The organism is Leptospira ognonensis, from assembly GCF_004770745.1.
In the GTDB taxonomy this organism is placed as follows: domain Bacteria; phylum Spirochaetota; class Leptospiria; order Leptospirales; family Leptospiraceae; genus Leptospira_A; species Leptospira_A ognonensis.
Genome location: NZ_RQGD01000035.1, coordinates 1 through 57,671, shown reverse-complemented (window position 1 = coordinate 57,671; position 57,671 = coordinate 1). Strand labels below are relative to the sequence as shown.

At 38.4% G+C, this 57,671-nt stretch carries 53 protein-coding genes and 2 tRNA genes (1 of these 55 running past the window's edge); 8 read left to right on the top strand and 47 right to left on the bottom strand.

What is annotated here, in order from left to right; genetic code table 11:
* The 21 genes from rplV to EHQ58_RS13040 all read right to left on the bottom strand — a co-directional run.
* On the bottom strand, positions 1-306 hold the 5' portion of the coding sequence (rplV, locus tag EHQ58_RS13140; RefSeq protein ID WP_135624366.1) for a 50S ribosomal protein L22. The gene continues 45 nt to the left of window position 1, outside the view; only the first 306 of its 351 coding nucleotides appear in the window; it begins with the start codon at positions 304-306; its stop codon lies beyond the left edge, outside the window.
* A 9-nt stretch (positions 307-315) separates the two neighbouring features.
* Entirely contained in the window at positions 316-594 is a 279-nt protein-coding gene (gene rpsS / locus EHQ58_RS13135; protein ID WP_135624365.1) for a 30S ribosomal protein S19, read from the bottom strand.
* 13 nt (positions 595-607) lie between these two features.
* Entirely contained in the window at positions 608-1,444 is an 837-nt protein-coding gene (gene rplB / locus EHQ58_RS13130) for a 50S ribosomal protein L2 (RefSeq protein WP_135624364.1), read from the bottom strand.
* A gap of 2 nt (positions 1,445-1,446) precedes the next feature.
* Positions 1,447-1,752 carry a 50S ribosomal protein L23 gene (locus EHQ58_RS13125; RefSeq protein WP_135624363.1) on the bottom strand — a complete coding sequence of 102 codons (306 nt, stop codon included), beginning with the start codon at positions 1,750-1,752 and terminating at the stop codon, positions 1,447-1,449.
* Between the two features lie 4 nt (positions 1,753-1,756).
* Positions 1,757-2,392: a 50S ribosomal protein L4 gene (rplD, locus tag EHQ58_RS13120; RefSeq protein ID WP_135624362.1), complete on the bottom strand. Its 636-nt coding sequence runs from the start codon at positions 2,390-2,392 to the stop codon at positions 1,757-1,759.
* A gap of 8 nt (positions 2,393-2,400) precedes the next feature.
* Positions 2,401-3,024 carry a 50S ribosomal protein L3 gene (gene rplC, locus EHQ58_RS13115; protein WP_135624361.1) on the bottom strand — a complete coding sequence of 208 codons (624 nt, stop codon included), beginning with the start codon at positions 3,022-3,024 and terminating at the stop codon, positions 2,401-2,403.
* An 11-nt stretch (positions 3,025-3,035) separates the two neighbouring features.
* Positions 3,036-3,344 carry a 30S ribosomal protein S10 gene (gene rpsJ / locus EHQ58_RS13110; protein WP_108973166.1) on the bottom strand — a complete coding sequence of 103 codons (309 nt, stop codon included), beginning with the start codon at positions 3,342-3,344 and terminating at the stop codon, positions 3,036-3,038.
* A 5-nt stretch (positions 3,345-3,349) separates the two neighbouring features.
* Entirely contained in the window at positions 3,350-4,555 is a 1,206-nt protein-coding gene (gene tuf, locus EHQ58_RS13105) for an elongation factor Tu (protein ID WP_135624360.1), read from the bottom strand.
* A gap of 48 nt (positions 4,556-4,603) precedes the next feature.
* Complete coding sequence (locus tag EHQ58_RS13100; RefSeq protein ID WP_135624359.1) at positions 4,604-6,490, bottom strand: elongation factor G-like protein; 1,887 nt, start codon at positions 6,488-6,490, stop codon at positions 4,604-4,606.
* A gap of 62 nt (positions 6,491-6,552) precedes the next feature.
* Entirely contained in the window at positions 6,553-7,026 is a 474-nt protein-coding gene (gene rpsG, locus EHQ58_RS13095) for a 30S ribosomal protein S7 (protein WP_135624358.1), read from the bottom strand.
* A 14-nt stretch (positions 7,027-7,040) separates the two neighbouring features.
* A complete protein-coding gene (gene rpsL, locus EHQ58_RS13090) occupies positions 7,041-7,415 on the bottom strand; it encodes a 30S ribosomal protein S12 (protein WP_135624357.1) in 375 nt (124 codons plus the stop codon).
* Positions 7,416-7,527: 112 nt separating this feature from the next.
* A complete protein-coding gene (gene rpoC, locus EHQ58_RS13085) occupies positions 7,528-11,847 on the bottom strand; it encodes a DNA-directed RNA polymerase subunit beta' (protein ID WP_135624356.1) in 4,320 nt (1,439 codons plus the stop codon).
* A gap of 11 nt (positions 11,848-11,858) precedes the next feature.
* Positions 11,859-15,545: a DNA-directed RNA polymerase subunit beta gene (gene rpoB / locus EHQ58_RS13080; protein ID WP_135624355.1), complete on the bottom strand. Its 3,687-nt coding sequence runs from the start codon at positions 15,543-15,545 to the stop codon at positions 11,859-11,861.
* Positions 15,546-15,675: 130 nt separating this feature from the next.
* Positions 15,676-16,053, bottom strand: coding sequence for a 50S ribosomal protein L7/L12 (gene rplL, locus EHQ58_RS13075; protein ID WP_135624354.1), 378 nt, complete (start codon positions 16,051-16,053; stop codon positions 15,676-15,678).
* A 45-nt stretch (positions 16,054-16,098) separates the two neighbouring features.
* Entirely contained in the window at positions 16,099-16,629 is a 531-nt protein-coding gene (gene rplJ / locus EHQ58_RS13070) for a 50S ribosomal protein L10 (protein WP_135624353.1), read from the bottom strand.
* 10 nt (positions 16,630-16,639) lie between these two features.
* Positions 16,640-17,332, bottom strand: coding sequence for a 50S ribosomal protein L1 (rplA, locus tag EHQ58_RS13065; RefSeq protein WP_135624352.1), 693 nt, complete (start codon positions 17,330-17,332; stop codon positions 16,640-16,642).
* 22 nt (positions 17,333-17,354) lie between these two features.
* Positions 17,355-17,783: a 50S ribosomal protein L11 gene (gene rplK / locus EHQ58_RS13060; RefSeq protein WP_135624351.1), complete on the bottom strand. Its 429-nt coding sequence runs from the start codon at positions 17,781-17,783 to the stop codon at positions 17,355-17,357.
* Between the two features lie 40 nt (positions 17,784-17,823).
* Positions 17,824-18,378, bottom strand: a complete 555-nt coding sequence (gene nusG, locus EHQ58_RS13055; protein WP_135624350.1) for a transcription termination/antitermination protein NusG — start codon at positions 18,376-18,378, stop codon at positions 17,824-17,826.
* 18 nt (positions 18,379-18,396) lie between these two features.
* Complete coding sequence (gene secE, locus EHQ58_RS13050) at positions 18,397-18,585, bottom strand: preprotein translocase subunit SecE (protein WP_135624349.1); 189 nt, start codon at positions 18,583-18,585, stop codon at positions 18,397-18,399.
* Positions 18,586-18,642: 57 nt separating this feature from the next.
* Positions 18,643-18,716 (bottom strand) — tRNA-Trp (locus EHQ58_RS13045).
* A gap of 5 nt (positions 18,717-18,721) precedes the next feature.
* Positions 18,722-18,793, bottom strand: a tRNA-Thr gene (locus tag EHQ58_RS13040).
* Positions 18,794-19,001: 208 nt separating this feature from the next.
* Here EHQ58_RS13040 and EHQ58_RS13035 point away from each other — a divergent pair.
* From EHQ58_RS13035 to EHQ58_RS13025, 3 genes are all read left to right on the top strand, one after another.
* Positions 19,002-19,697, top strand: coding sequence for a histidine kinase (locus tag EHQ58_RS13035; RefSeq protein ID WP_135624348.1), 696 nt, complete (start codon positions 19,002-19,004; stop codon positions 19,695-19,697).
* A 49-nt stretch (positions 19,698-19,746) separates the two neighbouring features.
* Positions 19,747-20,514 carry an SDR family NAD(P)-dependent oxidoreductase gene (locus EHQ58_RS13030; RefSeq protein WP_135624347.1) on the top strand — a complete coding sequence of 256 codons (768 nt, stop codon included), beginning with the start codon at positions 19,747-19,749 and terminating at the stop codon, positions 20,512-20,514.
* A gap of 157 nt (positions 20,515-20,671) precedes the next feature.
* Positions 20,672-20,971, top strand: a complete 300-nt coding sequence (locus tag EHQ58_RS13025; protein WP_135624346.1) for an ArsR/SmtB family transcription factor — start codon at positions 20,672-20,674, stop codon at positions 20,969-20,971.
* An 11-nt stretch (positions 20,972-20,982) separates the two neighbouring features.
* Here the strand turns inward: EHQ58_RS13025 and rfaD are convergent, their stop codons facing one another.
* Complete coding sequence (rfaD, locus tag EHQ58_RS13020) at positions 20,983-21,954, bottom strand: ADP-glyceromanno-heptose 6-epimerase (RefSeq protein ID WP_135624345.1); 972 nt, start codon at positions 21,952-21,954, stop codon at positions 20,983-20,985.
* A 26-nt stretch (positions 21,955-21,980) separates the two neighbouring features.
* Positions 21,981-23,762, bottom strand: a complete 1,782-nt coding sequence (locus tag EHQ58_RS13015; RefSeq protein ID WP_135624344.1) for a UbiD family decarboxylase — start codon at positions 23,760-23,762, stop codon at positions 21,981-21,983.
* A gap of 61 nt (positions 23,763-23,823) precedes the next feature.
* On the opposite strand from EHQ58_RS13015, the gene EHQ58_RS13010 reads away from it, so the two are divergent.
* Complete coding sequence (locus tag EHQ58_RS13010; RefSeq protein ID WP_135624660.1) at positions 23,824-25,365, top strand: phosphatase domain-containing protein; 1,542 nt, start codon at positions 23,824-23,826, stop codon at positions 25,363-25,365.
* A gap of 21 nt (positions 25,366-25,386) precedes the next feature.
* On the top strand, positions 25,387-26,874 hold the full coding sequence (locus tag EHQ58_RS13005) for an acyltransferase family protein (RefSeq protein ID WP_135624343.1): 1,488 nt from the start codon (positions 25,387-25,389) through the stop codon (positions 26,872-26,874).
* A 19-nt stretch (positions 26,875-26,893) separates the two neighbouring features.
* Here EHQ58_RS13005 and EHQ58_RS13000 read toward each other — a convergent pair whose 3' ends face one another.
* Positions 26,894-28,471: an LA_3751/LA_3752 family putative glycosyltransferase gene (locus EHQ58_RS13000; protein ID WP_135624342.1), complete on the bottom strand. Its 1,578-nt coding sequence runs from the start codon at positions 28,469-28,471 to the stop codon at positions 26,894-26,896.
* Positions 28,468-30,048, bottom strand: coding sequence for an LA_3751/LA_3752 family putative glycosyltransferase (locus tag EHQ58_RS12995; RefSeq protein ID WP_135624341.1), 1,581 nt, complete (start codon positions 30,046-30,048; stop codon positions 28,468-28,470). Before EHQ58_RS12995 ends, EHQ58_RS13000 begins: the two co-directional genes overlap by 4 nt.
* A 206-nt stretch (positions 30,049-30,254) precedes the next feature.
* On the opposite strand from EHQ58_RS12995, the gene EHQ58_RS12990 reads away from it, so the two are divergent.
* Positions 30,255-31,901: a hypothetical protein gene (locus tag EHQ58_RS12990; protein WP_135624340.1), complete on the top strand. Its 1,647-nt coding sequence runs from the start codon at positions 30,255-30,257 to the stop codon at positions 31,899-31,901.
* A gap of 22 nt (positions 31,902-31,923) precedes the next feature.
* On the opposite strand, the gene EHQ58_RS12985 is transcribed toward EHQ58_RS12990, so the two are convergent.
* Both EHQ58_RS12985 and EHQ58_RS12980 read right to left on the bottom strand, forming a co-directional pair.
* Positions 31,924-33,936: an O-antigen ligase family protein gene (locus EHQ58_RS12985; RefSeq protein ID WP_135624339.1), complete on the bottom strand. Its 2,013-nt coding sequence runs from the start codon at positions 33,934-33,936 to the stop codon at positions 31,924-31,926.
* 46 nt (positions 33,937-33,982) lie between these two features.
* The gene (locus tag EHQ58_RS12980; protein ID WP_135624338.1) at positions 33,983-34,789 is read right to left on the bottom strand and encodes a glycosyltransferase family 2 protein; all 807 of its coding nucleotides are present in this window, start codon (positions 34,787-34,789) and stop codon (positions 33,983-33,985) included.
* A gap of 308 nt (positions 34,790-35,097) precedes the next feature.
* Between EHQ58_RS12980 and EHQ58_RS12975 the strand changes: the two genes are divergently transcribed.
* Together EHQ58_RS12975 and EHQ58_RS12970 are read left to right on the top strand one after the other, a co-directional pair.
* Positions 35,098-35,874 carry a glycosyltransferase gene (locus tag EHQ58_RS12975; RefSeq protein WP_167883634.1) on the top strand — a complete coding sequence of 259 codons (777 nt, stop codon included), beginning with the start codon at positions 35,098-35,100 and terminating at the stop codon, positions 35,872-35,874.
* Positions 35,865-36,779, top strand: a complete 915-nt coding sequence (locus tag EHQ58_RS12970; protein WP_167883633.1) for a glycosyltransferase family 2 protein — start codon at positions 35,865-35,867, stop codon at positions 36,777-36,779. Before EHQ58_RS12975 ends, EHQ58_RS12970 begins: the two co-directional genes overlap by 10 nt.
* Before the next feature lie 15 nt (positions 36,780-36,794).
* On the opposite strand, the gene EHQ58_RS12965 is transcribed toward EHQ58_RS12970, so the two are convergent.
* The 20 genes from EHQ58_RS12965 to EHQ58_RS18765 all read right to left on the bottom strand — a co-directional run.
* Positions 36,795-37,748: a glycosyltransferase family 2 protein gene (locus EHQ58_RS12965; RefSeq protein ID WP_167883632.1), complete on the bottom strand. Its 954-nt coding sequence runs from the start codon at positions 37,746-37,748 to the stop codon at positions 36,795-36,797.
* A gap of 91 nt (positions 37,749-37,839) precedes the next feature.
* Positions 37,840-39,117 (bottom strand): sugar transferase, encoded by a 1,278-nt coding sequence (locus tag EHQ58_RS12960; protein ID WP_135624334.1) that lies wholly within the window; start codon positions 39,115-39,117, stop codon positions 37,840-37,842.
* Positions 39,118-39,154: 37 nt separating this feature from the next.
* Positions 39,155-40,351 carry a glycosyltransferase family 4 protein gene (locus tag EHQ58_RS12955; protein ID WP_135624333.1) on the bottom strand — a complete coding sequence of 399 codons (1,197 nt, stop codon included), beginning with the start codon at positions 40,349-40,351 and terminating at the stop codon, positions 39,155-39,157.
* A gap of 5 nt (positions 40,352-40,356) precedes the next feature.
* Positions 40,357-41,436: a non-hydrolyzing UDP-N-acetylglucosamine 2-epimerase gene (gene wecB, locus EHQ58_RS12950; protein ID WP_342776255.1), complete on the bottom strand. Its 1,080-nt coding sequence runs from the start codon at positions 41,434-41,436 to the stop codon at positions 40,357-40,359.
* A 40-nt stretch (positions 41,437-41,476) separates the two neighbouring features.
* Complete coding sequence (locus EHQ58_RS12945) at positions 41,477-42,493, bottom strand: polysaccharide biosynthesis protein (protein WP_135624331.1); 1,017 nt, start codon at positions 42,491-42,493, stop codon at positions 41,477-41,479.
* Complete coding sequence (locus EHQ58_RS12940; RefSeq protein WP_135624330.1) at positions 42,480-43,352, bottom strand: dTDP-4-dehydrorhamnose reductase family protein; 873 nt, start codon at positions 43,350-43,352, stop codon at positions 42,480-42,482. The genes EHQ58_RS12945 and EHQ58_RS12940 overlap by 14 nt, the downstream gene beginning before the upstream one ends.
* Positions 43,349-44,500, bottom strand: a complete 1,152-nt coding sequence (locus tag EHQ58_RS12935; RefSeq protein WP_135624329.1) for a glycosyltransferase family 4 protein — start codon at positions 44,498-44,500, stop codon at positions 43,349-43,351. Before EHQ58_RS12935 ends, EHQ58_RS12940 begins: the two co-directional genes overlap by 4 nt.
* Positions 44,501-44,549: 49 nt before the next feature.
* Positions 44,550-45,275 (bottom strand): glycosyltransferase, encoded by a 726-nt coding sequence (locus EHQ58_RS12930; RefSeq protein WP_167883631.1) that lies wholly within the window; start codon positions 45,273-45,275, stop codon positions 44,550-44,552.
* Between the two features lie 22 nt (positions 45,276-45,297).
* Positions 45,298-45,648, bottom strand: a complete 351-nt coding sequence (locus tag EHQ58_RS12925; protein ID WP_135624327.1) for a hypothetical protein — start codon at positions 45,646-45,648, stop codon at positions 45,298-45,300.
* A 128-nt stretch (positions 45,649-45,776) separates the two neighbouring features.
* Positions 45,777-46,310 (bottom strand): hypothetical protein, encoded by a 534-nt coding sequence (locus EHQ58_RS12920; protein ID WP_135624326.1) that lies wholly within the window; start codon positions 46,308-46,310, stop codon positions 45,777-45,779.
* Complete coding sequence (locus tag EHQ58_RS12915; RefSeq protein WP_135624325.1) at positions 46,311-47,243, bottom strand: glycosyltransferase family 2 protein; 933 nt, start codon at positions 47,241-47,243, stop codon at positions 46,311-46,313.
* A gap of 1 nt (position 47,244) precedes the next feature.
* Positions 47,245-48,252, bottom strand: a complete 1,008-nt coding sequence (locus EHQ58_RS12910; protein ID WP_135624324.1) for an NAD-dependent epimerase/dehydratase family protein — start codon at positions 48,250-48,252, stop codon at positions 47,245-47,247.
* A gap of 5 nt (positions 48,253-48,257) precedes the next feature.
* Positions 48,258-49,175, bottom strand: coding sequence for a transketolase family protein (locus EHQ58_RS12905; RefSeq protein WP_135624323.1), 918 nt, complete (start codon positions 49,173-49,175; stop codon positions 48,258-48,260).
* On the bottom strand, positions 49,172-49,993 hold the full coding sequence (locus tag EHQ58_RS12900; RefSeq protein ID WP_135624322.1) for a transketolase: 822 nt from the start codon (positions 49,991-49,993) through the stop codon (positions 49,172-49,174). Before EHQ58_RS12900 ends, EHQ58_RS12905 begins: the two co-directional genes overlap by 4 nt.
* Positions 49,993-51,600, bottom strand: coding sequence for a lipopolysaccharide biosynthesis protein RfbH (gene rfbH / locus EHQ58_RS12895; RefSeq protein ID WP_135624321.1), 1,608 nt, complete (start codon positions 51,598-51,600; stop codon positions 49,993-49,995). The genes EHQ58_RS12900 and rfbH overlap by 1 nt, the downstream gene beginning before the upstream one ends.
* Before the next feature lie 11 nt (positions 51,601-51,611).
* The gene (gene rfbG, locus EHQ58_RS12890) at positions 51,612-52,766 is read right to left on the bottom strand and encodes a CDP-glucose 4,6-dehydratase (RefSeq protein WP_246047356.1); all 1,155 of its coding nucleotides are present in this window, start codon (positions 52,764-52,766) and stop codon (positions 51,612-51,614) included.
* Positions 52,727-53,503: a glucose-1-phosphate cytidylyltransferase gene (rfbF, locus tag EHQ58_RS12885; RefSeq protein ID WP_135624320.1), complete on the bottom strand. Its 777-nt coding sequence runs from the start codon at positions 53,501-53,503 to the stop codon at positions 52,727-52,729. The genes rfbG and rfbF overlap by 40 nt, the downstream gene beginning before the upstream one ends.
* Positions 53,504-53,544: 41 nt before the next feature.
* Positions 53,545-55,353 carry a hypothetical protein gene (locus EHQ58_RS12880; protein ID WP_135624319.1) on the bottom strand — a complete coding sequence of 603 codons (1,809 nt, stop codon included), beginning with the start codon at positions 55,351-55,353 and terminating at the stop codon, positions 53,545-53,547.
* A gap of 99 nt (positions 55,354-55,452) precedes the next feature.
* On the bottom strand, positions 55,453-56,658 hold the full coding sequence (locus tag EHQ58_RS12875) for a hypothetical protein (RefSeq protein ID WP_135624318.1): 1,206 nt from the start codon (positions 56,656-56,658) through the stop codon (positions 55,453-55,455).
* 45 nt (positions 56,659-56,703) lie between these two features.
* On the bottom strand, positions 56,704-57,671 hold a 968-nt coding region (locus EHQ58_RS18765; protein WP_210412820.1), incomplete at its 5' end, for a hypothetical protein.

Below are 57,671 nucleotides of genomic sequence, written 5' to 3'. Positions count from 1 at the left end.
GCTCAGTCTCTTACGAATTCTTGAAGCACGACCCCGTGCTCTTGGACGATAACGTTTCATGATAGGACCGTCATCAATGTAGATCTTTTTTACAAATAAGCTTGAAGGATCAAGTTGCTCATTCATTTGAATGGCATTTGCTACTGCCGAGTTAAGTAAGTTGATGATGAGTGAACTCGCCGCTTTATTTGTAAAGCGAAGGATATCAATCGCTTCCTTATAATCATAACCACGAATTTCGTCTGCAACAAGTCTTGCTTTACGAGCAGAAATTCTTAAATGTTTACCGACTGCTTTGGCTTCCATTTTTTTACCTTATTTCTTCGTTACTTTTTTGTCCCCACCGTGACCCCGAAAGGTTCTCGTGGGAGCAAATTCACCAAGTTTATGGCCAATCATGTTTTCGTTTACGTAAACCGGAACAAAGGATTTTCCATTGTGAATCATAACAGTATGCCCAATCATATCAGGATAGATTGTGCTTCTTCTTGACCAAGATTTGAAGGGGTTTTTTTTCCCTTCGGAATTTAACTTGGTGATTTTCTTCATGAGGTGGTCGTCTATAAAGGGACCTTTCTTTAAGCTTCTAGCCATGGTTTCCTAGATCCTACCTATTTCTATTTTTCTTACGTCGTTGTACAATGAAGCGGTCTGACGGCTTCGTTTTGCGGGTTTTCCAACCTTTTGTTGGTTTTCCCCACGGAGTTACTGGATGTCTACCACCGGAAGTACGACCTTCACCACCACCGAGCGGGTGATCCACAGGGTTCATAACAACGCCCCTGACTTTAGGTCTTTTTCCTAACCAGCGATTTCGACCGGCCTTACCAATGATTACTAAATTATGGTCTTTATTTGAAAGCTCGCCAATCGTTGCTACGCACTCTTTTCTAATTTTGCGCACTTCAGAAGAAGGAAGTTTTAAACTTACATAATCCCCATCTTTAGCCGCAATGACGGCAAAGGATCCAGCAGTTCTTGCAATCTGCCCACCTTTACCGATGTGCAATTCAATATTATGAACGTTCGTTCCAGCAGGGATTTTATCTAAAGGAAGAGTGTTTCCAAGTTTAATTTCTGCATTTGGACCAGACACGACCTTGTCACCGACTTTAAGACCTTGCGGAGCTAATATATATCTATATTCGCCATCTGCATAACAGACGAGAGCGATAAAAGCAGAACGATTTGGATCGTATTCAATTGTTTTTACAGTCGCGACAATCCCAACTTTATTTCTTTTGAAATCGATAATTCTGAATTTCCTTTTGTTTCTTCCACCTTTACGGCGTACTGCGATCCGACCATCACCACTACGTCCTGCTTTATAGGTAACGTTAGCTGTTAATGGCTTATACGGAACTGTCTCTGTTACTTCTTTAAAATCAAGAACAGAGTAGAAACGAGAAGATTGGGTGGTTGGTTTTAGTTTTCTAATTCCCATTTTTAAACCTTAGCGAAATCCAAGCTAGCACCATCAGCAAAGGTAACCACTGCTTTCTTGTAATGTGGTCTTTGTGAAGGCATATTGCGAAATTTTTTCATTTTTCCGCGAAATACCGCAACGTTGACTGCGGAAGGAACAACATTATACATCTTTTTTAAAGCTTGTTTGATCAAAGTTTTGTTAGCATCAGGATGAACTTTAAAAGTATACTTCACAGTACGCTTTCCAAGTCTCTCGCCAATGGATTGCAAATCCTGAGATTTTTCTGTGACAACAGGTGAAAGGATTACATTTTCAAGATTCACGGAGTTATACCTGCTTTCCATACTGAGCAATTAACTCTTTAAGAGCACTCTCAGCAATGACTAGATTGTTATTATAAAGAATATCACGACAAACCATACGTTTGCTATTAACATACTTTAATGTTTCAATGTTACGAGTGGATTTTTTGAGGAACTGGTTTTCGCCAGCTACCACAAACCCTACGTTCCCTTTGTCTGCAATTTCCATCTTCTTAAGTATGTTGAATATTGACTTTGTGGAATAAGAAGCAGGTTCCACATCTTCTATGATGCAAACGCGATTCTCTTCTGCTTTTTTATTCAAGATAGAAAGCACAGCTTTCTTTTTCACTGATCTTGATAGATTGGAGGAATAATCTCTAGGTTTTGGTCCATGAATGATACCACCACCGACAAAATGAGGAGCTCTGATGGATCCTTGTCGTGCTCGACCAGTGCCTTTTTGGGCCCATGGTTTCTTACCACCACCTCGAACTTCTGATCTATCTTTTGTAGAATGATTGCCCTGGCGTAGGTTGGCATTTTCCGCCTTTACCGCGTCATAGATGGCACCAAGGGAAATACCAGTAGAGAATAAACCTGCTGGCAATTCGACTTCGCTAACGAAGACGCCCTCTTTATTGTATTTACGTGCTTTCATATACTATCCTACTTTCCGATTTTCTCGATCGTGATGATCGATCTGTCGCGACCTGGCACCGAACCAGATACGAAGACCAGATTGGTTTCTGGTTCAATTTTAACTACTTTTAGGTTTCGAACTGTGCTTTCCGCATTCCCCATTCTACCACCCATTTTTAATCCTTTGAATACGCGACCAGGTGTCGTGTTGGATCCGATCGATCCCGGATGCCTTTGGAATCTTGAACCGTGACCTTTTGGACCACCCGCAAACCCATGGCGTTTAATCACACCCTGAGTTCCCTTCCCTTTGGAAGTTCCGGAAACCTTTACTGTATCATTCAAAGCGAATATATCCGTTAGTTTTATCTCTGATCCAAGAGTCGCGCCCTCGAAACCAGAAAATTCAGCCAAATGCTGTTTCGCGCTAAGGCTGGCCTTTTTTAGGTGCCCTACTTCCGCTTTGGAGAGATTCTTTTCCTTTGCCTCGTCAAACGCAAGTTGGGTGGATTCATATCCATCAATTCCTTGTGTTTTCACTTGAGACACGAAACAAGGACCCACACGCAAAATAGTTACAGTAACCATTTTACCATCATCATTAAAGATGTGGGCCATGCCCAATTTTTCGCCGATCAAACCTTTTGCCATGGATCCTATCCTTAGGATTTAATGTCTACTGAGACTCCCGCCGGGAGTTGGAGCTTCATTAAAGCTTCTACAGTATCTTCATTAGTATTTAAAATATCTATGAGTCTCTTGTGAGTTCTCATTTCGAATTGTTCCCGAGCTTTTTTATTCACGTGAGGAGAACGTAACACCGTGTAGATTTCTTTTTTCGTTGGAAGCGGGATGGGACCGGAGACAGTAGCTCCAGTCCTTTTCGCAGTCGCAACGATCTCATAGGTTGATTGGTCAATCAACCTATGATCGAAAGCTTTTAACTTAACGCGAATTCTTTGTCCTGCCATTTAAGTTACTCAACGATCTCCGCAACAACACCGGAACCGATCGTTCTTCCACCTTCACGGATGGCGAACTTAAGTCCTTGGTCCATCGCGATCGGATGAATGAGCTCAATCGACATTGTTACGTTGTCTCCAGGCATAACCATCTCCATTCCACCAGGCAAGTTACAAACACCAGTAATGTCTGTTGTTCTGAAATAGAATTGTGGGCGATAGTTATTAAAGAATGGAGTATGACGTCCACCTTCATCTTTTGTTAAAACGTAAACTTCAGCTTTAAACTTCTTATGAGGAGTGATGGTTCCTGGTTTCGCAAGAACTTGACCTCTTTCGATGTCTTCTTTTTTCGTTCCACGAAGAAGTGCGCCGATGTTATCACCAGCTTCAGCTTGGTCTAGTAACTTACGGAACATTTCAATACCGGTAACTACCGATTTTGTAGTGTCACGAATTCCAACGATTTCAATTTCATCGTTGATTTTAAGAATCCCTTGCTCCACACGACCAGTTGCAACAGTTCCACGACCAGTGATCGAGAAAACGTCTTCAACAGGCATAAGGAAAGGCTTATCAATGATACGTGTAGGATTTGGAACGTAAGAGTCAACGGCTTCCATCAACTTAACGATGGACTTCATTCCTAAGTCAGAATCTTCACCTTCTAAGGCTTTCAATGCTGAACCAGAAACGAAAGGAGTTTTATCACCAGGGAAATTGTATTTATTAAGAAGATCTTTAATCTCTTCTTTTACCATTTCAATCATGTCTTCTCTTTCATCTGCTGCAAGCATGTCTGCTTTGTTTAGATAAACAACGATATAAGGAACACCTACTTGGCGAGCAAGAAGGATGTGCTCTTTCGTTTGCGGCATAGCACCATCGGTAGCGGAAACAACGAGAATCGCTGCATCCATCTGAGCCGCGCCGGTAATCATGTTTTTAACATAATCGGCGTGACCAGGGCAATCTACGTGCGCATAATGGCGATTAGGAGTTTCATATTCTTGGTGGGACGTAGCAATAGTAATACCACGAGCCTTTTCTTCAGGTGCGTTGTCAATTTGGTCATACGCGACTGCTTTGTTTTTACCACCCACTATTTTAGCTAGTGTTGTTGTAATAGCAGCAGTTAACGTAGTTTTACCGTGGTCAACGTGACCAATAGTTCCGATGTTTAAGTGTGGTTTTGAACGGTCAAATTTTTCTTTAGCCATTGTTAGAATCTACTCCTCAATCGTGGTGCAAGACCCGATTCGGGTTCTTTACTCCTTTAGAACTGCATAAATCTCAGAGGTTAAAGCAGTCCTTTCCCAAGAAATGCCAATCCCTTTGGTCATGTTTCTAAGAGCCCCTGAAAAGCCAAGCATGTTTTCTGCCGATGCCGTGGCTTTTAAGCGACTCTTACCTGATCGTTCTTCATCCACCGAATGGATTTTCGCAGAACGCCGGTTTAACTCTGAAAGAACTACACCTACATGGGCCACATCAACGAGTATTTCAAGCTCGGTCATAGGTCCAATCAACAAGGTGTTCTCATGAAACCCCTCTTTCATTCCAATATTGACGGCAACTTTCAGAAGGGACGGCACGAACTCCATACCTGAAAGAGGCATTTCGAATGCAACGACGCGCAATCGAACACCTAATACGTCATAACCGAAGAACCCAGCCGAAGCGGATTCATAGAAAGCGGTCTCAATCGAGTTTTTAACTTCTTCCGAAAGACTTACCTCAAAGGCAATTTGCTTTGAAAAATCGGCAGTATCTTCCAGCAGTGCGGTGAGCGTACCACTTGACTTTGAATCTTCAAAGGCACGATGCTCTAGTGCAACCTTATGTGCCATTTTCTTGAAGCGCTCAAATCTCGCAATGTTTATCGCACTGATATGTAATTTTTTTTTCGCATTTTCTTGGATCCGACGGATGCCAATTTCGAGGTGCAACTCCCCTCGCCCAGAAAGTTCAATTTGTCCTGTCTCTGGATTTTCCCTTGTGACATAAGATGGATCTTCCCAAGAGAGGTCCCCAAGTCGCTTCAACCAGAACTCTTTCTCGCTAGTCTGCTCAGCCTCCAAATTCACAAGAAAAGGACTTGCGGTTAACACTTGCTTAGCGCCACCAGAAAGAGCCAATAGATGAGACATAATATACTTTCCTGGAACACAATGTAAGGTCGGCATATCAGGAAGGATATAGAGCATGGACCTGTCGACATGACTCGTGCTAATGAATTCCTCATTTGCGAGGCGGTAAGCTAAGGGAATGCGGCAAACACCCTCGGGCGTATCCAATTCCACCGGAAATGTGATTTCTTGTTTTGTATAGATCACCGAATAGCGGCCGTTATCTGGATGAATTCTTCGAGCCAATACAAATTGTCCGCTCGTATCTTGCGAAGTAACTTTTTTCTCTGATAACAGACAAAGCAAATCGAGAAGTTCAGACACACCAATTCCTGTTTTCGCACTACCGCCATAGACAGGGAATACTAAGGAAAGATTTGTTCCTTCTATCAAACCCTGCATCCCTAACTCGGTATTTTTAGATCCTTCTGCCCAGGAAGAAATCAGAAGGTCATCTGACCATCGAATGAGTTCAGTGGCTACGGACAGAGGGAATGTTTCCGGTTCCTTCAAAAAGTATGTAATTTTTTCTAAATTGTCCTCACCTTGGAATAAGACCACAGGAGGTTTGCCCAAAATCTCCTCTAAATCGATTAAATTATCTAAATAGTCAGAATGTTTATCAAGCTTATTGATAAAAAAAATCATGGGGACTTTCTGAAGGGAACATTCCTCTATGATCAGTCGGGCTTGCGATTGGACGAGGGAACCCGCTTCCAATACAATGACCGCGAGTTCAATGGCTGGCAAAATGTCTGTGATTTGATTTCGAAAGTCGATATGACCGGGTGTATCTACGAATTGAAGCTGGTAATCCTTTCCGTGAAAGGCCCATTGGATTTGATGAAAAGAGGACCTGATCGAAATGCCTCGTTCAATCTCTTCGACAAGAGTATCTGATTCGGTTGTCCCGTCTTCTATATTCCCCGCTGCCGAAATAAGACCGGCTTTGAATAGAATTTGCTCGGTTAAGGTAGTTTTCCCTGAATCGATGTGTGCAAATATTCCAATGGTTGAATAGTTCATAAAATAAAAAAGCCGAGTCGAAACCCGGCTTATCAAATGTTTTAGAATCGAATTTTGTTAGATTACCATCGGTAATGAGAGAATGCTTTGTTGGCATCTGCCATTTTTCGGATATCTTCTTTCTTTTTGATCGCTGAACCAGTACCTTTTTGTGCTTCCATAAACTCAGCAGCTAGTTTGTTTTTCATAGATTTTTCGTTTCTATCTCTTGAATAACGAATGAGCCATCTAATTCCAAGAGCGAGCCTTCTTTCAGGTCTTACTTCAATCGGTACTTGGTAGGTAACACCACCTACTCTTCTAGATTTCACTTCCACTTGTGGTTTCACATTTTCTAAGGCTTCTTGAAAAACAACGAATGGATCTTGGCCTGTTTTCTTATTGATAACTTCTAATGCGTCGTAAAACACAGATTCCGCGACACTCTTTTTTCCATCTACCATGAGACAGTTGATAAACTTTGTTACCACTTTATCATTGAATTTTGGATCCCCGATCATCGGGCGTGGGTCTACTTTTCCTCTTCTTCTAGACATACGGTAATTCTCCTCTACGCCTTAGGACGCTTAGCGCCATATTTAGATCTACTTTTTCGGCGTTTGTCAACACCTAGTGTATCGAGTGTTCCGCGAACGATATGATAACGAACCCCTGGTAAATCTTTTACCCGACCACCACGAATCAGAACAACGTTGTGCTCTTGTAGGTTGTGACCTTCTCCAGGAATATAAGCAGTAACCTCTATACCTGTAGTCAAACGAACCCTCGCAACTTTTCTTAGTGCTGAGTTTGGTTTTTTTGGTGTAAAAGTCATTACCCGAGTGCAAACACCTCTTCTTTGAGGACATGCTTTCAGCGCGGGTGATTTAGTTCTTTTCTTTTGTGCGTCTCTTCCGTGTCGGATGAGCTGATTAATTGTAGGCATTCGATTCCTTCTTAACTCTATTCTCTATTTTAAATATGCCGTTTCCGTCCAAACTTCCAGAAAGCCTGTTTTTGTAAACGAAAACCTTAATAATTTCTAAGGACGACAAGGTTTAATCCTCGTCGTCATCTTCCTCGGCTTCAGCATCCGAGTCATCATCTTCGAGTTCGTCTTCATCCTCGTCATCTTCCTCTACCAATTTGGAGAGAGAAACCGCCGCAACTGGCGCAGACTCCGGAATTTCCACAAGCTCGTCTTCCACTTCATCCTCTTCCTCTAAGTCCCAATCCAAATCTCCTGGAAGTTCTTTAAAGACTTCGATATCCCGGTATTTTTTCATCCCAGTTCCAGCAGGAATCATATGTCCGATGATCACGTTCTCTTTTAAACCCATCAGATTGTCGGTCTTTCCTTTGATTGCTGCATCGGTAAGAACCTTTGTCGTTTCTTGGAAAGATGCGGCAGAGAAATAAGACTCGGTATTCAAGGAAGCTTTTGTTAACCCGAGTAAAATAGGCTGTGCTTGGGCGGGACTACCACCCTCATTGATCACGCGCTCATTTTCTTCATTGAATAGAAAACGATCCACTTGCTGTTGGTTTACAAAAGAAGTGTCCCCACTGTCAGTGATGATTACTTTTCTGAGCATCTGTCGAACAACAACTTCAATGTGCTTATCATTGATGTGAACACCTTGCAGTCTGTAAACTTCCTGCACTTCCGAAACCATATAGTTGTGAAGTGCGTTTGGACCTTTGATACTTAAAATATCATGCGGGTCAAAGTTTCCTTCATCAATCTGGTCACCAACTTTTACGAAATCTCCATGCCGAACGCGGAGTTGCTTACCAATCGGGATGGCAACCTTTGATTTTTCCACATCTGCTGATTCAGAGATGATATAAAGAATCCGTTTTTCTTTGACGATTTCGCCACGATCCTCGATTTTTCCTTCTATCTCTGCCAAAGTGCAGGCATCTTTCGGTCGACGTGCTTCAAACAACTCGTCAACTCGAGGAAGTCCACCCGTGATATCACGAGTTTTCTCAGCAACAGACGGGATCTTAAAAAGGATATCGCCTTCTTTGACTTTATCTCCCGATTGAAACTGTAACAATGAGTCCACAGGTACCGAATAACCTTCGTTTGTGGCACCATGCACCGCAATCACAGGAACGAGTCTGTCTTTTTTCTGTTCCACAACCTTAAAGATGATATTTGACGTTTTCGGATCTACGTCCCTTCTAACGTTCTTACCAACTTCTAAGTCTTCCCAATTGACAGTTCCTTCTATTTCCGAAACAACAACTTCGTTGTATGGGTCAAACTCAGCCAATGGCTTGTTTTCATCCATGATATCGTGTTCAACACATTTGACGACAGTTCCCACTTTCACAGGGATAACAACGTCATCACCGAGAACGCGAAGGAGAGTTCCTTGGAGAGAAACGGTTCCAGGCTGGTCTGCCGTTACCATTTGCTCGCCATTCTCTGTGAGTTGGGTTCCAAATACCTCACCCTTTTCCAGTCTTTGTCCATCAATGACGCGGACATTGGAAAGAGCCGTTGTTTGGAACTCTTGGACTAACCTTTGGACAATGATAGTTCCTCGTCTTGAGAAAACCTTTGATCCAGATGGATTTACAACAAGTCTTCCGTTTACCGATTTCACGAGGCAACGATAAGGAACTTTGTGTTCTTTTTCTTGGATGGTCGCAGATGCAGCACCACCGATGTGAAACGTTCTCATCGTGAGCTGCGTCCCAGGTTGGCCAATCGACTGTGCCGCAATGGTTCCCACAGCCTCGCCGATCTCTGCTGGAACAAGGCGAGCCATGTCCATACCATAACATTTTGTACAAATACCTTGTCTTGATCTACATGTTAGAGGTGATCTAACTTTGATTTTATCATAACCTAAGTTTTCGATTTTCTGACCGATCGCTCTTGTTATGATTGTATCTTTTGGAAATACTACTTTTTCAGTAACTGGGTCAATTAGATCTTCTGCTGTGTATCTTCCGAAAACACGGTCTGCAAGAGAAACGATGATGTTTTCCCCTTCTTTTACCATACCGAGTGTGATGTTTTCTTTCGTGCCACAATCGTCTTCACTGACGATCACATCCTGGGAAATATCCACAAGTCTTCTTGTCAAATATCCAGCATCCGCTGTCTTAAGAGCCGTATCCGCGAGACCCTTTCTCGCACCATGTGTGGAGATAAAAAATTCTAAAACTCCGAGACCTTCGCGGAAGTTGGAACGAATGGCGAGTTCGATGATCTCACCACTTGGTTTGGCCATAAGTCCCCTCATCCCGGCAAGCTGGCGGATCTGTTGTTTCGAACCACGTGCACCAGAAGCCGCCATGACGAATACAGGATTAAAACCACCTTGGTCTTTTTCCAATTCTTTGAACATACCATCGGTAATTTTATCATTGGTTTTGGTCCAAATCTCGATTACCTTTTTGTATCTTTCTTCATTGGTGATGATACCTTTACGGTACTCCATATCTGCTTTTTCAACTTCTTTGTTGGCATCATTGACTAGCCCCTCTTTATGAGGAGAGACTCGAATGTCCTCGATAGAAATGGTCGGTGCAAAATAAGTTGCGTATTTATATCCCAGACGTTTGATCTCATCGAGCATCACAACTGTGGCACCAGGACCAAATTTCTCATAAACATCTGCGATGATTTTGTTTGTCTCCTTATCACCTAAGGTTCTGTTTACATAAACATAACCTTTCGGCATGACTTGGTTGAAAATGAGTCGACCAGGAGTCGTCTCGATGATCTTACCTTCATGAAGAACTGATATTTTCGATCTGATTTCTACTGTTTTACTCTCGATCGCATACATGATCTCTTCAAGACCTGTAAAGAATTTACCTTGTCCTTTGGCATCTTTTACTTCGGAAGTGAGGTAATAGATTCCTAGAACGATGTCTTGCGTAGGACCGCAGATCGGCTGACCGTTAGCTGGGTTTAAGATGTTGTGCGGAGAAAGCATAAGCATCCAAGTTTCCAACTGCGCTTTCGGAGCGAGTGGGATGTGGATGGCCATCTGGTCACCATCGAAGTCGGCGTTGAACGCATGGCATACGAGCGGGTGGAGTTTGATCGCTTTTCCTTCAACAAGGATAGGTAAAAATGCTTGGATTCCAAGTCTATGAAGTGTAGGTGCTCTGTTTAAAAGTACAGGGTGTTCTTTTACGACAGTATCCAAAACATCGAAAACCTCACGATCTTCGGCTTCAATTTTCTTTTTCGCCGATTTGATATTTGGTGCAAGTTCTAAATCAACAAGGCGTTTCATAATGAACGGTTTGAAGAGCTCGAGTGCCATCTTTTTCGGAAGGCCCATCTGGTGGTATTTTAGCTCTGGCCCTACTACGATGACCGAACGACCTGAATAATCTACCCGCTTTCCAAGTAGGTTCTGACGGAAACGACCTTGTTTCCCTTTGAGCATATCAGAGATCGATTTTAATGGTCGATTTCCCTTACCTTTGACTGTTCGTTTTCTGCGGCTGTTATCAAAGAGAGCGTCCACTGCTTCCTGTAACATACGTTTTTCGTTACGAACAATGATCTCAGGTGCTTTGAGTGCGAGAAGACGTTTCAAACGATTGTTACGATTGATCACCCGGCGGTACAAATCGTTCAAGTCGGAAGTCGCAAAACGTCCTCCCTCTAACTGGACCATCGGGCGAAGTTCAGGTGGGATCACCGGAACCACATCAAGTACCATCCATTCAGGACGGTTCCCAGAATCACGAAATGCTTCTAATACTTCTAATCTTTTGAAAATCCGTTTGTCGGAAATTTTATTTCTATCTTGGATTTTTTGGCGGATCGCTCTTGCTTCTGCATCCACATCGATACGTGCAAGAAGTTCTTTAATCGCATCCCCACCAATACCGGCGATAAACTTATCGCCATATTCATCTAGAAAATTATGATACTCATCTTCATCAATGAGTTCTCCACGACTACGACCAGAATCTGCTGGATCAATGATCACATACTTTTCAAAATAAAGAACGCTCTTCAACTGGTTGATGGTCATATCAAGAAGGAGTCCCATACGAGATGGGACCGACCGGTAGTACCAAATATGAGAGACAGGAGCCGCGAGTTCAATGTGACCCATTCTTTCTCTACGAACTTTGGAGTGAGTTACCTCAACACCACATTTGTCGCAGACCACACCCTTATAACGGATGGATTTGAATTTACCACAGTAACATTCCCAATCTTTGGTGGTTCCAAAGATTTTTTCACAGAAGAGACCATCTCTTTCGGGCTTCAGCGTACGGTAATTGATGGTCTCTGGTTTTTTTACTTCACCAAACGACCATTCTTTGATCCGTTCTGGGGATGCCAGACGGATCGTGATTGATTCAAAACTATTGTAATTTCTCATAATCTTTTCCCCTACGCGTTTTCGATGGTCTCGAACTTGATTTTCTTTTTGTTTTTCGAGAACTCATCTTCATAATCAGAGATATCCACTTCCAAACCTTCAGAGTCTTTGATGATGATGTCTAGTGCAAGACCACGCAATTCCTGTACGAGAACGTTAAAGGATTCAGGAATTCCAGGTTTAATGGAATGAATTCCTTTTACGATCGCTTCGTAAATACGTGCCCTACCGAGCATATCATCTGACTTGATTGTTAATAATTCTTGTAATGTGTGAGACGCACCGTATGCTTCCAACGCCCAAACTTCCATCTCTCCCAGTCTTTGCCCACCAAACTGCGCTTTACCGCCAAGAGGTTGTTGCGTGACAAGTGAGTATGGTCCGGTAGACCTTGCATGGATCTTGTCATCTACCAAGTGAGCAAGTTTCAACATATAGATGTATCCACAAAACACTGGATTAATGAAAGATTCACCAGTTCTACCGTCATAAAGTTTAAACTTACTATTTGAAGGGAGGCCTGCTTGCTTGCAGAAATCTTGCACATGGTCTTCTGTTGCTCCGTCAAACACAGGGGTTTCAAAATTGATCCCTAGTTTTTTAGCAGCAAAACCGAGTTGGGTTTCAAAAATTTGTCCCAAGTTCATACGTGAAGGAACACCGAGTGGATTAAGGACGATGTCAACCGGCGTGCCGTCTTCCATATAAGGCATGTCTTCTTGAGCCATGACTCGAGCCACAACACCCTTGTTTCCGTGTCTTCCCGCCATCTTATCACCTACGAGAAGTTTACGTTTTCTAGCAACGTAGACCTTTACCATCTCTTCCACGCCAGCAGCGAGCTCGTCGCCGGTTTCGCGAGAGAAACGTTTGATGTCTATGACAGTGCCCTCGAAACCGTTTGGCATTCGGAGTGAGGAATCGCGGACTTCTTTGGCTTTTTCACCAAAAATGGAATGTAATAATTTGTATTCTGGAGTGAGATCTGTCTCTCCCTTCGGAGTCACCATCCCAACAAGAATGTCACCAGGTTTTACTTCCGCACCAATCCGAATGACACCCGTTTCATCTAAGTCGCGGAATGCTTTATCAGATAGGTTCGGAATGTCTCTTGTGATTTGCTCTTGACCTAGCTTGGTTTCCCGTGCTTGGATCTCGAATTCTTCAATGTGGATGGATGAAAAAACATCTTCTTTGATGATGCGTTCCGAAATGAGAATCGCATCTTCAAAGTTGTATCCTTCCCACGGCATGAATGCCACGAGAACGTTTTTTCCGAGTGCTAAGTAACCAGCATCTGTCGAAGGTCCATTGGCTAGAACGGTACCTTTTTGAAGGATGGCACCGAAATCGCCTATTTTTTCCCCTTTGATGATCTGTCCTGCGATTGGAAAACCAACCGGTACTTCTTGACCTTCTTTCACGAGAGAGGCAAATTGTGTTTCTTCATTGAGCACAAGTTCATGAATTTCTTTTTCACCATTGTTTAAAGAAATTTCAATGCGCTCCTTGCTAACCTTTGTTACTTTTCCGGACGCATATGCGTGAAGCATGCTAACGTTTGGCTTTTGATTGAAACAAGTTCCTTGGTTCGTTTTCTTAAATTTAATGAGAGGGTAATGTGCAATTTCTTTTGAGGCGTCTTCTTTGACCCAAACGCCTTCTGCATCAACCTTCGATACCACTCCATCTTTCCTTGCAACGATACAAACACCTGCATCGTATGCGGCTCTAGATTCGATACCGGTTCCTACGAAAGGAGCTTCATCTGTCAAAAGCGGAACCGCTTGACGTTGCATGTTCGATCCCATGAGCGCTCTGTTGGCATCATCATGTTCGAGGAATGGAATGAGAGCTGTGGATACGGAAACCACTTGTAAAGGTGCAAGGTCCATATACTGAATCTCTGCCGGGCTACGGAAAGGGAAATCCCCTCTGTGTCGTGTTGAGATCAATTTAGATTGAAAGTCACCTTTTTCATCCACCGCGGATGAAGCCTGTGCCATGTAATGATACTCTTCTTTATCAGCAGTTAGGTATTCGACTTGTTTTGATACCTTTCCATTTTTTACAACTCGGTAAGGAGTCTCTAAAAAGCCGTAATCGTTGACCCGAGCAAAACTCGACATCGAAAGAATGAGTCCAATATTTGGACCTTCAGGTGTCTCAATCGGACACATTCTTCCATAGTGAGAATAATGTACGTCACGAACTTCAAAACCCGCTCTATCGCGAGATAGACCACCAGGGCCTAGAGCATTTAACCTACGTTTGTGAGTCAATTCTGCTAGAGGATTGGTTTGGTCCATAAATTGTGATAATTGAGAAGAACCAAAAAATTCGTTGATCACCGCTGTGATTGGTTTAATAGAGATGAGCAATTGTGGAGTCTGTTGTTCAGGCTCTTGAACTGTCATTCTCTCTTTGATCACTCGTTCCACACGTGAGAATCCAAGCTTCAATTGGTTGGCAACAAGCTCTCCAACGGAACGGATCCTTCTGTTACCCAAGTGGTCAATGTCATCCGGATAAAAGTTTTCCGCGTCACTCATGAGCATCACGAGATAACGAACGGTTTCTATAATGTCTTCCTTACGAAGGACACGATCATCTACCTTATTGAAATCTTTTGGATTATTGAATTCGAATTTGCTATTGATTTTATAACGACCAACAATACCCAAATCAAATGTTTTAGGTGAGAAGAATAAGCGACGTAGTTCCCCTTCTGCGTTTTCGATCGTGGAAGGCTCGCCTGGGCGCATGATGGTATGAAACTTTTTCACAGCATCTTCGTAATCATTCACTCCATCTTTTTCAAGACAGTTGATGAGCACGGGATTGTCTTTTCCTTTTGGAAATTCAATCACTTCAACTTCCTTCACTTTCATTTCACGCAGAATGGATATGTTATCTTCGTTGATTTTGGAACCAGCATCGAGCATTACCTCGCCCGTTTCCATGTTGATGATATCTGCGATTGTACGCCTGCCGATCAGACGTTTGATCTCTTTTGGACCAGCACCAGCGATCTTCATTTTGGAAGAACCGTAGAACAAGCGTAATACTTCTTCGTTGGTACCCATTCCCATAGATTTTACAAGAAGTGTAGCTGGAAATTTTTTCTTTCTGTCGATTTTCGCAACAAGGATTCCCTTATTGTCCATTTCGAATTCCAACCAGGATCCGCGATAAGGAATCACCCTTGCAGAAAATGTATCTCTTGCTTGGTCATACGAGAAGAAAATACCTGGGGATCTGTGCAACTGGCTGACGACCACTCTTTCAGCACCGTTGATCACGAATGTTCCGTGGTCCGTCATGACCGGTAGGTCGCCCATATAGACAACTTGCTCCCTGATCTCACCTGTTTCTTTGATGATGAGGCGAATGACTGCCTTTAAAGGGAGAGCAAATGAGGAATCCGTATCCTTACATTCTTGAGGATTGCGTTTAGCGTCCCCTAAAATGTAATGCCCATATTCCATGACCATGTCATTATTGGGGCTTTCAATCGGGAACGACTCCCGGAAAACAGCCTCAAGGCCTTGGTTGGCACGTTTCGTTGGGTCTTTCACATCCGCCTGGAGAAACCAGTCGAAAGATTTTTTTTGAACGTAGATAAGATTAGGAAGTAAATTGAGGTCGGTAATTTTACCGAAATTTACCCGCTTTCTAGATTGCATTCGGGTATTCATGGAACACTCTCCCTAGATATAACAAAATATGATGGTAACTATAAATGACAAAATAGAGGTGGGGACGCCTACGGCCTCCCTGCCTCTAAATTTTTGAAGAAAGGGGATGAAGAAACCTGCAAGCTGGTGATTAACCGGCAGCAGCAACTTCTACTTGAGCCCCAGCACCTTCGAGTTTTTTCTTAATATCAGCAGCCTCGTCTTTAGAAACCCCTTCTTTCACTGATTTTCCACCAGCTTCTACAAGAGTTTTCGCATCTGCTAAACCTAGTCCTGTGATTTCTCTTACAAGTTTGATCACGTCAATCTTCTTGTCACCGTGAGCTTTCAAGATTACGTTGAAAGTTGCAGGTTCTTCAGCAGCCGCAGGGCCACCACCAGCAACAGCAGCAACTGCAACCGGTGCAGCAGCAGAAATCCCGAATTTATCTTCCATTTTCTTCACGAGTTCAGAAGCCTGAACGAGTGTAAGATTACCAATTTGTTCTAATAGCGCGTCAACAGACATCCTATATTCTCCTTACTCTACTAATCACTATGAATCCAGTGGATATTAGCCGTTCTTTTCACCAATAGCTTTGATCCCTCGGGCCAAACTAGCAATAATCTGGTTCATACCTGAGGCAATTTGTGTACTAGGTGCGTTTAGACCACGTGCAATTTGTGCAAGTAGTTCTTGTTTAGAAGGAAGGCCGGCTATCGACTCAACACCCTTCTTGTCTAGGACTTGGCCATCGAAATAACCAGTCTTAACATCTAAATCTTTTTTATCTTTTGCAAAATCTTTGCAAACTTTTGCGACCGCAGGCAACTCTTCCGTCGAAAAAATCGCTGCAAGTGGACCTTTGTATATGTCGCCAAAATCTATAGATTTATCTTTATGTAACGTTGATTCTTTTAGAGCACGTAAGAACAGGTTATTTTTAATCACCTTCATCTCAGAGCCTTGTTTACGAAGTTGTGCTCTAAGATTTGTCATATCCTCAACCGTAAGACCACTGTAAGACGCCAATATGAAATTAGGTCTTTTTTCTAATCTGGTTTTTAACTCTGCTACTGCTTCAATTTTGCTCGCGTTTGCCATTGTATTTCCGTTATATATTTGCGTTTACTAATTCTTTGACATCGACCTTTACGCCGATACCCATAGTCGCCGAAACGGCGAAGGATTTTAAATAATCACCCTTTGCATCAGAAGGTTTATCTTTCATCAGCGCTGCCACGACTGCGTTGATATTGTCCTGAAGTTTATCGTCAGCAAAAGAAACCTTGCCAACGCCTAAGTGAACAACTCCACCCTTATCAGGTCTGTATTCAATTCGTCCAGCTTTCAGTTCTTTGACAGCCTTTGTTACGTCAGTTGTAACCGTTCCTGCTTTTGGCTTTGGCATAAGACCCTTTCTTCCAAGAACGGGTCCGAGCTTACCAACTTCCTTCATCATATCAGGAGTAGCAACACAGGCGTCAAAATCAGTCCATCCAGCCGCAACTTTTTCAATGAGGTCCATATCGCCAACGAAATCTGCTCCTGCAGCCTTTGCCTCGTTTTGCTTGTCACCTTTACAGAATACTAAAACCTTAATGGTCTTACCTGTTCCGTGTGGTAGAGAGATTGTCCCTCTCACGTTTTGTAGGGATTTATAATTGATCTTTGTAGAAATTTCTAATGTACCATCAAACTTAGTGTATGATGTCGATTTCGCAAGACCCACTGCTTCAATGAGCGGATAGGACTTTGTGCGATCTACTTTTTCTTTTAGTTGGATATATTTTTTACCGCGTTTCATAACTTAAGTTACCAGAATCCTATTATACTTCTACGTTGACGCCCATGGACCGGCATGTACCAGCAATGATTTTAATCGCTGCTTCCATATCGTTCGCATTTAAGTCTTCCATTTTTGTTTTTGCAATTTCTTCGAGCTGGGCACGTTTGATGGTTCCCACCTTTGTTACGTGTGGCGTAGGAGAGCCAGAAGTAATCCCGAGAGTTTTCAATACCAAAAGTGCCGCTGGTGGCGACTTTGTAATGAAAGTAAAACTTCTGTCCGTAAAAACAGTAATCACAACAGGAAGCTTGAGGCCAATCTGCGCCTTGGTTCTCTCGTTGAACTGCTTACAAAATTCCATAATGTTCAAACCAGCTTGACCGAGTGCCGGTCCTACTGGAGGAGCTGGGTTTGCTTTGCCAGCTTCCACTTGGAGTTTAATTTGTTTTACTACTTTCTTTGCGGCCATAAACTTAAAAATCCTTACTTATCAAAACTCTAACGAAATATTACGGTTCAGACTTCACTTGCAAATAATCAAGTTCTACGGGAGTCGACCTTCCGAAAATCTCAACTCTTACACGCAATCTTCCTTTATCAGGAAAAATCTCATCCACAAGCCCACTGAAATTGGCAAACGGACCATCGATGATCTTGAGAGTCTCACCAACTTTAAATAGAAAACGAGGGCGAGATACTTCTTCTGATTCCACGTCACCGACATCAGAAAATAGGTTTTTAATCTCATCCAAAGAAAGCGGCTCTGGCCCCTTCCCTTGCCCACCTACAAATGTTGAAACAGAAGGAAGGTTTTGGATTTTGAATCGCAAATCATCCGTCATGTTCATCTCAACTAAAACATAACCTGGCATCAGTTTCTTTTTCGTAACTTTTTTCTTGCCATTTTTCATCTCAGCAACATCCATTGAAGGAATCTTCACTGAGAAGATCTGGTCCTCTAACTTCTGTTGTTGGACCATCTTTTCTATATTGGTTTTGACCTTATTTTCATGACCCGAATAGGTCTGAAGGACATACCATTTTTTTTCCGTAGAATCACTCATTTTAACTGAAACTTTCTCCTACGCACCCAATGCCCAAAACCACTTAAGTAGTCTCAAAAATAGGAAATCCGATGCGGATAGGAAAAGGGAAAATATAATAACTGTAAGAAGGACAACGACAGTAGAACTCACGACCTCCTGACGGGTAGGCCAGTGGACTTTTTCTAATTCTGCTTTGCACTCTTGAATGAAACTAGTGGCTTTCATCAACTTTGTCCTAATCTTCTTTCTCTTTTACTTAGTAGTCTTCTCTGCAACATCTAATGGCAGGGCTGGAGAGAATCGAACTCCCACCTGGGACTTTGGAGATCCTAGTTCTACCATTAAACTACAGCCCTATACAAGCCCTCTACCAGGCTTGAACTGGTGACCCCTTCCTTACCATGGAAGTGCTCTACCACTGAGCTAAGAGGGCAAATCCTCTCCCACTCAAAGCACGAGCTCCCAAGAAGGGCTAGGTTTTTTACACTATTTTTAATAGGCCTGTTTGGTCAATGGAAAATGGGTTTATTTCCTGATTTTGCAAAAAAATAAGGAATTTTGTTTAATTCGAACAGAATTCAGTTTTACGGCAGACCAGTTCGATAATATAAAGGACTCCCGTAGGAAGTGTAGGAAAAACTGTGGCAAAACCCTTTCAAGAACTTGAATCAAAAATCCCAGAATTGGTAAAGGCAAATTCCAAAATTTCCGTTCGCTCCTCCCGAATGAACCGCCAACTAGAACAATATGTTCTAGGACTCATTACGGAAATTCTAACGGACAGGCAGAATGCCCGGTTCATTGAAATGCTCTACACGATCACAAAAGAACTTACGATCAACGGGATCAAGGCGAATCAAAAACGGGTATTTTTTGAGGACGAGGGACTTGATATTACGAATCCGGAAGATTATGAAAAAGGCATCAAAGAATATTCCAAAAAGTTCTCAGAAAAGATGGCAGAAGAATATGGCCGACGTTGCTTAGCGCGAGGCGTTTATGTACAATTGAAATTCCACTACTGTCCAGATGGAATGCTCGTCGAAGTTTTAAACAATACCCCTGTGATCAAAACCGAAGAGACTCGGATGCGGGAAAAAATGAAGAAGTCGATGGGCTATAATGACATCGCAGAATTCTATATGGACAATATGGACAATACAGAAGGTGCTGGCCTCGGCATTGCCCTCATCATGATCCTTATGAAAAACGAGGGAATTGATCCCAATCTCTTTCGCATCATCACACACGCCGATAGAACCATTGCAAGGGTCGAAATCCCTTTTTCTGAAAATTATGTTTCTATCCGCAGTGGGGAAATCGCCGAGCTTCACTAATTTTCGATTTTCCTAGACTTCCCACCCACCACTCCCCATATTGGTGGGCATGGAAATAAAAGGCGCAAGTATATTAATCACTGGTTCTGCAGGCGGGCTCGGAAAGGCTATGGCCCTTCGGCTCGGAAAATTGGGAGCCAATATCATCCTCTCGGACATCCAACAAGAAAAACTAAATGAAACTGTCGTCGAATTTGAAAAACAAGGCATTCCTACGATTGGAATTGCCGCAAATGTCGCTCGTGAAGAAGAAAGCGTACGTTTGATACAGCTTGCAAAAGAGAAATGGGGACGTCTCGATGTTGCTGTCTTAAATGCAGGCATCCTACGAGATGGCCTCCTCATCCGCGTGGATAAAGAAACCGGAAAAGTGAAAGCAAAAATGGGGATAGACCAATGGCAGTCTGTGATTGATGTCAATCTAACAGGCGTTTTTTTAACCGGAAGGGAAGCGGCAGCTTGCATGGCTGAACAGAAATCAGGAGTGATCATACCCATTGCATCGATTGCAATGCATGGCAACTCTGGCCAAACCAATTATAGCGCGGCTAAGGCGGGGGTAGCAGCTATGACTGTGACATGGTCCAAGGAACTTGCAAGATATGGCATACGAGTCGCTGGAATTGCACCCGGATTCATAGGTACGGAAATGGTATTAAAGGATATGAATCCAGAAGCATTAGAAAAATGGAAATCCATCATACCAATAGGCAGACTGGGAGAACCGGATGAAATTGCCCAAACAACTCAATTTATTATCGAAAATGATTTAATTACTGGAGTCATTCTAGAAATTTCAGGAGGAGTACGTATATAATTTCGTTAATACGCTAACATTAAATAATTGTCGTTCCCGAATATGTGGGTACGACAATTTTTATTTCTTATTTCGCTATTTTTTTTATGAATCAAAAAAAATCTGTAGTCTTTACAAGTGTATATTCGTCATAAGAATATAACGGATTACGTTACGAATGAAAATAAAAACAGAACTTTCTAAACAACAACTGGAACTTGCGATTAAAGGCATCCAGGGTATCGCACACCCGATCAGATTGCTTATTCTTTATACACTTGCAAAAGAAGAAAAGACAGTCGGGCAACTTGTGGAACTTCTCGGGACAAGCCAATCAGCTGCCTCGCAACACCTGAGTAAGATGAAGAACAATGGAATCTTAGAATCGAGGAAATCCTCGAACCAAGTGTTCTATTCTTTGAAAGATCCGAAATTTAAAGAATTAATCGCGACAATCGTAAAAGTTTATAAAAAATAAATTTTTTAGGTTTAATGCCCTTCTTTTTCTAGAAGGGCCACATAGTCAGCAACTGAATCTTTAATCGTTGTAAAGCCAAGATTGTAGCCGGTCTCGAGCAGGCGGTCTATCTTTGCGCACGTATAATACTGGTATTTTCCCTTTAAAATTTCGGGCATCTCTATGTAGTTCACATTCAATTCCTTTCCAATTGCGGCAAACATTGCTGAGGCAAGTTCGTTCCAACTTTCCGCTATTCCCCTACCAACGTTATAAATCCCCTTTTTTCCGTTCAAAAGTAGAAACAGCGTGATCTTGCTTGCGTCTTTCACATAAAGAAAATCTCTCTTTTGTTCTCCATCTTTATACTCCGAACGATAAGATTTGAATAAGTTGAGCTTTCCTGTTTCTTTGATTTGCTCATAACCTTTTAAGACCAAACTTCTCATCTCTCCTTTATGAGCCTCTCCAAAACCGAATACATTAAAGTATTTTAGCCCAGTGATTTCCCGGATTAAACCAGTTTTGGTTGCATACAAATCGAATTTGTGCTTAGAGTATCCGTACATATTGAGCGGTTTGAGAGACTCCAAAGGTAGGCGGTCATCATATCCAAACTCCCCGTCCCCATAAGTGGCTGCACTGGAAGCATAAGCAAAGGGAATTTTAAACTTAACGGCGATATGGGCCAAATCTTTTGTAAAAATATAATTATTATGAATTAAATAAGAGGCATCTTTTTCCGTTGTCGCCGAACAGGCCCCAAGGTGGATGATGTGAGAAAAATCTTTAAAAAACGATTCGTGAGAATCCATCTGCCTTCTTAGCTCGTCCTTCTCAAGATAATCATGATAGGAATTTCGCCGTAAATTTGTCCATTTGTCGGTTGTTCCCAAATGATCACAGATAATTATTTCCGTGGTACCTTGCTCATTTAGATCCTGCACGATTTGAGAACCTATGAGACCTGCGCCCCCAGTGACCAATATTTTATTCTTTTTCATAACGTATAATGTAAACTCTTAAGATCTTAGCATATGGAATCAATGATCTTTCCAAATTTTTGGTCTACCGCTCTCACTGTCTCTTCGAGTGGAATCAGAACATCAGGTATCCAGGGCTTCATTCTGGCATCGATGACGATAGGTGCAATGTGACGGATATGATTGTTTTCAACGACGTGTCGAGAATAGACATCTCGAGCAGGTTCCATTCTAGTAAATACGGTCCAAATAAAATCATGATCGGATTTTCCAGTGTCGTTTGCATCATCAACGAGAAATACAAATCTGAATCCAGATAGATTCTCTTCGAGTAATTTCTTGGCTAAATTTTCTTCGCCTTGGTAAAAGGGATCTCCCTCTACAATCAGGACGCCTGGCATAAATGTTTTGGCTTTTTTAAAAGATTTGTTTTGAAAGGATCTTTCAAAAGAGTTCGGAAGGTTTTTGTATTTAGGCTCACCTGTTTCGCTGACACCTAAGATTAACATTTTGCTTCCTTTATTCACCTTACCACTGGTATAATCCAAAGTATCTTGACTGATGTGGCTGAAGATATGAACATCGGTTTCGGTATCGCATCTTTCAACGACTGTTTTGAATGTCTCATAAAAATTTTTTAAATTGATTCTTTCATTGGTTACTAACAAGCACTTAGTGAGAGACAATTGACCTTCACCCATGATACGTAAGGCGCCTGTAAATGCCTCTTTGTAGTATCTTTCTTTAACAACTGCTCCGGCAAGCGAGTGGACTCCAGATTCCTCGTATGCCCAAATATTGACTACCTGAGGCATTACGAGAGGGAAAAGTGGTGATAACAAATCCTGCAAAAATTCTGCAATGTAATGATCCTCTTGAGGCGGACGCCCAACCACGGTTGCAGCCCAAATCGCATCCTTTCTATGATGAACGGATGTTACATCAAGATAAGGATATTCATGGGCAAGAGAATAATATCCGTAATGATCTCCAAAAGGACCTTCTAACTTTCGTTTACCTGCGGGTATATTTCCTATGATGGCAAAATCTGCATCGGCTACGATCGGATAGGGTGAAATCTTATTATCCCTTGTGATTTTCAATTTTTCTCCCATAAGGAAAGAAGCAAAAACGAGTTCAGGTATTTCTTCTGGAAGGGGAGCAACTGCCGCAATTGTGAGAGCCGGTGGCCCTCCAACATATACATGTGCAGGCAAGGATTGTCCCAAGAGCTCTGCTTCATGGTGGTGAAAGCCCCCTCCTCTATGAATTTGGATGTGCATGCCTGCTGTTTTTTCATCAAACAACTGTATGCGATACATTCCAAGATTTCCCTTTCCATTGGACGGAGATTCGGTATAAACTAATGGTAAGGTGACAAAAGGTCCACCATCCTCAGGCCAAGAAACGAAATGTGGCAATTCCAGAAGTCCCTTGGGACCGAGCGTGTTTCTGAGAACCTCAGCCCTTCTTACCTTTTTTAAACCGACAAGGAAGGGCAAAAGACCAAGAGAGCGTTCTTTCCATAACGTATCCATCTTTGGTGGCAGGAGCTCCTTTACGAGCCGTGTGAGTCTCTGGATCGTTTGAACGGGCTTATCCCCAAAAGCGAGATGGATCCTTTTTTCGGAACCGTAGAGATTCGTCGCTACCGGGAAACTTGTTCCCTTTACATTCGAAAAAAGAAGCGCTGGTCCTTTTCTGGCCACAACACGGCGTTGGATTTCAGCCAATTCTAGGTATGGATCGACAGGTTCAGAAAAAACAAACAGTTCTTTCTCATTGTGAAGGAGTTTCACGAATTGGGATGTGTTGCGTATGGCATTCATAAAAAAGGGGTGGAAATCTTATCCTTATGGATTAGACTGTGGGCACAACTTTTTCATTTTTATGCCAGATCAGAATCAAAATTCACAACCAAATTTTACAGACATCAAAAGAATCGCCGTATGCGGTGGTTCACTTGGTCGCGAGCGCCGATCCTACATTCGAGGACAGGTGGTCGACATTGGCATAACGGATCCTATGAAAGCAGAAGGCTTATGGGATCTCGTGACTGGACTTTTTTCTGGAGAAGAGAGTAAAATCACACCTTTTTTAGATTTTTCGCTAGCACCGGTTAGAAAGCCCGTCCTTCGTATCGATATTCGCAATGAATCGGGAGAAAAAATATTCTCATCGGGAAAAGTCAAAGCGGATGAGGATGGCTTTTTCTCTTGCGAAGTGCGCGACAAATTACCAACCGGGAAACACACATTTCAGGTGTATCTGGAGGGGTTGGATAGTTTTCGACAATACTCAAAAGACTTGGCCCACTTAAATAATACAGAAGACTCCATTTTGGGGAAGACGACGATTGTTGGGAAAGGGAAACTTCGAGTTCTCTCGGAAGATTACAAAGGTTATATTGTAACATCCGACATTGACCAAACATATTTAGCTACTGATATTCACTCCGGAAAAGGTAAGTTTAGCACACTCTTTGAAACACCTGAACAGAAACGATGCCTGCCAGGCATGCCCGAACTATATCGTCAACTGAGATTGGGCTTAGACAATGCGCCGCTTGCGTTTATTTCAGCAAGTCCTCATTTCTTTCGGCGAACCATGCTTGCCACGATTGCGAACCATAACATAGAAATCGAATCCCTGCATTTAAAATATTTAGAAGGCACGATTAAAGGTGTCTTTGATAAAGTAGTAGGTACATTTTTTAATCCTTTAGAATTTTTGCAAAATGGCTTTAGACCAGCTTGGTCTAGAACAAAAAAATTCTTTGGAGCATCTTACCAAAGTTTGTTTGACCAAATGGCCTATAAACTTTCGATTCTTTTGCATGATCGGGTGTTCCAGCCTACCCACTCAAAAGAGATTCTTATGGGCGATAATACAGAATCAGATTACATGATCTTTACACTCTATCAAATCATTTGTCTAGGAAGACTAGAAGGTGATGTTTTGGAAGATTATCTATATGAATTGAATTTTTTAGGTAGAGACGCGATCACCAGAGATGCTGCCAAAAGAATTCGTAAACTCGGAGAAGAGAACATTCGCATTCATGGAAAAATAAATCCAGTTCAGCTTTCCCTCATCAATATTACCGAAAAAGGGCCTGATAATTTGGGAATGATTGAACTTGTAAAATCAAGTCTACCCGGTCAGTTATGGCAGACCATTTTTCCAAATGAAAATGCGTTTTACGGAACGGAAGGTGCCATTGGCATGAGTGTCATTTTAAACTCATCTGGCTATCTTGATCTAGCTCAAATTTTTCCAATCGTCAGCGAAATGATCGGTGAAATGCATCATGGAAAAATTCTGGATGAAGAAACAATTTTAAAACACTCAAAGAATCTAACGATTCCAGCATTTGCGAAAAAGGAACAAGAGGTTCTCGTAAATTTGTTAGAACGTGCGTTTCAATCATAGTTTTCACATAACACAGGTTTAATGAAAGAGTACTTTTTAGAAATTTTCAGAGTCAATCCAAAAGAAATCAATGAATTGTATGGCATCAGAGCTATTGGATGTTATATAGTCATCGCCTATCATTGTTTTGTGAATGGCCTCGGCTTTATGCCTGCTTACTTTCGAGACTACCATTCCGCATTCCAAAATTTTGAATTCTTAATGGATTTATTTTTCGTGATCAGCTCCTTTCTTGTCTCCTATGCCTTTTCAAACGAATTGAAAAAATCAAATTTCCTTTCGGCTTGGAAAAATTTCTTTTTTAAAAGATCACTTCGGATTTTCCCTCCGCTTTATCTTTTGATTTCCTTTTCGATCATCATTATGGGATTAACACTGCAGGCAGCCAAACAAGGTGCAAATTTGGGTGTCATGACATCAGGTCTTGGTGAATTGGAAATGAAATTAAGCAATTGGTGGGTAGATGTTTTTTATATCTCTAACTATTTTCCGGTACGTATGCTCATCCATGGTTGGTCACTCTCAATGGAAGAACAATTTTACATTGCCATGCCAGTATTTTTTCTATTTTATACTACTTACATTAAAAGAACAAAATGGAAATTTTTATTCCTTCTAGGCTTTCTTGTCTTACCTATTGCGGTTAGAACTTATTATTATTTCCTTATTCCTATGGATTCGAATGAGATTTATGTTCAAAAAATTTTCCATCCCATCCATACCCACTTCGATTCCTTTATCGCAGGAATCTTACTTATGGAAATTTTTAGGCTTCATAAAGATTCTATGCTTAATGTGAAATTTAAAAAATGGTTTTATTTACTCTTTATTCCCTCTACTTTGCTCCTAATTTATAGCTTCACCTTTAAATATGAATCTCTGAAATTTTACCAAACTGTATTTCGGATTTCAGAATTTACGCTCTTCTCATTTCTCCTCGTACTTGGCACTGTATTAGGATATTTCAGTTACTTTAAAACAATGCTAACAAATATTTTAATCGTGTCTGTTGGGAAACTGAGCTATGGTATCTATTTAGTACATCTCTATGTGAGTGGATTTGTAATGATTAAAGTATATAGCTATACAGATATCCAATCTAATGACTCCATAAGTGTATTAAAATCCTCGATTTATACATTGGGAATTTCTACTATATTAGCTCTTCTAAGTTATTATTTTGTCGAAAAACCATTTTTGAAAATCAGGGAATGGTCTCAACCAAGGTTCGACGTCCAAACCCACACATTCTACCGTATTCCTATTAACAATAGTGAACTCAGAATCGTTTCATGGATATTAACTGCGCTTAGTTTTGTTCCCTTTTTCATATTCAAACAATTCATCAAAATTAATTTTGTAGAAAAATCGTTTCTTAGTTCTTCAATTCTTTTTCTTTTGATCACGCTACCTATCTTATTTAATCTTTTTACTCTGATCACCAAGCGATCACTAGGTTTTACCTGGCTGTTCCATGCGAAATTTTCTGTTACATCCAAACAAGCCTGAGTCGCAGAAAATCATTCGCTTACTTTTTTTTCGCGAGAATAATATTCACGCCAAACAACTTTTTAATTTCTAAAATTTCTGTTTTTTTCGGATCAATCTTAACATTAGTTTTATATCTCTGATATAAAGATTTTGGAATATCTGATGAAATATAAATATCCTGAGGACTTTGTATCACGATGAACTGTTCTTTTTCTTTTAATTTATCCAAAAATGTTTCATAGGCATGCGTATCAGTTGTCAGAATATGATTTTTATTTAGGAAAGAATTTCCCATCCATATCGAAGAATAGAGGGAGGTATGAATTACAAACTTCGATGATTTATCAAACTCAACATGCAGAGCATGTAAATCTGCAGACGCGCTCCTTAAAACTTTTAGCCCTTCTCGCGTTGTGACCAAATTAAAATAAATTAAAAAACTAAGGATGACGAACGTAATTGTCTTCCATACAGAATCTTTTATAAATTTTGATTCTCCTAAGTAACTCGAAAATCCGATTACCATGAGGAAAAAAGGTGCTTCTAAATACCTAAGTCCAAAATAACCAACTCCACCATAAAACGTTACATAGAATGGGATGCTAAGTATTGCAAAAATCCCAGAAAATATAAACATGCTTCCGATTCGATTAGATTTCCTTAACACCAAACTAACTACGGGTGCAACAATCATAAAAAAACACAATGGATTGAATTGGAAGATTCCAATCATAAGACTGTCGCCCCAAAGATATGCTTTTAATAATTGGAACCTTTCATAAATACCTGCGCCAGAATTTTCGTTTAGATTGATAGAGGATACGTATCTGAATCCGAGAATATGACCTGAAACCGAAAAATTATAAAGTAAGAAAATAGAAGCTATGGCTGCAAAACCGACTCCCATAAGCAAAGTATTTTTGATATCCCTCATGATAAATAGAAAGCAAATCAAAAGAAAAACTACGGGAAAAATAATTTCTAATCGAAAGAAAAAAGAGAACCCAAGGATAGCGCCGATCAACAGAAAATTGAGAGATTTTTTCTTCTGATCTGACTTTATTGTGTGGGCTAACATATAAAAGGCGATCAAATAGATTAAAAGAAAAAATGAACTTTCCGTGTAGTCAATCGAGGTCAGAATCGGGAAACTAAAGAAAGATAAAGCAACTATAAAAATCCGAAAGAAGGAACGGAATCCAACTACAAGTAAAATGGCATCAAACAAAAAGATGGCTAGAGAGTAAAAAAGAATGGGTAAATATAATAAAATTTTGAGACTAACGATACTCAATAAAATGGCGCCTATCCAATAGAAAAAAGGCGGGTATTCTAATACGCATCTTTCTTTATTGCTATCTGAAGAAAATATGGCCCAAGGATAGGAAATAGGATAAAATTCAAAATTTGGATCCAATGATCGACTAGGATAATAGCATTCCAAAGACAAAAGACCATTTTCTTTGTATTGATAGGTTTGATAAATTTTTATGGCTCCATCGCTTGTAAAATATGGACCATTTTTATCTAGCTTATATCTAAATTGGATCAGGTAAACGACCAATATCATATAAACAAGAATGGGAAAAATAGTTCTTAACTTAAGGTATTTCATTTGTTTATATAACGATGAACAATCGTTAATTCCTTCATCTCAACGTCTTTCTTCGTTAATAGACTATCTAATCTTCTTATGATTTTCCCTGGGCGTATGCCTTCTAAATCCGATGCAGAAAATTTTGTTAAGTTTATATTTTCAGTTCTCGGTTCAATTAGAACAATATTTTTAAATCGATTTTTCTTATTTAAAAACTTTTCCCGAAAGGAAGGCAATTTCTCATCGTTATTAAGAAGGACTACTGGTAAATTGATATAATTAAATCCCGTTTGCATGGCAACGAGTTCGCTTGTAAAAATGATAAGATCGGCATCCAAAAGAGATGTTTCATCCTTGTACTTTAATTGTTGTTTTGCTACGAGTCTTGTTGAGGATAAACCTTTTTTTTCAATCGACATGGTTTGACCCACAGAAAGGATCACTAAAATATTTAGAACAAATGCAAGCTTCCCTGATTTTGTATTCCGGTATTTCCATAACAATTTAGCAGTAAGGTAAACCAAAGGATAAATACATAAAAATAAATAACGAGCACCCCAAGGCGATCCACCATCATTGGGAGCAAGAATCGGGACTGTTAGAATCAAACCAAGACTTGGATAAAAAAATAATTTATCAAGATTATGCATACTCCGAAACTGAAACACTGCCAAAATCAACGTGCCAAGAAACACTATATTTTTTCCAAAGAGTCCGTAATTTGGACCCTCTTTCCATAAGATCACTTTATAATATGCTAATTTTGAAAATAAATCCGAATACACTCCAGAGCTATTTGTATTTAATCTAGGACCAACACTAGATCCATACATAATCTTATTCATGACAAAAAATAAAACAAACATCAGATACATGCTCAAAGTAAAAGCAACTACATCCTTCCATTTAAACAATGTATTTTTATTTACATACTTCATTCCGATTAGAGTAACTATCATTAGGTTGCCGAAAATAAGAACTTCATGACGGAAAAATAGTCCTATCCCAAAGAATAAGCCTGCCAAACATATATTTTTGTTAAACACATTCGTTTCTCTTCGGAATCGGGAGAAAGAAATTCTTGTGAAAAAGTACCCTGCCAACTGGGTTAAAATTAAAATCGAATGTTCCGACACTTCCGAATTAGGTATAAAAAATGGAAGACCCCAAAAAACTAGGATGGCGATAGGAATGCTCTTCTTAACATTCCAAAAGATAAGAATCAAAAGAATTAAATTTAGGATTACAAAAAAATACGGAATGTTCTGTAAATTTAGAAAATGAAATAAAACGGCAACGATGGAGGTAAAGGATATCGGAAATGGTCCAAGCAATTTTTCGCCCAAGCGAAAAGTAAAAATATCCTTCTGAAAAAAACAGAACTCATAATTTGGATCAATACCTAAAAAAGAGTAATATAATCCCTGCTCTTTGAAATTACTTTCGTAAAGTGAATATCCTTGTACCGTTTTTAAAAAGGGATCAACAGGACCAGGCACCTTACCTAATTCTATTTCCCTCAGCCAGTACGATTGGTAGAGGACAGAGGCGAGAAAGAGGAATATATAGACGAGACTAAACCTGGAAATTTTCATTTAGAACTTAAAAACAAAATTAAACTTAGGTAAGCATAGAAAGTCAAACAGAATTAAATGGAATAGAAGCAGTTTACAAATCACGAAATTGAGACCACCTTGGAAATGTTTGCTTATAAATCTGAAAAAAAGAGATTGATTGCAAGTATCCTTAGCAAAATCTTGAATTGACCCGTTGGCCGCCACATTTTAGCAAAAGTCCTCTCATGAATCCAAAAAAATCCTTCCTCCTCCGCTCCTATATACTTGTTCTGCTTGGTATTTCAGTCTATTACAGTTTTTATTTTTTTCTTATTATGCTAACAAGAACCAAAATAAATTTCATACTTGGTCCCTTCGAAGATTACTTTCTCCAGGCTTACTATCAGTATATGAATGGAAAGCCCATATATGCTTTCCCAACGATAGATTACGTAGCCCAAATTTATGGCCCTTTCTATCTTTATCTTAGCAAATTGTTCATATCGTTCTCTCAGATCAATTTACCAAACATAAGACTGGTTTCAGTAATTTCAAACTTTAGCTTACCTGTAGTATTCTTCTTTATACTCCGAAGCATTTCGAGAGTAGAGATGGCAAAATTTAAAACTGTTTTAGCTACTCTTCTTTTCTCAGGACTTTATTTCGTATCCTATGATTTTACAGGTTATTGGTTAGATCTTGCAAAGGTAGATAGCTTACTTAATTTTTGGATTTTATTATCTATTCTTATCTATATTTGGATTTTGAAATCTGAGGTAAACTTTCGTTTGTTACTTCTGCTCTTTGCATTTGCTTGGGTATGTAGCGAATTCATTTTTATCAAACAGAGTTTACTGGTCCTTCCGTTTTTATATTTTGTGTTGATTTTCTTTTTTAAAAATAGAAAGGTAGCTTTTGTATATTTGTTTTTCTACTTATTTTATCAATCATTACTTCTCTGGAATGAAATAAGAGAACTCGATAATTATTATCTTTTTTTCAATTTTATTTTACCTTCCCTACACCCACTCTCAGAAAGATACTTTCTGAAAGAAGTTCTAATTCTAATCATTCCGCAGTTCTTTTTAATCTGTGCTTTCGAAATAATCACCTTCAATAAAATTAAGTTTCAATTCGATAAATATTGGAGACACATTTTGAACGAGAGAGTGTATTACTCTCTTATTTTGATTTTTTTAAGTTTAATATCCATCGGCATACTTGGCAGAATGAAACATGGGGGCTTTGTAAATTCATTTTTATATGCCTATTGTGTCTTGACTGTTATATCAGTGTTTTTACTCTATTTTCACTGGGAGACAATCTCAAATTTTTTAATGCTTTCCCATTTCGCCTTATTCGCATTATTGCTATTACAATTTAAATTATTGCAATATTCTCCACATCGAGTGTACAAATCGTATCTTAAACTAACATCCATCGAAACAGAATACCAACAAAAATTTTGTGACATTCCGGGTGTTATTTTATATGAGAAACTTTCCTTTATGGGGAAAGTATATTGCAATAAGAGACCTTTCTTTACACTTTACTCTGCAACGGATCTCTTGCCTAGCGATCCATTCGTACTTCCGTTGATTGAGGAATACAAAAATAGTTTTAAAAATAGAATCTACGATCGATTGATTTTAGAGGAGGCTGAAAGCGAGCTAGCATCGGCAAATTTTTACCAGGAAGCAGTCAAGGATTACGAACTCAATCCCACTATCCGAAATAAAAATAAGGTTTTATTACACAAAGCAAAATGGGAAAGATTCGATTCTTATGAAAGAATTTTGCCCGATGAATTGACGGAATCAGAACGGAAATTTTTGGAAGTGCATAAAATTTTATTCCCTCCAATCGTTCTTTTTCGAAAGAAAATAAAATAACACCTGAACTTGTCTACTGATCTTACCTGTATGTTTCTTCTTTGATCAATTGATAACGGTCCATTAGAATAAGCTTTAGACGGTAATTTTCTTCCTCTACCTTATCGTTCTTGATGGAAGAAATCTGCATTAATCGAAAATAGCAGAAGGCTTGGTAAAAATTGGAATGAATGCACTCGAGATACTTTCGTTTGGAGGCTTCTAAGTTATTTTCTGGCTCCAGATCAGAATGATACTTTGAAAAATAGACTTCCCCGTCCATCGCAATCGATTTGTAATTCCAAGAATCAAACATTAAATACTTTCGAAGCTCTTCATACCTTTCAAATTTATCACTAGATGCTTTCATACCGGCTGGGATAAACGCGTTTCCTACAAGATCTGTTTTGACTAAGTGCTTGATCGATTCCATTTTTTTAAACATGATAATATACTGCCAAGAGATTATAAAAATCACGAGCACGAGTATAGACAATATCAGATTTAAATATACATCTTTGTGGACCTTTGTTTTTGATTGTCTTTTGGTTTGCAGCAAAAAGCCCAAGAGAACCATTGCAGGAAAAAAAGTAGCGGGGTCTGCTAATGTATAATCAAATAATTCATGAACAAATAAACTGATTAAAGCCATTCCAAATATAAAATAGAAAGAAGATCTCTTTGTTTCATTCTTAATTAAATGTATGATCGAAAGAGTTAAAAAAGTAAGGCACAGCCCTAGACCGATTATACCTAAAGAAAAGAGTACTTGGATAAAAACATTATGAGAATGGATGTTCGGACCAAATGTATGAATAAATCCCAAGTATTCAGAAGCAGTATTCGAATCCAATAATCTCTCAGTATCTATCGCAGCATGGATGTAAGGTGCATCTATACCAAAACCAAACCAAGGAGAGTATAAAAATATCTCCTTTAAATAGAAGTCCCATATGGAAAGTCGGATTTTAAAAGAATCAAAGTTACTGTGATTATATATATAAAATAGTGCAAAAAAGGAGCATAAGATAAATAAACATAAAATACCAACTAAGTAAAGTTTCTTTATCTTTCCGAAGTATTCAGATATACGGAGCTGATTATTTACGAGTAAAAATATGGAAAATGCAATGGTAACTCCAATGTACGACGAACGATTATGAAAGGAGACAAATAGAAAGGAAGCAGATACCAATGAACCAAAATAAAAGAGCGATGGTATTTTATCTTTGAATAAAGATCGATTAAATACAAGGATGATGAAATACAAACAATACATACCACCGAGTGAATTTGTATTAAAACCACCGAAATTCACTTTTAAACCGAGCAGAGCTTTATCTACGAGCAGGTAATTTATTTTGGCACTAAAGATAAAAAGATTTGTAATAAAAAAAACAGAGAGCAATTGCTTCAACAGAATTTTTTGATAAATTCTAGATGGTAAACTTCTAGCAATAAAAAAAACAATGATTGATAAAGTGAAGTAAGAAGTACTGAGCACTGAGTTAAAATAATCATATGAAAGAGGCAGAATACAAAGTAGATAAATGACAATCGCTAGTAAAATTTTATCAATGGCATCATTTACTAATTTTTTAGATCTAAATACCAGAGGCAGATAACAAAGTGCAAACATCAAAAGCGGAATGTTTTTAATTGTAAACCCAAGAAAATACCAAGAGATGCTAATATTCGTTACGCAGAGTGTTACCAAAAGAAACAGAAAACTCAAATTTCGAACGCGAAATAAATGAAAATTGAGCAGAAGAATGAGTGCAAAATAAGATACCTTAAAGTACAATTTGTATCTAGGAATGGATGTTTCCGGAACCATATCTAAGTTGTAAGAGAAAATATACAACAAGAGGAGATTGGCCGAAAGTATAAATAACCAATGCTTTTGCGTCAGACTTCTTAATTTCTTTTTATAATAAGCAATTGAAAATCCGAGGATTAGTAAAACGGAAAGATCCGTAATCGTTTGGAATCGAATGGGAGAAAAATAAAAAAGACCTAGGATATAGGCAAGGAATGCAATTCCAAAAATATACATCTCAGTAATCTCTGTGGGTTTTCGATATCGATAGAACCGTCGACTCTTAGAGCCAGTTTCCACCGATCGGGATGTATTTTTTGGGCATATCTTTTTTGAAAAAATGTTGGTTCGAAGCTATCAAATTGAAATAAAAGATATGACGGAGGGCCGCAAAACCATCCTTCCAAGTAATCTTTTTGCCTTCTAAATAGTTTCTCGGATAATACGAGATTGGATATTCCTGAACTCTTACCTTCAGTCGCGCTACCTTGGCAGTTATTTCTGGCTCAAAACCAAATCGATTGGATTCGAGGTTGATATTCTGAATGATTTCTGATCTGAAAACTTTATAACAAGTTTCCATGTCTGTTAGATACAAACCACTTAAGAAATTTGAGAAGATCGTTAGGATACGGTTTACCAAATAATGAAAGGTGCGATGCACTTGCCTGCCATCTTTTTTAAATCTTGAGCCAAAAACAATATCAGCCTTTCCAGAGATGAGAGGCTCGAGCAAAGCAGGAATTTCTTCCATATCATACTCAAAATCTGCGTCCTGAACCAGAATGATATCGCCCGTCGCGGCAAGAAACCCTCTTTGTAAGGCAGCGCCTTTCCCTTGATTGATTTCCTGAAAAAGAATCTTATGTTTCGATTTGAATTTAAAAGATCGGAGTATCTCTCTTGATTCGTCCTTCGAGAAATCATCCACAAATACAAGTTCCTTATCAGTGGGAAGAGGCAAAAGGTCTATCTTTTCTAAAAATTCCTGCAGATGCCCTCCTTCGTTATAAATTGGTATAATAAGAGAGGTAGTTAACTTCACCGACTTGGATTTGCGATCAGTTTTTGCTGGCTTGGCAGTGTTCATTGTAGTAACAATTTTCTTTTGTTTCTTAGAAAGTCAAGGTTTAACATTCAATTTTAGATCGCTTATCAAACGCCAATTCCTAGCCAAACGTGCATAATACGGAAGGCGAAGTTTTGGCAATCCCTATGGATCTGATTTCGTCGGGCTTTCTCGAAGCTGTGATATAAATTCAAATTCAAAATTAGCGAAATCCAAAACCAAAGATAGGAACGATGGATAACATTTTCTTAAATTTCTATTAAGCAATTCCCCTTCTTACTGCTAAAATAAATGGCAAAGTAGGCACAAAATGATATATTGACAATGTGGTGAATGTAACTGTTTCAATTGTAGCCTATAATACTAGCCTCGAAATTCTCTCAAAATGCGTAGATTCGATAAGAGATCGGAATATTGTCTGGAATGGGATTTTTATTGATCATTCTCCTGATTCCCGATACAAAAGTTTATTTGAAAACCGTGAGCAATGGCAGTATTTTATGCGAGGTCACATAAACGACGGTTTTGGTGGCGGAAATAATTTCGCAATGAGCCAAGCTAAAAAATCTGACTACATCCTCCTTGTGAATCCAGATCTATATCTTGAAGAGAATTCGATTTCCGACATGCTCACCTTCGCTCGATCAAAACCAAACTTGGGAATCTTTACTGGAAAAATTACATACCCTAACGGTAGTTTACAGCGATTGAACAAAAAAAATCCTACTGTGTTCGGTCTGATGGGCAGACGATTTCCTTTTTTACAGAAAATCAGTATCATAACTAAGGCAGTCAAAGAATATGAAATGAGCGATATGAATTATGAAAGTGAGATGGATATTGAATTTATATCCGGCTGCTGGATGCTCATCCCTTATCATGTCTGGTACGAGGTGAAGGGATTTGATCCAAGATTTTTTCTTTACTTTGAAGATGCGGATCTAACACGAAGGATCAAGAATCTAGGATATAGGACTTTATACGCGCCGAGCGCACGAGCAATCCACGAATACCAAAGAGGATCCCATAAATCTTTTAAATTGTTTATATTATTCATTCGAAGTATGATTCAATATTTTACGAAATGGGGATGGCAATGGAAATAGATGTTGCCTGTATCATTGTTCTTTACCAAACAGATGATTCTTTTTTTAATAATTTAGATCTTGTAAGGAGACAAGTTCAAAAGGTTTATTTAATCGATAATGGATGTTCAAAACAATTTACCATTAAACTGCAGAAGATCATTAAAAACTCAAACGATAACCTCTCTTATAAAAAAGCAGAAACGAATGTCGGTTTAGCGAAAGCGCAAAATATAGGAATAAAAAAAGCAATTTCCGATGGGTTTAAGTCTATCCTCTTTCTAGATGATGACTCCACCCCAGACCGAGAAATGATAACAAGTTTAGCGACACATTTGCGGGAAAATAAAAATGTAGGCATAGTTGCCCCCGATATTGTCCATTCTTCAGGCGGAAAACAAAAGTATTGGGTGAAAGAAAAGTCGGGATTTTGGAGACGGAGAGGATTTAAAGAAGGGGAAAGTTTTTTTGGTGAGGTAAATACGGTTATAGCTTCAGGGAGCTTAATATCTGTTAAAGTAATAAAAAAAATCGGCCTTATGCGTGAAGATTATTTTATTGATTACATTGATATAGAATATTGTTTACGAGTGAGATCGTTTCAATTCAAAATTCATGTCTTAAAAAATGCAAAATTATTACACCAGCTTGGAGAGCGAACTACTTACAAGCCTTTAGGCTTCGAAATTAGTCCGACTAATCATAGCAGCCTGAGAAAATATTACATGACACGCAATCGAATCCTAACATGGAAACTATATGCCAAAAAGATTCCTAGTTGGTTTCTAATCGATTTATTAAATTTCTTTTTTGATACCACGAGAACTCTTTTCCTGGAAAAACAAAAATATCAAAAATTAAAAAGTATATGCAAAGGATTTAAAGAAGGTCTTCAATTAGAATCCCCTCCTATCATCTACCCTTAAATCTTTTTTAAGATATTAGAAAAAGAGAAAGCTACTAACCTTTCTATAAAAGGAGTGCTGCCAAAATCCATATCGAAATTGAATCATTTTTCTTACGAAAAATGACTTCTTAGGACTATTTATAAAGGCAGAAAGCATTTCTATTTGAGATTGCGTAAGTAGTTGTCTAAAGGTTTCTTCGAAGGCCTGAGCCTGTAATACCCTCTCTTCATTCTCTCGTTTCCAGGCATAAATATATCCTGTAAACTTTTTCAAATGTTTGAAAACTTTTTGAAAGGAAAGTCCAGTTGCACCAATTACATTGCCATCATGAATTCTATAATGAATCTTTGGAATCGGGTCAGAAATAATCTCTCCAAAGGCACACGCATAAAGTCCAAGCCACCAATCATGCATTTTTGCTTTCTTGGGAACCGTATGAACGGATTCCGCTAACTTCCGATTGATGGCCACAGTACACCCTGTAATGGTAGGTTGACAAATCATTCGGTGCAATTTTTTTCCAAGTTTTGGATCAAGATCCATCTCTTGCCAAAATGTAGTTCCTTTGGGCTTGCCTAATCCATTAACGAGAGTCAAATCCGAGTGGTATAGAATCGGTTTTCCTTTCCCTGCTCCCTCTTCCTTGAGTTTGATTTTGTTCACAGCGGTTTCGATTTTATCGGGCATCCATAGATCATCCTGATCGGAAAAAAGGAAGATCTCATTTTCAAGATTCCGTTTGGCAAATCTTAACAGGCGCATAAAGCTGAAAATGACACCTAAATTTTTGCGAGAATGAAGCAAAAACACCTTCCTTTTTGTCTCCTGGGTAAATTGTTTTAAAATTTCAAAGGTGTTATCTTTCGAACCATCATCTCGAATGTAAAGAGTGAAATTTAGTGTTTGAGCTTCCAGAGTATCTAATTGCTCTTTTAGATATTTTTCTCCATTATATGTACTGAGTAGGACTGCGATCAATCGTTTCACTCCTATTCAGACAGACGTCATTCGTGATAGTTGATATTTCTGCAATATAACATTCGCATGCCGTCTCATTCTAAATCTTGTAAGACTCATCTTATCTTGCGCCAAATCCGGTTAGTATTGTTTTTACTGTTTTTATCGTGATGAGTAAATCTAACCAAAAGGAAAAGTTCTTAATATAATAAAAATCATATTCTAACTTCACCTTCATGCCATCGACCTCTGCGGCATACCCTTGTTCCACTTGGGCCCAACCAGAAATACCTGGTCTCACTACATGACGATAAGCAAAAAAAGGAACATCTTTTTCATACCACTGGGAAAGCTCATAGGATTCAGGTCGGGGACCAATAAAACTCATTTGTCCGAGTAAAATATTGATCACTTGAGGTAGTTCATCAATTCGATATTTTCTTATAATTCGACCAATTTTTGTTACACGAGGATCATCAAAGGAATGCGTAAAGCTACTTCCCTTTAGATTCGAATACATTGTCCTAAATTTTAGCATTTTAAATGTCCGACCTCTAAATCCCATCCTATCTTGAATGAAAAGAGGAGAGCCTGTGGATTCAATGCGAATTGCTATAGCTAATAAAAGTAAAAATGGAGTAAGGAAAGGTAATATGATGATAGAAGTTAGCAAATCGATACATCTTTTTAAAAATTCATATGAGGCTGAAGGAAGTAAGCTACCAAATTCATTTTCATTCAAATGGTCTATTTTTACTCTTCCAAATAAATTTTCCCTAATCTTCTTCGTACTATAAACGGGAATTCTTGATAAAGTACATCTTGCTAAAAACTTTTCCCAAGTTGCGGTTATTTCTTCACTTCGAAAATCGGCAACTACCGCGTTAAATCTTTGTCCTTCTAAACTCGGTTTTTGCAAAACAGAGAACAGGGCTCCATGCATATTATCCAATTCTTTCGCTTCTCCAAACGGCAAGAGAGCATAACGAAAAATTCTATAACGTCTCCCAAGAAAAAAACCCAAAAAACACCATACAAGCGTAACGAGAAAACCTGTAAAAAAAACCTGAATGGAGTAACTTAAGCGAGTTAGAAGAATGATTCCGATGGGAAAGGCAAATGCTAAAGTCGTAACCGGCAAAATAAAGGCTACGGTTTCCGATCCTGGCAATCGAAATAAGTTCCTTAAAATAATGGTTGAAGCAAAAAAAGATAGAATACAACTTAAGAGTGAGGTATAAATATTTGGTTCGTTCAGTTTCCAGAATTGTAAGCCCCAAATGGGAATGGCCGTTAATGAAATTAAGACTCCTATTCCAGAAAAGAATTGAAAAATATAACTCAATAAAATTTGTTCATAAAGTCTAGAATGGCGTCTTGTGTATTCAATGTTTTCCATACAAACTCAATCAGTAACCATCATTAACAAATCCATTTTACGATTGATTAGAACCTAAGTTAATTAGGATCCGACTCGCGGCTTTAATGGAAAATTTTTCAGCGCATAATCTTTTGCAATTTATACCAATCTGCATGCGATTTTGATGATTCAATAATTGAAGAGCATTTTGATAAAAAACTTCATCGTCACCCGAAACACTTACATAGCCAGACTGAGTTTCATTTATCAATTCCATCAAATCATTACCAGGATTTACGCAACCTAAAACCGGAATGCCCTGTACCATATAGCCAAGAATTTTCCCTGGAAAATTATGTGTCGTATGTGCCCTATGAAGTGTAAATAAACCTACATCAAATTCTGCTAACATTTCTCTATATTCTAATTGAGAGACGGGATCTAAAAGTGTAAGATTGCTCAAGTCATGAGTCTTGATGTAATCGGAAACAAGTCCCACTTCGTCTCCCGCTCCAACCAAAACAAAATGAACGTCTTTGCGATCCTCTAGTCTTTTCGCCAGACGCAAAACATTGCCCATATCTTGTGCATGACCAATATTCCCGCCATAAAAGAATACAATTTTCTCTTTTAAATTTAGTAACTCTCTGTATTTTCCTTTTGATTGTAAAATAGGATGATCCGTTACCCAATTATATAATACTTCTGTATTTTTGAATCGAGGATATTTTGAATTAAACCATCTTAGGTTCGCCGGAGACATGATTCCGATTCTATTTGCTGCCTCGTAACTGGAGTTTTCAAAAATTCGAAAGAAATAAACTAATGGTGAATATTGGCTTAACATTCCATTGTCGATCACCCATTGCGGAAAAAAATCTCTGAGAATGAGATAGCTGGGAACTTTCCATAATCTTTTTAATTTTTTAACAAGGTGTCCCCAAAATATCGAAGGAGAATAGTAAATAACGAGATCGTGATGATTGGATTTGAAAAAGGTGTGTAGGCTACTCCAGGCCTTAATCGGTAGTAAAAGTTCATTTATCAATCTTTTGAGTTTCGATGTATTTTTGATTTCCCCAGATTTAAACCGCAAAATTTGAACATTATTTAGATTTAGTGTCTCATATGCTGCTGAAATATTAACTCCCGGTGTGACGACTGTTACCTGATGATTCTCTGAAACAAAATCGACAGCCATTTCATGCATCATTTTGGCAGCAACTTTTATGCTTTCTGGTAAATAATCATCTATGATTATGCAAATCCTCATTCGATCTAAAATTTTTTCCAAACCGTTCGATTTATATAGTCTGTATAACTGAGTACTAGGCGAACAATCTTTTTCGATACTTGCCCGCCCTGATAATCACGAACGGGTGCAAAGGCCCTCGTTTCATAATTATGTTGGCTGAGTATTACTTTAATCGATTCTAGCACTCTTTCCCTTTTCAACCCACTCATGATCAGCGTGCCTTCATCCATTCCTTCCGGGCGCTCATGCGTATTTCTGATCGTAATCGCTGGCAAATTTAATATTGAAGATTCCTCTGTGATAGTGCCACTATCGGAAACTATACAATATGCACACATTTGTAGTTTGATATAATCGAAGAAACCAAAAGGGTTAAGAAATTGAATCAGTGAGTTTAATTTAATCCCTTCGATATCCTCTAAACGTTTCCTTGTCCTCGGATGAGTAGAGACGATAACGGGAAATTTATACTCTTCTGCAATGGCATTGAGAGAATCGAGAAGATCCTTTAAATTCTCTTTGGAATCTACATTTTCTTCTCGGTGCGCACTTACTAAAAAATATTTGTAAGCTTCTAGGTTTAATTTATCCAAAATCGTGGAAGAGTTCACTTTCGGAAGGTAGTGATTCAATACTTCTTCCATATGGGAACCAGTTTTAATGATCGTCTCTTGGCGAATCCCTTCCGCGATGAGATACCTTCGGGCATGTTCAGTCAAAACGAAATTGATATCACTGAGATGGTCCAGAACCTTTCGATTCAATTCTTCCGGTACTCGTTGGTCAAAACATCGATTCCCTGCTTCAAAATGGAAAACCGGAATCTTCCTTCTTTTTGCAGATAACACCGACAAACAGGTATTTGTATCCCCATAGAGTAACAATGCATCGGGATTCTCTTTCTCAAAAATTTCATCTGATTTTTGAATGATGGATGCGATCGTACCTGCAACTGTCGTTGAGGCAACATTCAAAAAGTAATCTGGTTTTCTAATGCCAAGGTCTTCAAAAAAAACTTGGTTGAGTTCATAATCATAATTTTGTCCGCTATGAACAAGGATATGATTGGTGAGTTTATCGAACTCATCGATCACTCGGCACATTTTAATCATTTCGGGACGAGTCCCAACTATTGTCATGACTTTAAGCACTTAATTCTTCCTTAATATAATCTAAAGATTTTAAAAGTTCTACGATTTCATCAACCTTCAACCTATGGGTATTATGTGAGGTATAATCTTCTAATTCGGATACAAATTGTGTCCCTTCAACAAAATACTTATTATAGTTTAAGTCACGATTGTCCGCAGGAATTCGATAGTATTGTCCCAAGTCTTCAGCCTTTGCCATTTCTTCTCTAGAAACTAACGTTTCATAGAGTTTCTCTCCGTGTCTTGTTCCGATAATTTTCATCTCATCTTTCTTCGAAAATAATTTTTGAAGCGCCAAGGCTAAATCTTTTACGGTAGAAGCTGGTGATTTTTGAATGAAGATATCTCCTTGCCTTGCATGATGAAAGGCATAAAGAACTAAATCGACAGAATTTTCCAGTGACATTAAGAATCGGGTCATATTGGAATCTGTCACTGTTAGTGGAAGATTCGCCTTTAATTGACTGACAAATAATGGAATGACAGATCCTCGCGAGGCCATCACATTTCCATACCTTGTTGCGCAAAGTATCGGCCCACTTTCTGGGATATTTCTTGATTTTGCAATTAATACTTTTTCGGCAAGGGCTTTCGATATACCCATTGCATTGATGGGATAGACTGCTTTGTCTGTACTTAATAAGATGACCCTTTCAACGCCTGCAATAATGCTCGCGTTGATGACATTCTCAGTTCCGATCACATTGGTTTTGATCGCTTCCATAGGATAGAACTCGCAGGAAGGAACTTGTTTCAAAGCGGCTGCATGAAATACATAGTCTACACCTGAAAATGCATCTAAGACACTTGAATAGTCTCTGACATCGCCTATATAAAATTTGACTTTATCATTTGAGAGTGCAATCCGCATATCTTCTTGCTTTTTCTCGTCTCTGCTAAAAATTCGGATCTCTTTTACAGAAGTATCTAAAAAACGCTTAAGAACCGTATTCCCAAACGAACCTGTACCGCCAGTAATTAGGAGTGTTTTATCTTTAAAATGATCCAAGCTCTCGTCCTTTTCGATTTTTGATTTGATCTGCCAACGTTTCTAACATTTTGTTCCAGCTCGGTGGCACATAACCGGTTAATTCTCTAAATTTTTTTGAATCTAAGGAACGATCACAACGAAAAATATGATCTGGCACAATGTTTAAATCCTTCAACTTTAAGTTATCCTTTAAAATCGTTAACATTTGAAACTTCGATATCGGTTCAGAGGAAATATGAAACAGTCCATCGAGACTCGCGTGTTGTTTAAAGAGTAACGTAAGGATATTCACAAACTCATACATAGGAAACCCAGAGTAAATTGCTCCTGCAAACCCGCTAATCGTTCCCGATTGTGATAGAAACCATTCGAGCAAACCTTTATTATTTCCTAATTCGAAACCGATGGTCGACGTTCTGATTGTCAATACATTTGCTCTATCATAATGCTCACCTAATACCTTCGATCTCCCGTAGACATCTATCGCATCTGGAATATCTTCTTCTGAATAATTGCCTTTATTTCCGCTAAAAACGCAGTCAGTGCTCAAAAGAATGAGCTTACAGTTAGCTAATTCACAAAGGGAAGAAAGATGGAACGGAAATTCCGAATTTAGATAGATCGAAGTTGTGGGTTGAATTTCTTTCTTTTGTTTTACGACACCGATTGCATTGATGACGATCTGAGGTTTAAACTGTAAAATAGACCTCGTAATGCTCGTTAAATCAAATGCATCCACATATTCGAAACAAGTAGCCTTTATATTTTTGAATGGGTTAGAGGATCTTACCGTAAAAGCCACTTCAAACTCAGAGCATAAATGTTCGACTAAGCCATTGCCAAACATGCCGCTTCCACCTAACACTAACACTTTCATTTATTTTTATAATTCGAATGCATTTTTTTCAAGAAGCTAAATGTCTCATTCGAAGCCCTCTCCCATCTAAATTTTTTGGAATTAGCGAAACTGACCCTTGAGATTTTTTCCCGCAATTCTTTATGTTCAATTAGTTTTTCCAGTGTGCTCGCAATCTCAATTGGTGACAAAGGATTAAAATACACACCTCCGTCTCCAAGTAGCTCAGGCATTGCAGATAAATTCGAACAAGCGATCGGAAGTCCAGCTGCCATTGCCTCTGTGAGTATCTGACCAAAAGTTTCACAGGAGGATGCGAATACAAACAGATCAGAATTCTTATAATAATGATCTATTTCTTCATAACTCACTTTCGGTAAATAATGACAAAATATTCCTTCTGGATCAAATTGATTCAGACTATGATTAAATTTTTTAAACGCTTTCTTTTCATCAGGACTACCAATAAAGGTGATGGAAATCGGATATCCCTTTTTCCTTAACATGGAAATTGCCTCAACTACATTCCATTGGTGTTTATACTCTCCTATAAATGATACATATAAAAGTCGCATAGGGCTTTTTATGTTATAGTCTGAGATTGGTTTTTGAACTCGTGTATTTCCAAAAAATTTTGAATTAATTCCATGATTGACGATTGTCGTCAGTTCCTCGTTTAGCGGAATTTGTTTTAATACTGACTCTTTTGCAAATCGAGTCAAAAAAATGACTCCGTTAGCATTCTTAAAAGTTTTTGTTTGTGTAAAATTTAAAAGTCGTAATTTTAAACCGAATATTGAGAATGCGTAACGCTTGATTTCCTTTGGTTCAAAAGGAAGTAGATTCTGGCTCATAGTTACATATGGTTTAAACTTGCCAGCATAAGAACCGCCAGGCACAAACAAAAGATCACAACTTTCGTTTTTTAATCTCTCATCTAAAATGAATTTTTGCCAATAGATCCTATGAAGAAGTGAACGATCTAATAAAGATTCATTTCTTTTGAGCAACCAAGTTCGGTTCTCTAGTTTTTGTAGAGTGGCTTCGCCTGCCCAGATCACTACCGATTCTATTCCGAAATCGGAAGGACTTGCCACACGTAAAAGCTCTACTAAATGAGTGACACCTCCGCCTCCACGAATATTAGATGCATCTATTCCTATTCGCAATGATTAGGTCTCAAATTTACACTTTGTGATATCATAAAATTTGCATACATTATAAATGTTTGAAGTTCTTCATCAATCTCAAAAAGAACAAACAAATTTGAAATATTCTAAATCTTTCCGTTTTCATTTGAACAGTAAAAAACTCTGCCATGAAATGTATCACGCTATTTGAACTAAAACCAGTAAGATTCAACTCACCTGCTATAAAAGTATCCCGATAGATGGAGGCTCCTTTCATTAGCGCTTGTTTGATAAACATTTGATCCGCAGTGATCGACAAATTTTTAGGATAATATCCATATTTATTATGCAAACTGCGACGAATCAATAACCCCACTGAATGACTGGATGCGACTCCAGCCATACCATAAAGCCATCCGTAATTTTTTCGAGGGTACCAAATTTTATCCCCTACTTTGACAGCTGCAGCAATTATATCCGCATTCGATTCTCGAGCACAATTTCTATAATTCGCAATCGCATCAATATTAAACCGATCATCTGCACCCATGACGATATAATATTCAGAACTAACATTTTTAATGCCCCGGTTCAATGCATCATAGATTCCAAAATCAGCCTGACTCGTTAAAGTTAAACGAAGATCTTTTGCTTTTTTCAAGATCTCTAGCGTCTTGTCGGTGGATCCCCCATCAGCAACGATCCAGGAAAAATCCTTATCTGTCTGGTTCCTTAAACTTTCGATCAACCGAGGAAGATATTTTTCTGCGTTGAAGGTAGCTGTGATGACACTAATTGTCGGCGGATTTTTCAATTCTCTGACCTTCACCTAATGACTAACCAAACGTGCGTATACCAAACATTCGTCGGAAAAAGAGAAAGCTTTTTGCAAAAAATATCCCTTTTTTTGTGATAAGAACTTGATCCTTCTCATTTCTAATAAATCGATTTTTAACCATATCCCCTAATCGATCATTCAAACTCAATGAATCAGGATAAAACTGATCAATCGTATTGTAGTTTGCCGACTTTAAATCTAAATCATATATATCTCTTAAGATTCGAAAGGATATGGAATTTTGTAAATTGATGAGAAAAATAATATAAGCATTCCATAGAGAAATAAAACAAAGATTGAAGAAAAAAAATTCCAAAAGACTTTTTGGCAAAAAGTAAAATCCACTCATGACAATTATTGATACCAAGAGGAGCATGCTTTTCAAAATAAAAATTTGACTTCCTGTCAGGCGACAGATGCACAAATGTAATAAAACAATAAGGCAAAAAACCAGGAAAGATTGAATAAAAATTTCTGTCATTTACTCTTACCCAATTGTACAAGACCCCAAAAAGCAAGTATTGACTTAACAATTTGAATCACTAGCTTTCCTTTTCTGGTAATTGTATAATCTCCGTTCGTATCCAAAAGCCAATCCAATTTTGTAAGATCCTCTATTCGACTTTCTTTGATATACTTGAATCCTTTGCCATTCGCATACCTTTCTAAAATTTCTTTTTGGCTTAAAACCCCATCACTCTCGGATAGTAAGATCAACAAGGATGAGGAAATACTCCGCTGTGCCAGGGCGTAAAAGTTTAAGAAGATAGAATAGTGAAATGAAAAGTATAAAAACAAACCAATAAAAAAATCCCAAAATATCAACTCCACATTTAACGCAAAATGTGAGATGCAATAGTATGAAATCATAATATAGAAAAGTGTCATTCTAAAATGCAATCGATTGAAGGCTGCAAGAGGCGAATCACTTTTTCCGATACGAACGCAAATTGAAATCACAAAAAATGAAAAGTAGGAAATAACCGCGAGATAGAAAAAAAGAAAATCCATCTAAAAATTGATTCTTTCCTTTTCTATGACGATCGGCCGTTTCATCACCTGTGTATGAATGGATCCGATGTATTCACCAATGATACCTATGAAAAACAACTGAACGGAAGAAAAGAAAAATATGCCGATCACGATTGTCGTGAGGCCAAAGGAGTAAGAGTCCCAGAGCACTAGCTTTAGCACCAACTGTATCAAAGCCATTAAAAAACTTAAAATACCAAGACTGAATCCTGCGAATGTTGCGATCCTAAGCGGAATTTTTGAATGATTTGTGATTCCTAGCATTCCTATATCATAAAGCGTGTAAAAGTTATTCTTTGTAAATCCACGTTCTCTGATGGGCTGAACATATGGTATTTTTTTTACTTCAAAGCCAATATCAGATATTAACCCTCTTAAATATGGATACGGATCGTCAATCTCTCGCATAATATCAATGATTTGGCGATCATACAAACCGAAGCCTGTAAAATTTTTGATCAACTTTATATCTGAAAGTTGACCGATCAAATGATAATACATCTTACGTATGAAGAAAAATATAGGAGATTCCATACTCTCATTTTTCACACCAACGACGATTTTAAAACCTGCCTCCCAATTGGACACAAAATCGGAGATTAGATACACTGGATCTTGGAGATCAGAAACGAGTAGTATCGCCGCTTCCCCTTTCGCTTGCAATAATCCGTAATATGGGGATCGAATGTGACCAAAATTCCTTGCGTTTACGATAATTTTTATATTTTTATCTCGGAGCGCTAATCTCTTTAAAATTTTTACGGTTTGATCCGTTGAAGCATTATCAATAAATATATGCTCATATTTATATTTTTTAAGTGTTGTTGCAAATAGATCTTTGACTTGTTTGTAAAGTTCTTCAACATTCTCTTCTTCATTATAGCATGGGGTAACGATTGATATTAATTTCATTTTAATTCCGATAGAACTCAATTGTTTTCTGAATAGATTTTTCTAATGAGATTTGAATTTCTAATCCCAAATCTTTTTTTGCCTTTGTTATCACTGGCACATACACGTCTCGAGTTTCTGATTTTGTCTCATTTAATATTTTAACGCTGGCTAAATCGAAAGAAATTTTTCGTGCTAAATCCCCCATGGAAATTGATTCATCAGAACCCACATTGTATGTTTCTCCAGACCTTGATTCCAAGAGTATCTTCCAGAGCCAAACCATCAACTCAGAGGCATATATATAAGATCTTATTGGATTTCCGTCACCTCGGATCACGATTTCTCTTTTAGAGATAAAATCTCGAATGAAATTACCGATCGCAAAGTTTAAGTTAAGCGGAAGGCCAGGTCCTACGAGAGAAAAAATTCTCGCAATAGAAACATTCAGCTTTGAATTTTCTGCATATATATTGCATAATAATTCTGCCATTCGTTTTGACTCGCCATAGGATGCGTTGCTTCTTAAATCCGGAGCCCCAGCATATGTCTCGCTCACTGGCTCAGATATTTTGCCATAAACAGCGCCAGAGGAAAGGAAAAGGAATTTTTCCGCTTCCATTTCATACGCCAAAGAAAGCATATTTTTAGTCCCAGAAGTGATCGTTTCTATCGTTTCAATGGCTTGGAAAGGTTTCGATCTTGATTCGGAATCTGCGGCGGCATGAATGACAAAAGAAAATTTCATGGGAATCTCTCCGAGATTGCGGACGTCTGTTTCCCAATACTTTAGGGATTGAACCGATTTATATTTTGGATATGCGTCTAGAAATTTTTTAACATTCCTCGTGATGATCGTTAAACTGGCATTAAGGCTAAGTTCCTTATTGGCATGTAAAAAACTTTCAATAAACCACCTTCCGATAAATCCGGTACCTCCCGTTAGCAGGAGATTTTGGTTCTGAAGTTTCCGAAAATCCAGCATCTGAATGATAAAATCTAGATCTTCTATTGGGAAACCTGCTTCCATTGGATTTAAATTAACATGCTCTTTTCTAAAAGTTCATTTTCAACGGAAGCAAAATCCAATCCGTGTTCCATCATCGCATACTCATAACTTCCACATTTCTGTGTAAAACGATTACGAATGCCGATTCTAAGTAGTTGTTGCTTCTTTTGAACTACAGATTGCATGATCAACTCAGTTAGGATAGAACCAAGTCCGCCTTGGATGGAATGTTCTTCCATACTTATGATCTTATCGAAAGGTGAAAGATCGAGCAAGAGTCGTTCTGCATTTAGATCAGTCAAGGAAGGTGCTGAAAATACAGTTATCTTATATTTCTCGGACAGTTCCAAAGCAACTGAAAGCATAGAACCGGTAGCAACGATACAATTCTTCGTGGGATAATTTTTGATTAAAAGAAGCCGATCACTCACTAAAGGAAAATCAGAAGTGTGAACTCTGGCTTTGTCGGATTTTCCGATTCTTATATAAGACGGAAATGGAGAATGGTAGGCATGATCGAGACAGGCTTGCATCTCGTAGGAATCAGCCGGAGAATAAATTTTAATGTTTGGGAGCGCACGCAAACTACTAATATCTTCTGCACATTGATGGCTAGCACCTAAATTAGCGTAAACTAGTCCTGCGCCATCTCCCAGAAAAATAATCGGTAGATTATCATAACAAACATCCATCTTAATAAATTCCAAAACGCGTATGGGTATGAATGCTGCAAGTCCATATACAAACGCCTTCATGCCTTCCTTAACCATACCTGCAGCGTAACCAACCATGGCTTGTTCAGAAACACCGACATTGATGAACTGGTCCGGTGTTTGCTTTCTTATTGTGTCAAATAATGCATATCCATGATCTCCAGAAAAAACATAGAGATTTGGATCTTGTTTTGCTTTGGCAGAAAGATACGTCGATAAAACTTCTCTCACGTTTTTCCTTTTAACTCCGCCGATGCTAGCGCATATGTTTCATCAACTAACCGAGTATAGTGCCAAACGTTATCATCTTCCATAAAAGAAATACCTTTTCCTTTTACAGTCCTGGCAATGATCGCCTTTGGTCTTTCATCCTCTGAACGCACAGCCTTTTCATATATACTTTCAACTTCCGAACGGGAATGACCATCACATTCCCAAGTTTCAAAATTAAAGGATTCCAATTTCCCTTTAAATGGTTCCGAGTTTAACACATCTTTGGCTCTACCCATCGCTTGAAAATCATTTGCATCGATGACTAAAATAAAATTCTTCAACTTCCAATGAGCCGCGAAAAGCAGCGATTCCCAAACGGAACCTTCGTTCATTTCTCCATCACCAACGAAACAAAATACTTTTCTGTCCTGTTTTTTGAATTTAATTGCCAGTGCATATCCGACTGACACCGTTATTCCATGTCCAAGAGAACCACCAGTTACCTCAATTCCAGGGACATGGCTATCTGATAGCCCTTTCAATAAACTTCCTTCGGAAAAATAATGATCCGTGTGGTACTTATCAAGAACACTTAACTCCAATAAACATGCGTAAATCGCCATCACTCCATGCCCCTTACTAAGGCAAACGAGATCTCTCTCTGGATGATATAAATCATTGATATCAAATCGGACAAACTTCTCGTATAATACTGCAAATAATTCAATCATTGAGAATGCGCATCCTATATGGACCGAATTTCCCACCTTTGCCATGTTAAGAACGTCTTGCCTTAATACATTAGAAGCTAGATATTTTCCAGAATAAGTTAACATTATTTTTTTACACACTTATGAATAGAATCAATCATGTAAGAAAGCATTTCTTGTTTCATGCCTGGATAAACTCCTATCCAAAAAGTATCCGTCATTACTTTGTCAGTATTTGTTAACTCTCCTATGACCCGATATGCGTTCTTATCATTTCGCATCTGGTTGAATGCAGGATGGCGTAAAAAGTTACCAGCAAAGAGCATCCTTGTTTGAATTTTGTTCTTTTCCAGAAAGCTTACAAGTTGTTCCCGAGAAACTTTTGCAGAATCGCGTATGGTCAGGAGGAATCCAAACCAGCTAGGATCTGAATTCAATGTGGGCTCAGGTAGAATGAATATATCGCTGAGAGAGTCAAGACCATCTCGAAGAATTTTCCAATTCGTTTTTCTAGCTTCTACAAAGGCAGCAATTTTTTCTAATTGAGCGCAACCGATTGCAGCTTGCATATCGGTGACCTTTAAATTATAGCCAAAATGCGAATAAATGTATTTATGATCATATCCGGCAGGGAGCTCACCTAACTCCCATTTGAATCTTTTTCCACAAGTATCATCTTTTCCCGAAGCGCACCAGCAATCCCTTCCCCAATCTCGAATGGATTCAGCAATTTTTTTCAGCTGACTGCTCTGCATATAAACAGCTCCACCTTCACCCATCGTCATATGATGAGGGGGATAAAAACTTGAAGTGCCGATATCACCAATTGTTCCCGTATATTTCCACTCTTGGTTATAAAGGTACTTACTTCCGAGAGCATCACAATTATCCTCTATCAACCAAAGATTGTGCTTCAAACAAAAATCTTTTACAGTCTGCAGATCAAATGGATTTCCTAGTGTATGGGCAACCATAATCGCTTTTGTTTTTTCCGAGAGGGCTTCCTCTAAACGCGACACATCTATATTATATGTGGGAAAGGTGATATCAAGAAAAACAGGAACCGCTCCAAACTGGATCGCTGGCACGATCGTTGTAGGAAACCCAGCGGCCACCGTGATTACCTCATCGCCTTTCTTAAATTGGCGTTCTTTTAAAGTGGGGGACGTGATGGTATTGAAAGCAATCAGATTGGCAGAGGATCCCGAATTGACAAGGAGTGTATTTTTCACATTCAGATACTTTCCGAACTCGCGTTCGAATCTATCCGCATACCTTCCTGTCGTTAACCAAAACTCCAAGGAGGAATCAACTAGGTTATGAATTTCCTTTTCATCAAACACTCTTCCAGCATAAGTAACTCTCGAAACTCCTGGTATAAAATCTTCTTGTTGTTTTGGCAGATGGACCGATTTAAAATGAGCGCTCGCATATTTTTGTGTTAATTGTTTATAAATCTTTCCTAAAAATTCATGGTTCGCTTCACCCACTTTAATCAATTCAGAATCTAATTTCAGATAAAAAACTTTTTGAAGAGAAAGATAAATATTTTGATCTAACGATCCCGAGACCAAATCCTCGGCGCTGATTGTAATCGTATGTTCTGTCTTATTTGATGAAATAACATAAGCTTCAAATTCTTGACTTCCATCCGGATCGGAAATAGATAGATAACAAGTAGTAACGTTTGTTAAATCCGTTTTTCTGTTGTAAATTATACCGCGTGTTTGCATGGAAAACCTAATCAATATCCTTGTTCAGATGATTCTGAATACTCTTGTATCTGCTTTAAGCAAACAGATTCCATATTCTCATTTTTTAAATAAGATTCAGTCCAATCCACAATCTTTCCAATGGCAGTCTCTAAATTCCACCTTGGAATCCATCCGAGTATGTTTTTGGCTTGTGTGATATCCAATTTTAGTGTGTGTGCTTCATGTACTTGTGTCTGTGCTTCTACGGTATATCCTGGAAAATTTAAAACAGATGGCGATTGTGTTTGTCTATGGCCAATATACTTTTCCAACATCTTTACGATCGTTTCCACAGACTTTGCGTCGATCTCGTTTGGCCCAAAATTCCAATTGCCAATCCCAACCAATTCTCGCTTATATAATCTTTCCGCTAACATGATATAACCACGCAATGGTTCTAAGACATGTTGCCACGGTCGGATCGAAAGAGGATTTCTTAAGGTAAGTTTTTTTTTCGCTATAATGGATCGGAAAATATCCGGGAATAATCGATCTGTTGCAAAATCTCCACCACCGATTACATTTCCAGCTCGAACCGTCGCTATCGCCAGCTCATGTCGTGCCAATTCTTTTGGATGGAAGTAGGAGTTTCGATACGATGATGTGACTAACTCGGAACAAGCCTTACTGTTGGAATATGGGTCATGCCCACCGAGTCTATCACTCTCTCGATAGCCCCAAATCCATTCGCGATTTTCATACACTTTGTCTGTTGTAATATTTATAAAGGCTTTAACATTAACTTGAGTCGTTCTGATTGCTTCAAGAATATTCACCGTGCCCATGACGTTTATAGAAAAGGTCTCGACAGGAATGGTATAGGAATCTCGAACCAAAGGCTGTGCCGCCATATGAAAGACGATATCAGGCTTTGCGAATTCGATAGCCTTTTTTAATGAATCTAAGTCACGAATGTCGGCAATGTTTGAGGAGACAAGCTTCTTCGATACATCTGCCAAATCGAATAATGCTGGCTCGGTAGCAGGAGCTAACGCATACCCTCTGATCTCAGCACCTAACTGACTCAACCATATCGTAAGCCAAGATCCTTTAAATCCAGTATGACCTGTGATAAATACTCTTTTATTTTTCCAGAAATTTGAATTCAAGTCCAAACCTTCCATGGCGCCTTTCCCGATTGCCATAGACTTTCTAAATAATTTTTATCACGAATTGTGTCCATAGGTTGCCAAAAATCATCATGTTTAAAACTGAATAAATTTCCAGAATTAGAAAGTTTTTCCAGCGGCTCTTTTTCGAATACTGTCTGATCGTTTTCAATCAAATCAAAAATAGCAGGCTCCATAACCATAAATCCGCCATTCACCCAGCCAGACTCACCTCTAGGCTTTTCCTTAAAACCGACTACTTTTTGATTCTCTTTTATTTCTAAGGATCCAAACCTTCCACCAGGTTGAATCGCGGTTAGTGTAGCTTGTTTCCCATGATTTTTATGGAAACGGACTAGCTCATTCAAGTTTACATTTGAAACACCGTCACCATATGTGAGCATAAACGTTTCATTTCCGATATAATCGCGAATCCGCTTTACTCTTCCACCCGTCATTGTGTCAATACCAGTATTAACAAGTGTTACCTTCCAGGGTTCTGCGCTATGTATATGAGTAGTCATTTGATTGGAATCACGAAAATCAAACGTAACATCGGATTCATGTAAGAAATAATTAGCGAAATATTCTTTAATAATATAGGCTTTATAGCCTAAGCAGATAATGAAATCATTAAAGCCGTAATGAGAGTAGATTTTCATGATATGCCATAAAATAGGTCTTTCACCAATTTCTATCATCGGCTTTGGTTTGAGATGGGATTCTTCACTGATCCTGGTCCCATACCCTCCTGCGAGAATTACAACTTTCATTTAAAAATTTCCATAAGATTAAATCTAAACTATTTAAATTGTCAATAAAGGAATAAGGAATACTTCTTTGTATTCAAATCATACGTGTACAAATTTCCCTCTTCAGGTTCTCTTGAAAAATTGCTTCGATAGTTTGAATTAAAATTATTATCAATTTTAAGAGTCAGAAGTAAAGGATAATCTTTGGCGAAGCCACTAAAATCGGAATTGGAAATTAGATTTGTCCATATATCGCCATCATAATACTTTTTCCCAATACTAAATAATCCGTTACTGATCTGACAGGGAAATAACAAATGTCCTGTTAGTAATCTTTCAAATCCCTGCGACTCTTGGTAAACAATCCAAACTTTAGTGCCAGGATTCTCTTTACAATAGGTATAGGTTATTTCTGGAATTCGTGATTTGATGGAATCGATTTCCCTTTTAATTCTCTTAACCTCTTCGAAATTTGGTGAAATCGTATTGGTCGAAATCACGTGCCAAAAATTTTCCAAACTGCGAAATCCATTTGGATTGATAAAAAGAACGAAGATAAAAACGATTATGGAACTATATTTTGAGAATTTGTTCGCTTTGGGTGTAAAGTAAATTAGCGAAATAAATAAAGCAAGAACCAAACTGCTAAAATATCGATGCATATCTGTCACACCTGAACCACCCTTCCCATCTGGATTGATCAGATACATCCAGGACAATAGATGTAAGGCAAAAAAAGAGAAAACAATCGATGATAAAAATAGAAAAGAAGTAAATAGTTTTCTTTGGTATTGGAGGACAAAAGCGAGCAAACCCAACAAAAGCCAAATTTCCAAAATTTGGAAATCGGAAACTAGTTTCCCTAGAAAATCCATTATGGTAGCTAGGTAATGCGTCACCATAATGTCGGAGTTATTTGAAAATAATGAAATGTAATTGATACTCGGAAATTTCTGTAATTTAAGATTGATATTCCAGGCAATGATGATTAGAAAACAATAAGCCAAACCTAATATCAACCTGTAACTCAATTTGAATTTGGAGTACATTACTGCGATTCCAAGGACAAGAACCATGCTAAGTAGAATTATCACTCCCGTTTCTTTAAATAGAATGCATGCACTCATTGAAAGTATTAAGATTAGTAAAGTATCTTTATGATTTAAATACTGAATCCCGGAGATAATGGCAAGACCCAATAACAGACCTAAAAGAGCATCCGCATAGAGAGTAAAAATTCCTAAGGAAATTAATCCGATACCAAAAAACAAAATCAGCAAATATTTAAGCTTAAATCTGTCTTGCAATTCTTCAACTAACCATAAAAATATGGACGTAATCAAAACCGTATTTGCAAAAAATGAGGAGGCAATTTTAAAGTCTCCCTTGATTCCCATAAAATTATGTAACAGAGTGGGTCCAGGCATATAACGAACATGAGATGTAAAAATAGGACTTTTCAATGACCAATATTCGGAATATTCATTAATTTGCATATCAAATAGAATCCAAAAGAATTCATCCCACGAAAATGGATATGATTGTAGACTTAAGGAAGAAAACCAAAGCGATATCGAAAATAATATAAATATTTGTTCTTTAAATTTATTTAACAAATTTCCATAATAGACCAGAAAACAAAGACCTAAGAATATGATAAGAATCTGAGTATAGAAATAATTAAAAAATGTGCCCCAGAATAATAAATTAATTACAAAAAGCAAGGCGATCAGAAAAGCTTTAAAGAATTTATATCTTTTGAACTCAATCAATACAAAGGAAAATCCGATTAGGGAAAAAATTACCAAAAACCAAAATGCCTGAAGGTAAAAATGATAATCCTTAATTAAAAACATTAAATGTTCAGACATCGAGTTGGCCATCTTTGTTTTTTACCAGCGCTCGGAATAGAAATTTAGACTTGAATATCAGTTTTTGTCCCGTATGATAAGAAGGACCTGTGAGCACTATCATATAGATTTCGGCTTTTTATTATCTTTCATCAAATGAAGCAGGAAATACAAAATAACATAGGAAACTAACTGCGTAGACAGAGTTACAATTTGAACTGAATCAAAAATAGTATATTTATGGTGGTACGTATGCATGAGCAGATAAAAAATTGATAACAGAATGATACGATAATCCCAAGAAAAATCAAAATCCGAGATCATATCTAAGAGCAGCAATACTAAGGCTAGCAGTCCGACAGAAGAATACCGACTTTGATTCCCCATCTGCACTTCAGGTCCTGGTAAAAAACCATAGGCCAACGGAGCGAGGAAAACAAACAGGAACCCAATATTTTTCAGTGTTATCATTCTTTTAATCTGAAACAAATTTCGCAAGCCAAAGAATAAAATGATAAAGGGAAAGACAGGCAAAAGTAATCTAAAGAAATGCTCAAATAACAGTCGATAGCTGAAGCCAGCAGAAAATACCCAAAAAAAGAAAGAGAAAAAGGTTCGAAAACCAATGGCAATGGGATCTGCAAAGGATTTTCCCAGATAGTTCAATCCAAAATATAGGAAAACAGTATAAACAATTAAAAGGCCCACCCATAAAATTGCCTCTAATTTGGATTGATTGTCTTTTAAAATGCTGCTCATTAGAAAGAGCAGTCCCGGAAGTTCGAGAATGATAAATTGTTTTCCAATCGCAGCAAAAAAAATACCAACTAGTAGCCAAGGAATTTTTTTGATTCCAACCGCGTATAAACAGAGAACTAACCCAAAAATATGAACCGTATCTGCAAGTAAACCAGGAGAAAAAAGATTTAAACGTAAGACAAACGGTGAAACCAAAAATATTAAAACAAATAATACAGAAATTTTACTTTTTGGATGAAATGCCTGTATGGTCCTTATGCTAAAATAAATGATGCCGAATGAAAATATAAAATTAACGATCGAGTAGGAAGTTCCAATTTCTATTGAAAAAAAAGATGCTAAGAATCCGACAAAATAATGAGGCACAAATCTATAAGCAAAGTGGCTAGCAATCTGTTCGTGAGGAAATTGCGGATAGGAAAGAGATATCTTTAAATATGAGTAAACATCATTTGCTTGCACCCAATCGATACTCTCGAAAAAAGAAAGATTTAATGTTGTGAGCAGCAGGAAACTAATGATAAGAATACTGATTGTAAACGTTATTTTTGCATTAAAAGTCATCATGAATAAATATATAATTTTTAAAATTTCGTAGGATAGGTATGTTTTTTAGTAAAATAATACGTTGTTTCCAAGTAAAGTGTCAATGGTTCTCTGCATGAAATACAATCTTTGGTGTTCGGGACTTTCTATTTTTGAAAACTGAATCGCATCCTCAAGAGGACAATAACAATTAACCTCTTTCCAATGAGCTACATTCCATAAAGTGCTCGAGATATCAAATGCAAGAACATGCTGAATTGGTGTGTATTTGAGTATCGCTTCCACGGGAATGAAAGTGGCTTCCTCAAAATCGATAAAATCGCATATATTAAAAACCTTAATTCCTAATTTGGAAATTCTCTCCATCAGGTTTTCTAAAAAAATGGAATTCCTTCCAAGCGCTGGATGTAATTTCAAATAGAAATTTGAATCCTTCGTCAATGGAAATTTTTGAATGTACTTTTCCAATAGGGAAACATTAAATTCAATGTATTGATCACCTATCTTCTCCCCTTCTTTGGGATGGCTCTTTAGACTCGGTGTTGGTGCCTTGACAAGTATTATAGCATTCTGACTTGAAGAATTAGTGTGTGAAATAAGTCTAACCAATGAGTTTTTTAGAGCGGATGAAGTAAAGGACCGATAATCTAAATTTGCGAGAATGGATTTATGTGGGTCATTTGTTAAGGTAATCTGCCTTGTGTTTCTCGCAAAACGAAATGGTAAAATGAATTCGGCAATCTTTTCTTTTAGAAAATCAAAATACTTATTGCCTCCTTGTTTGTCTGGACGATGACGAGCGATCAGTGATCCCATTCCCTCATCGAGGAGTATATGGTCCACTTGTTCTTTGATTGCGATTAAAATAGAAGATGTACTACAAGAAATATAAGTTTTATTAGAATCATACTCAATAAGTTTTTTAATTTTATGTTTAAATTTAATTTGCTCTCTAATATTTGAAATCAGACCATTCGCATTCAAAAAAAAAGGATGGGGTACTTCATAGATAGTCTTTTTTACAAATACAACAT

Excerpts from the sequence above, each read along its gene's own strand:
- rpsS (WP_135624365.1), bottom strand. The coding sequence starts at position 594 with ATGGCTAGAAGCTTAAAGAAAGGTCCCTTTATAGACGACCACCTCATG.
- rplB (WP_135624364.1), bottom strand. The coding sequence starts at position 1,444 with ATGGGAATTAGAAAACTAAAACCAACCACCCAATCTTCTCGTTTCTAC.
- rplD (WP_135624362.1), bottom strand. The coding sequence starts at position 2,392 with ATGAAAGCACGTAAATACAATAAAGAGGGCGTCTTCGTTAGCGAAGTC.
- rplC (WP_135624361.1), bottom strand. The coding sequence starts at position 3,024 with ATGGCAAAAGGTTTGATCGGCGAAAAATTGGGCATGGCCCACATCTTT.
- rpsJ (WP_108973166.1), bottom strand. The coding sequence starts at position 3,344 with ATGGCAGGACAAAGAATTCGCGTTAAGTTAAAAGCTTTCGATCATAGG.
- tuf (WP_135624360.1), bottom strand. The coding sequence starts at position 4,555 with ATGGCTAAAGAAAAATTTGACCGTTCAAAACCACACTTAAACATCGGA.
- EHQ58_RS13100 (WP_135624359.1), bottom strand. The coding sequence starts at position 6,490 with ATGAACTATTCAACCATTGGAATATTTGCACACATCGATTCAGGGAAA.
- rpsG (WP_135624358.1), bottom strand. The coding sequence starts at position 7,026 with ATGTCTAGAAGAAGAGGAAAAGTAGACCCACGCCCGATGATCGGGGAT.
- rpsL (WP_135624357.1), bottom strand. The coding sequence starts at position 7,415 with ATGCCTACAATTAATCAGCTCATCCGACACGGAAGAGACGCACAAAAG.
- rpoC (WP_135624356.1), bottom strand. The coding sequence starts at position 11,847 with ATGAGAAATTACAATAGTTTTGAATCAATCACGATCCGTCTGGCATCC.
- rpoB (WP_135624355.1), bottom strand. The coding sequence starts at position 15,545 with ATGAATACCCGAATGCAATCTAGAAAGCGGGTAAATTTCGGTAAAATT.
- rplL (WP_135624354.1), bottom strand. The coding sequence starts at position 16,053 with ATGTCTGTTGACGCGCTATTAGAACAAATTGGTAATCTTACACTCGTT.
- rplJ (WP_135624353.1), bottom strand. The coding sequence starts at position 16,629 with ATGGCAAACGCGAGCAAAATTGAAGCAGTAGCAGAGTTAAAAACCAGA.
- rplA (WP_135624352.1), bottom strand. The coding sequence starts at position 17,332 with ATGAAACGCGGTAAAAAATATATCCAACTAAAAGAAAAAGTAGATCGC.
- rplK (WP_135624351.1), bottom strand. The coding sequence starts at position 17,783 with ATGGCCGCAAAGAAAGTAGTAAAACAAATTAAACTCCAAGTGGAAGCT.
- nusG (WP_135624350.1), bottom strand. The coding sequence starts at position 18,378 with ATGAGTGATTCTACGGAAAAAAAATGGTATGTCCTTCAGACCTATTCG.
- secE (WP_135624349.1), bottom strand. The coding sequence starts at position 18,585 with ATGAAAGCCACTAGTTTCATTCAAGAGTGCAAAGCAGAATTAGAAAAA.
- EHQ58_RS13030 (WP_135624347.1), top strand. The coding sequence starts at position 19,747 with ATGGAAATAAAAGGCGCAAGTATATTAATCACTGGTTCTGCAGGCGGG.
- EHQ58_RS13025 (WP_135624346.1), top strand. The coding sequence starts at position 20,672 with ATGAAAATAAAAACAGAACTTTCTAAACAACAACTGGAACTTGCGATT.
- rfaD (WP_135624345.1), bottom strand. The coding sequence starts at position 21,954 with ATGAAAAAGAATAAAATATTGGTCACTGGGGGCGCAGGTCTCATAGGT.
- EHQ58_RS13015 (WP_135624344.1), bottom strand. The coding sequence starts at position 23,762 with ATGAATGCCATACGCAACACATCCCAATTCGTGAAACTCCTTCACAAT.
- EHQ58_RS13010 (WP_135624660.1), top strand. The coding sequence starts at position 23,824 with ATGCCAGATCAGAATCAAAATTCACAACCAAATTTTACAGACATCAAA.
- EHQ58_RS13005 (WP_135624343.1), top strand. The coding sequence starts at position 25,387 with ATGAAAGAGTACTTTTTAGAAATTTTCAGAGTCAATCCAAAAGAAATC.
- EHQ58_RS13000 (WP_135624342.1), bottom strand. The coding sequence starts at position 28,471 with ATGAAATACCTTAAGTTAAGAACTATTTTTCCCATTCTTGTTTATATG.
- EHQ58_RS12995 (WP_135624341.1), bottom strand. The coding sequence starts at position 30,048 with ATGAAAATTTCCAGGTTTAGTCTCGTCTATATATTCCTCTTTCTCGCC.
- EHQ58_RS12990 (WP_135624340.1), top strand. The coding sequence starts at position 30,255 with ATGAATCCAAAAAAATCCTTCCTCCTCCGCTCCTATATACTTGTTCTG.
- EHQ58_RS12985 (WP_135624339.1), bottom strand. The coding sequence starts at position 33,936 with ATGTATATTTTTGGAATTGCATTCCTTGCCTATATCCTAGGTCTTTTT.
- EHQ58_RS12980 (WP_135624338.1), bottom strand. The coding sequence starts at position 34,789 with ATGAACACTGCCAAGCCAGCAAAAACTGATCGCAAATCCAAGTCGGTG.
- EHQ58_RS12970 (WP_167883633.1), top strand. The coding sequence starts at position 35,865 with ATGGAAATAGATGTTGCCTGTATCATTGTTCTTTACCAAACAGATGAT.
- EHQ58_RS12960 (WP_135624334.1), bottom strand. The coding sequence starts at position 39,117 with ATGGAAAACATTGAATACACAAGACGCCATTCTAGACTTTATGAACAA.
- EHQ58_RS12955 (WP_135624333.1), bottom strand. The coding sequence starts at position 40,351 with ATGAGGATTTGCATAATCATAGATGATTATTTACCAGAAAGCATAAAA.
- wecB (WP_342776255.1), bottom strand. The coding sequence starts at position 41,436 with ATGTGCCGAGTGATCGATGAGTTCGATAAACTCACCAATCATATCCTT.
- EHQ58_RS12940 (WP_135624330.1), bottom strand. The coding sequence starts at position 43,352 with ATGAAAGTGTTAGTGTTAGGTGGAAGCGGCATGTTTGGCAATGGCTTA.
- EHQ58_RS12925 (WP_135624327.1), bottom strand. The coding sequence starts at position 45,648 with ATGAGTGGATTTTACTTTTTGCCAAAAAGTCTTTTGGAATTTTTTTTC.
- EHQ58_RS12920 (WP_135624326.1), bottom strand. The coding sequence starts at position 46,310 with ATGGATTTTCTTTTTTTCTATCTCGCGGTTATTTCCTACTTTTCATTT.
- EHQ58_RS12915 (WP_135624325.1), bottom strand. The coding sequence starts at position 47,243 with ATGAAATTAATATCAATCGTTACCCCATGCTATAATGAAGAAGAGAAT.
- EHQ58_RS12910 (WP_135624324.1), bottom strand. The coding sequence starts at position 48,252 with ATGGAAGCAGGTTTCCCAATAGAAGATCTAGATTTTATCATTCAGATG.
- EHQ58_RS12900 (WP_135624322.1), bottom strand. The coding sequence starts at position 49,993 with ATGTTAACTTATTCTGGAAAATATCTAGCTTCTAATGTATTAAGGCAA.
- rfbH (WP_135624321.1), bottom strand. The coding sequence starts at position 51,600 with ATGCAAACACGCGGTATAATTTACAACAGAAAAACGGATTTAACAAAC.
- rfbG (WP_246047356.1), bottom strand. The coding sequence starts at position 52,766 with ATGGCAATCGGGAAAGGCGCCATGGAAGGTTTGGACTTGAATTCAAAT.
- rfbF (WP_135624320.1), bottom strand. The coding sequence starts at position 53,503 with ATGAAAGTTGTAATTCTCGCAGGAGGGTATGGGACCAGGATCAGTGAA.
- EHQ58_RS12880 (WP_135624319.1), bottom strand. The coding sequence starts at position 55,353 with ATGTCTGAACATTTAATGTTTTTAATTAAGGATTATCATTTTTACCTT.
- EHQ58_RS12875 (WP_135624318.1), bottom strand. The coding sequence starts at position 56,658 with ATGATGACTTTTAATGCAAAAATAACGTTTACAATCAGTATTCTTATC.